Source organism: Polyangium sp. 6x1 (assembly GCF_029946515.1).
Classification (GTDB): Bacteria; Myxococcota_A; Polyangia; order Polyangiales; family Polyangiaceae; genus Polyangium.
This window is the reverse complement of the sequence record NZ_JARZHH010000045.1, coordinates 1-56,994: the sequence shown is the minus strand read 5'-3', so window position 1 is coordinate 56,994 and position 56,994 is coordinate 1. Positions and strand designations below refer to the sequence as shown.

At 69.4% G+C, this 56,994-nt stretch carries 48 protein-coding genes, 1 other RNA gene and 1 pseudogene (1 of these 50 only partly in view); 31 read left to right on the top strand and 19 right to left on the bottom strand.

Going from position 1 to position 56,994, the window contains the following annotated elements; translation table 11 throughout:
* From QHF85_RS33070 to grxC, 3 genes are all read right to left on the bottom strand, one after another.
* Positions 1-200: the beginning of a hypothetical protein gene (locus tag QHF85_RS33070; RefSeq protein ID WP_281331380.1), read on the bottom strand. Its footprint begins 1,165 nt before the window's first position; the window shows 200 of its 1,365 coding nt (coding positions 1-200); it begins with the start codon at positions 198-200; the stop codon falls past the left edge of the window.
* Entirely contained in the window at positions 197-1,699 is a 1,503-nt protein-coding gene (locus tag QHF85_RS33065) for a serine/threonine-protein kinase (RefSeq protein ID WP_281331379.1), read from the bottom strand. The genes QHF85_RS33070 and QHF85_RS33065 overlap by 4 nt, the downstream gene beginning before the upstream one ends.
* Positions 1,700-1,876: 177 nt before the next feature.
* Positions 1,877-2,167, bottom strand: a complete 291-nt coding sequence (grxC, locus tag QHF85_RS33060) for a glutaredoxin 3 (RefSeq protein ID WP_281331378.1) — start codon at positions 2,165-2,167, stop codon at positions 1,877-1,879.
* A gap of 82 nt (positions 2,168-2,249) precedes the next feature.
* Between grxC and QHF85_RS33055 the strand changes: the two genes are divergently transcribed.
* From QHF85_RS33055 to QHF85_RS33005, 11 genes are all read left to right on the top strand, one after another.
* Positions 2,250-4,883 (top strand): AAA family ATPase, encoded by a 2,634-nt coding sequence (locus tag QHF85_RS33055; protein ID WP_281331377.1) that lies wholly within the window; start codon positions 2,250-2,252, stop codon positions 4,881-4,883.
* Between the two features lie 136 nt (positions 4,884-5,019).
* Positions 5,020-5,565: a hypothetical protein gene (locus QHF85_RS33050; protein WP_281331376.1), complete on the top strand. Its 546-nt coding sequence runs from the start codon at positions 5,020-5,022 to the stop codon at positions 5,563-5,565.
* 4 nt (positions 5,566-5,569) lie between these two features.
* Complete coding sequence (locus tag QHF85_RS33045; RefSeq protein ID WP_281331375.1) at positions 5,570-6,421, top strand: radical SAM protein; 852 nt, start codon at positions 5,570-5,572, stop codon at positions 6,419-6,421.
* 6 nt (positions 6,422-6,427) lie between these two features.
* Positions 6,428-8,461: a MopE-related protein gene (locus QHF85_RS33040; RefSeq protein WP_281331374.1), complete on the top strand. Its 2,034-nt coding sequence runs from the start codon at positions 6,428-6,430 to the stop codon at positions 8,459-8,461.
* A 57-nt stretch (positions 8,462-8,518) separates the two neighbouring features.
* Positions 8,519-8,986 carry a His-Xaa-Ser system protein HxsD gene (gene hxsD / locus QHF85_RS33035; protein WP_281331373.1) on the top strand — a complete coding sequence of 156 codons (468 nt, stop codon included), beginning with the start codon at positions 8,519-8,521 and terminating at the stop codon, positions 8,984-8,986.
* The gene (locus tag QHF85_RS33030) at positions 8,983-9,228 is read left to right on the top strand and encodes an HxsD-like protein (protein ID WP_281331372.1); all 246 of its coding nucleotides are present in this window, start codon (positions 8,983-8,985) and stop codon (positions 9,226-9,228) included. Before hxsD ends, QHF85_RS33030 begins: the two co-directional genes overlap by 4 nt.
* On the top strand, positions 9,225-10,739 hold the full coding sequence (hxsB, locus tag QHF85_RS33025) for a His-Xaa-Ser system radical SAM maturase HxsB (RefSeq protein ID WP_281331371.1): 1,515 nt from the start codon (positions 9,225-9,227) through the stop codon (positions 10,737-10,739). Before QHF85_RS33030 ends, hxsB begins: the two co-directional genes overlap by 4 nt.
* A gap of 51 nt (positions 10,740-10,790) precedes the next feature.
* Positions 10,791-11,087 carry a His-Xaa-Ser repeat protein HxsA4 gene (hxsA4, locus tag QHF85_RS33020; RefSeq protein ID WP_136933506.1) on the top strand — a complete coding sequence of 99 codons (297 nt, stop codon included), beginning with the start codon at positions 10,791-10,793 and terminating at the stop codon, positions 11,085-11,087.
* Positions 11,088-11,345: 258 nt separating this feature from the next.
* Positions 11,346-11,654 (top strand): 50S ribosomal protein L21, encoded by a 309-nt coding sequence (rplU, locus tag QHF85_RS33015; RefSeq protein WP_136933507.1) that lies wholly within the window; start codon positions 11,346-11,348, stop codon positions 11,652-11,654.
* 11 nt (positions 11,655-11,665) lie between these two features.
* A complete protein-coding gene (rpmA, locus tag QHF85_RS33010) occupies positions 11,666-11,920 on the top strand; it encodes a 50S ribosomal protein L27 (RefSeq protein ID WP_281331370.1) in 255 nt (84 codons plus the stop codon).
* 123 nt (positions 11,921-12,043) lie between these two features.
* On the top strand, positions 12,044-12,880 hold the full coding sequence (locus QHF85_RS33005) for an HAD family hydrolase (RefSeq protein WP_281331369.1): 837 nt from the start codon (positions 12,044-12,046) through the stop codon (positions 12,878-12,880).
* Here the strand turns inward: QHF85_RS33005 and QHF85_RS33000 are convergent.
* From QHF85_RS33000 to QHF85_RS32990, 3 genes are all read right to left on the bottom strand, one after another.
* Positions 12,875-13,318: a response regulator gene (locus QHF85_RS33000; RefSeq protein ID WP_281331368.1), complete on the bottom strand. Its 444-nt coding sequence runs from the start codon at positions 13,316-13,318 to the stop codon at positions 12,875-12,877. The two genes, QHF85_RS33005 and QHF85_RS33000, sit on opposite strands and share 6 nt — an antisense overlap.
* Before the next feature lie 182 nt (positions 13,319-13,500).
* Complete coding sequence (locus tag QHF85_RS32995) at positions 13,501-14,634, bottom strand: hypothetical protein (RefSeq protein WP_281331367.1); 1,134 nt, start codon at positions 14,632-14,634, stop codon at positions 13,501-13,503.
* Positions 14,635-14,827: 193 nt separating this feature from the next.
* On the bottom strand, positions 14,828-17,152 hold the full coding sequence (locus QHF85_RS32990) for an ATP-dependent RecD-like DNA helicase (RefSeq protein WP_281331366.1): 2,325 nt from the start codon (positions 17,150-17,152) through the stop codon (positions 14,828-14,830).
* A gap of 81 nt (positions 17,153-17,233) precedes the next feature.
* Here QHF85_RS32990 and QHF85_RS32985 point away from each other — a divergent pair, with 81 nt between their 5' ends.
* Positions 17,234-19,942, top strand: coding sequence for a M1 family aminopeptidase (locus tag QHF85_RS32985; RefSeq protein WP_281331365.1), 2,709 nt, complete (start codon positions 17,234-17,236; stop codon positions 19,940-19,942).
* A complete protein-coding gene (locus tag QHF85_RS32980; protein ID WP_281331364.1) occupies positions 19,923-20,729 on the top strand; it encodes an SDR family oxidoreductase in 807 nt (268 codons plus the stop codon). Before QHF85_RS32985 ends, QHF85_RS32980 begins: the two co-directional genes overlap by 20 nt.
* Positions 20,730-20,733: 4 nt before the next feature.
* On the opposite strand, the gene QHF85_RS32975 is transcribed toward QHF85_RS32980, so the two are convergent.
* The 3 genes from QHF85_RS32975 to QHF85_RS32965 are packed head-to-tail and all read right to left on the bottom strand — an operon-like array spanning position 20,734 to position 25,644.
* Positions 20,734-22,431, bottom strand: a complete 1,698-nt coding sequence (locus tag QHF85_RS32975; RefSeq protein ID WP_281331363.1) for a hypothetical protein — start codon at positions 22,429-22,431, stop codon at positions 20,734-20,736.
* A 25-nt stretch (positions 22,432-22,456) separates the two neighbouring features.
* Entirely contained in the window at positions 22,457-24,139 is a 1,683-nt protein-coding gene (locus QHF85_RS32970) for a hypothetical protein (protein WP_281331362.1), read from the bottom strand.
* A gap of 56 nt (positions 24,140-24,195) precedes the next feature.
* Entirely contained in the window at positions 24,196-25,644 is a 1,449-nt protein-coding gene (locus QHF85_RS32965) for a hypothetical protein (protein ID WP_281331361.1), read from the bottom strand.
* Positions 25,645-25,749: 105 nt separating this feature from the next.
* Here QHF85_RS32965 and QHF85_RS32960 point away from each other — a divergent pair, with 105 nt between their 5' ends.
* Positions 25,750-26,541, top strand: coding sequence for an enoyl-CoA hydratase-related protein (locus tag QHF85_RS32960; RefSeq protein WP_281331360.1), 792 nt, complete (start codon positions 25,750-25,752; stop codon positions 26,539-26,541).
* Between the two features lie 3 nt (positions 26,542-26,544).
* On the opposite strand, the gene QHF85_RS32955 is transcribed toward QHF85_RS32960, so the two are convergent.
* Together QHF85_RS32955 and QHF85_RS32950 are read right to left on the bottom strand one after the other, a co-directional pair.
* A complete protein-coding gene (locus tag QHF85_RS32955) occupies positions 26,545-27,642 on the bottom strand; it encodes an FAD:protein FMN transferase (RefSeq protein ID WP_281331411.1) in 1,098 nt (365 codons plus the stop codon).
* Positions 27,642-28,688 carry a methyltransferase domain-containing protein gene (locus QHF85_RS32950; RefSeq protein WP_281331359.1) on the bottom strand — a complete coding sequence of 349 codons (1,047 nt, stop codon included), beginning with the start codon at positions 28,686-28,688 and terminating at the stop codon, positions 27,642-27,644. The genes QHF85_RS32955 and QHF85_RS32950 overlap by 1 nt, the downstream gene beginning before the upstream one ends.
* A gap of 81 nt (positions 28,689-28,769) precedes the next feature.
* Between QHF85_RS32950 and QHF85_RS32945 the strand changes: the two genes are divergently transcribed.
* Positions 28,770-29,963, top strand: coding sequence for a M20 family metallopeptidase (locus tag QHF85_RS32945; protein ID WP_281331358.1), 1,194 nt, complete (start codon positions 28,770-28,772; stop codon positions 29,961-29,963).
* Between the two features lie 119 nt (positions 29,964-30,082).
* Here the strand turns inward: QHF85_RS32945 and QHF85_RS32940 are convergent, their stop codons facing one another.
* Entirely contained in the window at positions 30,083-30,700 is a 618-nt protein-coding gene (locus QHF85_RS32940) for a hypothetical protein (protein WP_281331357.1), read from the bottom strand.
* A 50-nt stretch (positions 30,701-30,750) separates the two neighbouring features.
* On the bottom strand, positions 30,751-31,101 hold the full coding sequence (locus tag QHF85_RS32935) for a hypothetical protein (RefSeq protein WP_281331356.1): 351 nt from the start codon (positions 31,099-31,101) through the stop codon (positions 30,751-30,753).
* A 102-nt stretch (positions 31,102-31,203) separates the two neighbouring features.
* Between QHF85_RS32935 and QHF85_RS32930 the strand changes: the two genes are divergently transcribed.
* A complete protein-coding gene (locus QHF85_RS32930) occupies positions 31,204-32,673 on the top strand; it encodes a Mur ligase family protein (RefSeq protein ID WP_281331355.1) in 1,470 nt (489 codons plus the stop codon).
* On the top strand, positions 32,670-33,512 hold the full coding sequence (locus tag QHF85_RS32925) for an inositol monophosphatase family protein (protein WP_281331354.1): 843 nt from the start codon (positions 32,670-32,672) through the stop codon (positions 33,510-33,512). Before QHF85_RS32930 ends, QHF85_RS32925 begins: the two co-directional genes overlap by 4 nt.
* A gap of 10 nt (positions 33,513-33,522) precedes the next feature.
* Here QHF85_RS32925 and QHF85_RS32920 read toward each other — a convergent pair whose 3' ends face one another.
* Together QHF85_RS32920 and QHF85_RS32915 are read right to left on the bottom strand one after the other, a co-directional pair.
* On the bottom strand, positions 33,523-34,179 hold the full coding sequence (locus tag QHF85_RS32920; protein WP_281331353.1) for a putative adhesin: 657 nt from the start codon (positions 34,177-34,179) through the stop codon (positions 33,523-33,525).
* A gap of 212 nt (positions 34,180-34,391) precedes the next feature.
* Positions 34,392-37,202, bottom strand: coding sequence for a kelch repeat-containing protein (locus QHF85_RS32915; RefSeq protein WP_281331352.1), 2,811 nt, complete (start codon positions 37,200-37,202; stop codon positions 34,392-34,394).
* 231 nt (positions 37,203-37,433) lie between these two features.
* Here QHF85_RS32915 and ssrS point away from each other — a divergent pair.
* Positions 37,434-37,617: non-coding RNA, 6S RNA (gene ssrS / locus QHF85_RS32910), on the top strand.
* A 342-nt stretch (positions 37,618-37,959) separates the two neighbouring features.
* Here the strand turns inward: ssrS and QHF85_RS32905 are convergent.
* Positions 37,960-38,826 carry a hypothetical protein gene (locus tag QHF85_RS32905; protein WP_281331351.1) on the bottom strand — a complete coding sequence of 289 codons (867 nt, stop codon included), beginning with the start codon at positions 38,824-38,826 and terminating at the stop codon, positions 37,960-37,962.
* Between the two features lie 160 nt (positions 38,827-38,986).
* Between QHF85_RS32905 and QHF85_RS32900 the strand changes: the two genes are divergently transcribed.
* From QHF85_RS32900 to QHF85_RS32855, 10 genes are all read left to right on the top strand, one after another.
* Entirely contained in the window at positions 38,987-40,234 is a 1,248-nt protein-coding gene (locus QHF85_RS32900; protein WP_281331350.1) for a hypothetical protein, read from the top strand.
* Positions 40,224-40,886 (top strand): DUF4304 domain-containing protein, encoded by a 663-nt coding sequence (locus tag QHF85_RS32895; RefSeq protein ID WP_281331349.1) that lies wholly within the window; start codon positions 40,224-40,226, stop codon positions 40,884-40,886. Before QHF85_RS32900 ends, QHF85_RS32895 begins: the two co-directional genes overlap by 11 nt.
* 83 nt (positions 40,887-40,969) lie before the next feature.
* Entirely contained in the window at positions 40,970-41,419 is a 450-nt protein-coding gene (locus tag QHF85_RS32890; RefSeq protein ID WP_281331348.1) for an STAS/SEC14 domain-containing protein, read from the top strand.
* Between the two features lie 167 nt (positions 41,420-41,586).
* On the top strand, positions 41,587-42,357 hold the full coding sequence (locus tag QHF85_RS32885) for a hypothetical protein (RefSeq protein ID WP_281331347.1): 771 nt from the start codon (positions 41,587-41,589) through the stop codon (positions 42,355-42,357).
* 16 nt (positions 42,358-42,373) lie between these two features.
* Positions 42,374-44,044 carry an MXAN_5187 family protein gene (locus QHF85_RS32880; RefSeq protein WP_281331346.1) on the top strand — a complete coding sequence of 557 codons (1,671 nt, stop codon included), beginning with the start codon at positions 42,374-42,376 and terminating at the stop codon, positions 44,042-44,044.
* 35 nt (positions 44,045-44,079) lie between these two features.
* Positions 44,080-45,627 (top strand): hypothetical protein, encoded by a 1,548-nt coding sequence (locus tag QHF85_RS32875; protein WP_281331345.1) that lies wholly within the window; start codon positions 44,080-44,082, stop codon positions 45,625-45,627.
* A gap of 152 nt (positions 45,628-45,779) precedes the next feature.
* On the top strand, positions 45,780-46,583 hold the full coding sequence (locus tag QHF85_RS32870) for a hypothetical protein (RefSeq protein WP_281331344.1): 804 nt from the start codon (positions 45,780-45,782) through the stop codon (positions 46,581-46,583).
* Between the two features lie 98 nt (positions 46,584-46,681).
* Positions 46,682-47,644, top strand: coding sequence for a thioredoxin-disulfide reductase (trxB, locus tag QHF85_RS32865; protein WP_281331343.1), 963 nt, complete (start codon positions 46,682-46,684; stop codon positions 47,642-47,644).
* Between the two features lie 13 nt (positions 47,645-47,657).
* Positions 47,658-48,584 (top strand): uracil-DNA glycosylase, encoded by a 927-nt coding sequence (locus tag QHF85_RS32860; protein ID WP_281331342.1) that lies wholly within the window; start codon positions 47,658-47,660, stop codon positions 48,582-48,584.
* A gap of 20 nt (positions 48,585-48,604) precedes the next feature.
* Positions 48,605-49,036 carry a DUF2085 domain-containing protein gene (locus QHF85_RS32855; RefSeq protein ID WP_281331341.1) on the top strand — a complete coding sequence of 144 codons (432 nt, stop codon included), beginning with the start codon at positions 48,605-48,607 and terminating at the stop codon, positions 49,034-49,036.
* On the opposite strand, the gene QHF85_RS32850 is transcribed toward QHF85_RS32855, so the two are convergent.
* The gene (locus QHF85_RS32850; RefSeq protein ID WP_281331340.1) at positions 49,020-49,796 is read right to left on the bottom strand and encodes a biopolymer transporter ExbD; all 777 of its coding nucleotides are present in this window, start codon (positions 49,794-49,796) and stop codon (positions 49,020-49,022) included. The two genes, QHF85_RS32855 and QHF85_RS32850, sit on opposite strands and share 17 nt — an antisense overlap.
* Positions 49,797-49,917: 121 nt before the next feature.
* Between QHF85_RS32850 and QHF85_RS32845 the strand changes: the two genes are divergently transcribed.
* Positions 49,918-51,459, top strand: coding sequence for an AMP-binding protein (locus QHF85_RS32845; RefSeq protein ID WP_281331339.1), 1,542 nt, complete (start codon positions 49,918-49,920; stop codon positions 51,457-51,459).
* Positions 51,460-51,579: 120 nt separating this feature from the next.
* On the top strand, positions 51,580-52,170 hold the full coding sequence (locus QHF85_RS32840; RefSeq protein ID WP_281331338.1) for a hypothetical protein: 591 nt from the start codon (positions 51,580-51,582) through the stop codon (positions 52,168-52,170).
* 22 nt (positions 52,171-52,192) lie between these two features.
* Here QHF85_RS32840 and QHF85_RS32835 read toward each other — a convergent pair whose 3' ends face one another.
* Together QHF85_RS32835 and QHF85_RS32830 are read right to left on the bottom strand one after the other, a co-directional pair.
* The gene (locus QHF85_RS32835; protein WP_281331337.1) at positions 52,193-53,272 is read right to left on the bottom strand and encodes a hypothetical protein; all 1,080 of its coding nucleotides are present in this window, start codon (positions 53,270-53,272) and stop codon (positions 52,193-52,195) included.
* A gap of 72 nt (positions 53,273-53,344) precedes the next feature.
* The gene (locus QHF85_RS32830) at positions 53,345-56,209 is read right to left on the bottom strand and encodes a penicillin acylase family protein (protein ID WP_281331336.1); all 2,865 of its coding nucleotides are present in this window, start codon (positions 56,207-56,209) and stop codon (positions 53,345-53,347) included.
* A gap of 93 nt (positions 56,210-56,302) precedes the next feature.
* Here QHF85_RS32830 and QHF85_RS32825 point away from each other — a divergent pair.
* Positions 56,303-56,994, top strand: a pseudogene (locus tag QHF85_RS32825) (hypothetical protein); the annotation flags it as partial.

Sequence of the window (56,994 nt, the reverse complement as noted above, 5' to 3'; positions counted from 1 at the left end):
AACTCCACGATCGCGGCGGCGAAGTTGCCGTCGCCGTAGAGCTTCACGCCGTTCGCCATGTGCTGCTTGTATGCGTCGGAGAGCGGCGTGGTCTCGGCCGCGGGCTCGCCGGCCGCGCGGGCGGGAGGCGCGATCGTGGCGAGCGCGATCGTGAGCGCGAGGGCCGCGCGGGGTTTGGATCGACCGAGGAGCGAGCTCATTCCACCTTCAGCCTGAGCTGCGGTGCGACGCCCGGGACCTTCGTCGTCGCCGTCGGCTTTCCGTTCGCCTGGGGAGGCGTGGTCTCCGGCGGCTTTCCGTTCGCCGTCTTCGTGGTCTTCTTCGTCGAGGTCGGCGCCGTTCGCGGCGTCTGCGTCGGCTCGCTCGTGGGCGCGTTCGTCGCGACGGACCCGGGCGTCGACGCGCCGGCGGGGTTTGTCTCGTCCGCCTTCGGGGTCTCGACCGACGGCGTCGCTTGCGGGGGCGCGGGCGCCGCCTCGCTGGTCGTGTTCGTGGTGAGGACGGGCGACGCGGACGTGACCGACGTCGGCGTGCTGCGGCTGTAGACGACGCCCGCGCCGATCACGAGCGCCGCGGCGCCTGCGCCGAGACCCAGCCAGAGCGCGCGGGATCGCTCCTTCCCACCGCTCGCGCCGCTGCTCGTCGACCAGCCTACGCGGGACGGTCCGCCCGTGCCGACCTCCTCGGCGGGACGCGTCGAGGCCTCGTTCGTCCGCGCCGCGCGTGGCGTGTTTCGCGCGAGGTCCGGCGACGAACGCGAGCCCGTGTCGCCGCCGACGCGGAGCGAACGCGCCGAGAGCAGGCCGCCGGACGCGGCGCCGATCGCTTCGAGCATCTCGCGCGCGTTCGCGAAACGTTTGTCGCGGTTGCGCTTCAGCGCCTTCGCGAGGAAGCGCGCCACGGCTTCGGGTACCTCGGGGTTCCACGTGCGCACGTCGGGCGCGGCCTTCGTGCAGATGTTCACGATGACCTGCTCGTACGACTGCCCTTCATGCGGCGGCCTGCCCGAGAGGCACTCGTAGAGGATCGCGCCGACGGACCAGAGGTCGGTGCGCTCGTCGACGTCGGGCAGCGCCTGCGATTGCTCGGGCGACATGTAGAACGGCGTGCCGAGCACCGTGCCTTGTCGCGTGATCGTCTTCTCGGGAACGCCGCCCGTGCGGCGCACCTTGGAGATGCCGAAGTCGAGGATCTTGACGAAGTCGGTCTCGTCGTCGCGCTCGGCGAGAAAGACGTTGTCGGGCTTGAGATCGCGATGAACGATGCCCGCCTCGTGGGCGCGGCAGAGGCCGCGGAGCAGCTGCGCGACGACGCCGAGCGCGGCTTCGAGATCGAGGCGTCCGAGGCGCTTGATCCGGTGGCCGAGGTCCTCGCCGCGGAGCAGCTCCATCACGATGAAGGGCTGTCCGTCGTCGGTGACGCCCGAGTCGAAGATCGTGACGATGTGCGCGCTCTCGACCGCGCTCGCGGCCGCGGCCTCGCGCTGGAAACGCGCCACGGCGTCGGCGCTCCGCGCGAGCTCGGGGTCGACGAACTTCATCGCGACGCGCTTGCCGATGCTCGTGTTCAGCGCCTCGTACACCGCGCCCATGCCGCCCCGCGCGATGAGGCGGAGGACCTTGTACTTGCCCACGTCACGGCCGACGAGCGAGCCGTCGCTCGTCGGGGCTTCGGGCAGCGGAGCGTCGGCAGCGGGCATGCGGGATCATCGAGGCCAGGTCGACCTCGTCCCCCCATGGACGAGCGAACGAGAGAAACCTTCGGCCGATCGGACCGAGCTTATCACCGCTCCCCCGGGGCGTGCACGATCTCGACGAAACCGCGCGGGGGTATGGGGGCAGAGCTCGGCTCGTCCGAGCGGAGCCCCCATCGTCGATCAACGCGGCAGCGGCGGCAGGTCCGGCGGGGGGGCCTCGCCGAGCAGCGTGTCGAGCTCTCCCCTCTGTTCGAGCGCCGAGACGTCCGTGAATCCGCCCACGGGGCGATTGTTGATGAACACCTGCGGCACGGTGCGCTGGCCCGTGGCCTGCGAGAGCCAGCTGCGGAGGTCCGGCCGCGTGTCGACGTCGATCTCCTCGAAACGCACGTTCTTTCGGGAAAGCAAGGCTTTCGCGCGATGGCAGTAGGGGCACCAGGGGGTCGTGTAGATGGCGACGTCGGCCGGCATGGTGGGTTTCGATGTCGTGCAGCGCGACTTCGGACGCAAGGGCTCTCCATGGAAGGACGCGCCTGCGCTACCCTCCCGTGCCATGGCCGACACCGAGGGCACAATCCACCTCGAACGCTTCACGAACGACGCGAGGCAGATCGTCGCGGGCGCACAAGCGCTCGCCGACGACCGGAAGCACGCCGAGGTCTCGCCGCTGCACCTGCTCGCGCGTTTGCTCGAACGGGACCGCGGCGTCCTCGAGGTCTTCCGCCGCGCCGGCGCCGATCCGAACGAGACGATGAACCTCGCAGAGGCGGCCCTCAAGCGGCAGCCGAAATCGACGGGCGGCGTCTCGTACGTGGACGCCCGGCTGCTCGATCTGCTCGGGCGGGCCGAGCGCGAAGCGACGCGCGACAAGTCCCCGAACGTCGGCATCGAGCACCTGCTGCACGCGCTGGCGCAAGAGATCCGCGGGCCGGCGGGGGAGATCCTCTCGTCGTTCGGCATCGGCCCAGGCGCGTTCCGCCCGCATCTCGGCGCGCTCGCGGAGGGCGAAGCGAAGGCACAGGCCCCGCGGGAAGCGGCGGCCGTGAGCGTCACGAGCGCGGCGGGGAGCACCGAGGCGAATGGCTACACGCGGGATCTCGTGGCCGACGCGCGCAAGGGCCTCTTCGATCCGGTGATCGGCCGCGACGGCGAGGCGCGGCGGCTGCTGCAGATCCTGGAGCGACGCTTCAAGAACCATCCGCTCGTCGTGGGCGAGCCGGGCGTCGGCAAGTCTGCGCTGATCCGCGGGCTCGGCGATCGCATCGCGCGCGGCGACGTGCCGAGTAACCTCGCCGGCGCGCGTCTCTACGAGCTCGACACGGGCGCGCTCGTCGCGGGCGCGAAGCTCCGCGGCGAGATCGAGCAGCGCCTCAAGGCCCTCGTCGACAAGCTCCGCAGCGTCCAGGACGCCGAGACCATCCTCGTCGTCGAGGACATCGACGCGCTGTTCGGCCAGGGCGTGCAGGGCTCGGGCGTCGGCGATCTCTTGAAGCCGCTGCTCGCGCGGAGCGAGATCCGCATCCTCGCGACGACCACGCCCGAGGGCATCCGCAAGCTGAACGAGCGGGATGCTTCGGTCCTGCGGCGCTTCGCCGTGGTGAACATGGATCCGCCGTCGATCGAGCAGGCGACCGAGATCCTGCGCGGCGTCGCCACGAAGTACGAGGCGCACCACCGCGTGCGCATCGGCGAAAGCGCGATCCTCTCGGCCGTGAGCCTCGCCAAGCGTTACCTCTCGGACCGCGCGCTGCCGGATACAGCGGTCGATCTCCTCGACGAGACGAGCGCGCGCAAGCGGGTCGAGGTGGACGGTGTGCCCGCCGAGGTCGACGCGCTGAGCCGTCGCGTCGACGCGCTCAAGGCGCAGATCGCGGCGCTCGCGGACGATGAGGATCGGCTGAGCGTGCAGGCGCGGCAGCGGCTGGAGAAGGAGCTCGCCGAGGTCGAGCCGCGCGCGACGGAGATGCGCACGGCGATCGCAGCGCGGCGCGGCGTCGTCGCGGCGGTGCAGTCGATCCGCAAGGAGCTCGCGGCCGCGAACGAGGCGCTCGCGACCGCGCAACGCGAGAAAAACTACGCGCGGCTCGGCGAGCTCGAGCACGTGACGTTGCCCGAGATCCGTCGTCGTCTGGAGACGGCCGAGGGGGCCGCGAAGCGCGAGGGCGCCGAGCCCGGCTCGAACATGGTCACGGAGAACGACGTGGCCGGCACGCTCGCCGATTGGACGGGCATCCCGGTCGCGAAGATGCTCGAAGGCGAGTCGGAGAAGCTGCTCAAGATGGAGGAGCGCCTCGCGCGCCGCGTGGTCGGCCAGGACGAGGCCGTGCGCGCGATCGCCCGCGCCGTGCGCCGCGGCCGCGTGGGCCTTCGTGATCCGGGCAAGCCCATCGGCTCGTTCCTCTTCCTCGGGCCGAGCGGCGTCGGCAAGACCGAGCTCGCCAAGGCCCTCGCCGAGTTCTTGTTCGACGACGAGCAGGCGCTCACGCGGCTCGACATGAGCGAGTTCATGGAGCGGCACATGGCGCAGCGCCTCATCGGCGCGCCGCCTGGCTACGCCGACAGCGAGCAAGGCGGCTTCTTGACCGAGGCCGCGCGGCGCAGGCCCTACAGCGTCCTGCTTTTCGACGAGGTCGAGAAGGCGCACGCGGACGTCTTCAACCTGCTCCTCCAGATCCTCGACGACGGCCGCCTGACCGACGGCCGCGGCAGGACTGCGGACTTCTCCAACACGGTCGTGATCATGACCTCGAACATCGGTTCGAAGCGGATCCTGGAGACGGACGCGAAGCTCTTCGGCACCGAGGATGGGCGCGACGCGATCCGCGACGTGCTCTTCGAGGAGCTCAAGGCCTTCTTCCGACCGGAGTTCTTGAACCGCATCGACGACATCGTCGTGTTCAAGGCCCTGTCCAAGCAGGACCTGCGCGGCGTGGTGGACATCCAGCTCCGGCGCCTCGAGCGGCTCCTCGCGGACCGAGAGATCAAGGTGCAGCTCGACGACGCCGCGAAGGACCTGCTCGTCGACATCGGTTACGAGCCCTCGCTCGGCGCCCGTCCGCTCAAGCGCGCCATCCTGAAGGAGCTGCAAAACCCGCTCGCCGAGGCGATCCTCGCGGGCGGCTACGGCCCCGGGCAGATCGTGCACGTCCGCGCGGCCGACGGCTCGTTCACCTTCACCAAGGCCTGATCGCGGCGCGTCGCCTGACGCGTCGCGTTGCCGAGAGGCCGTCCACGATCGTTCGAGACCCGGCGGATCGGGACTCCGCGCAAACGTTGACGCCGCCGTGACGACCGGAGATCCTGCGAGCGGAGGAGGCTCCGGCATGCCTGGCAGGAACGTATCGCGGCGGTTGTTCGTGGGAGTGATGGGGGGCGGTGTGCTCGCCGCACCGGTGATCGCCTCCGCGCGCCCGGAGATCCCGTCCGCGGCAAAAAACGCGGCGCAAAGCGACAAGCCGCTCGACGCGCCGACGCGCGAGAACGTCGCCAAGCTGCTGCATCCGCTTGCCGCGGGATCACGCCTCGCGCGCTGGACGATCGTCCAGATCGATCCCGTCGTGCATGGGTGTGTGAGCGTCAAAGTTCGCGCCGACGATGGGCACACGTTCGATCTCGAGCTGCTCGCGCGCGATCACACGGCGCTCGCGCAGCGGCCGCCCGCGGAGACGGAGCGGCACGCGATCTTCGTCGTGAACGGCGGCAATGGCTGGGCGCCCACGCAGGAGGAGCAGGGGCTCGCGGCCATGACGCTCGCGCAGATCGTCGCGAAAAACGAGCGCGAGGTGCGGTTGTCCGGCCTGCTCACGCACGCCGAGCGCATCCAGAACCACGGCGACGCGCTGCTCGTTCCGGCCGAGGGACCAGGCTGAACCCATGGCGGCGGTCCTTTCCCTCGGCTCGACCTGCAACAATGCGTGCGTCTTCTGCGCGCAAGGGGAGCCGCGTGCCTCGCGCGAACGCGAGGCCGAGGGGATGGACCTCGCGACGCGCCTGCGCGTCGAGCCGGGGGATGTCGTGTTCGTGCAGGGCGGCGAGCCGACGCTCGCGGAGGACCTGCCCGCTTTGGTTCGCGCCCTCGACGCGCGCGGCGCGCGCCGCATCGTCGTCCAGACGAACGGTCGAAGGCTCGCGTATCGCGCGTACGCGCGCGCCTTGCGCGAGGCCTCGAGCAAGCTCTCGCTCGACGTCTCGCTGCACGGCGCGACCGAGGCGATGCACGACTACCACACGCAGACGCCGGGCAGCTTCAAGCAGACCGCGATCGGCGTGCGGCACGCGCGCGCCGAAGGGATCGAGGTCGCCACGACCACGGTGATCACGCGGTCGAACTACCGTCACCTCGTGGAGATCGTGCAGCTCTCGCGCGCGCTCGGGGCCCGCGCGGCGCACTTCGCGAGGGCGTCACGGTTTGGCCGCGCGGCGCGCGCGGCGGATCGGATCCTCGCGCCGGGGGAGCTCGTGAGGCCGCAGCTCACGCGCGCGCTCGCGGAGGCGTCGCGGCTCGGGATGGGCTGGCTCGCGGGCGAGAAGGCGAGCCACGCGGAGGTGCGCGATCTCTTCGCGGGCCTCGGCGACGTGGAGATCGCGGAGCCCGTGGTGCTGGGTTCGTCGAGGACCTCGCCCGGCGACGAGGCCCTGACCTCGGACAAGAACTTCGTGGAGACGTCTCGGCTCGTCCGAGCGAAACCACCGATCGTCAACCAGAGCATTGCTTGGGAGCGGTGAGTGACAATGGCGAGCAACGTCAAAGCCAGTGACGAGCAGCGGGGCAAGCAGGTGCGACGGGTCGCGATCGCGGCGCTTCTGACGGTGATCGGCGGGGCCGCCGCGTCGTCGTGCGCCGAGGGCGGGAGCGTGACGTCGGGCGGCAACAACCCGACGAGCTCGAGCACGAGCGGCTCCGGTGGAAGGGGCGGCGAGGGCGGCACGGGCGGCGACGGAGGCGTGGGCGGCGTCGGCGGGATGGGCGGCGTCGGCGGCACCGGCGGGATGGGCGGCGCGGGCGGCACCGGCGGGATGGGCGGCGCGGGCGGCGCGGGCGGCCAGATGTGCGTGCCGCAGACCGAGGTCTGCGACGGCGTCGACAACAACTGCGACGGCACCGCCGACGAGGGCTGCGACTGCGTCACCGGCGTGAAGGAGGCCTGTTACACGGGCCCCGACGGCACGAAGGGCGTCGGCGTGTGCAAGGAAGGCGAGAGGACCTGCGACGCGACCGGCAAGTGGGGCCCGTGCGAAAATGAGGTCGTCCCGGCCGCGGCTGAGGCTTGCAACGGCTTCAACGACGATTGCGACGCCGAGCTCGACGAAGGGTGTGACTGTACCACGGGCGAGACGAAGGGCTGCTTCACGGGCCCGATGGGCACGGAGAACGTGGGCCTCTGCAAGCCCGGCACGCAACTCTGCGATGCGGACGGCAAGTGGGGCCCATGTCTGGGTGACACCACGCCGGCCCCCGAGCTCTGCAACGGCCTCGACGACAGCTGCGACGGCACGATCGACGAGGGCAACCCGGGCGGCGGCGGCGCGTGCGTCGCGCCGGGCCTCGGCGAGTGCAAGAAGGGCACGTTGAACTGCATCAACGGCGCGGTGAAGTGTTCGCCCGCGCCCGTGCAGCCCGAGACCTGCGACGGCCTCGACAACAACTGCGACGGCAACACCGACGAGGGCAACCCCGGCGGCGGCATGCAGTGCATGACGGGCTTCATGGGCCTGTGCAGCACGGGTTTGACCAAGTGCGACGGCGCGAACGGCGTGACGTGCATGCCGAACGTCGTCCCCGGCCAGCTCTCCGAGGCGTGCAACAACCTCGACGACGACTGCGACGGCATGGTCGACGACGCCATCCCGCAGGTCGGCATGCCGTGCACGAAGCCCGGTCAGCTCGGCGTCTGCCAGTTCGGCATCTTCGAGTGCCCCGCGGGCGCGCCGCAGCTCCTCTGCAACGCGCCTCTGCCCGGCACGGTCCAGGAGACGTGCAACGGCAAGGACGACGATTGCAACGGCACGATCGACGATCCGGCCCTCGTGAACGGTTTGCCCTGCAGCACGGCGTTCCCAGGCGTTTGCTCGACGGGCACCACGGTCTGCGTGGGCGGCAGCTCGACGTGCAACCCGCAGGTCACGCCCGGCTCGCAGCCCGAGATCTGCGACAGCAAGGACAACAACTGCAACGGGCAGATGGACGAGATGCCGCCGAACCCGGCGTGCACCGCGCAGAACCCGAGCGCGCAGTTCGTCTCGGGCTGGGCGTGCACCGCCGGCCAGTGCCAGATCGTGCAGTGCAACGTCGGCTACGCGAACATCGACGGCGCGCCGGGCAACGGCTGCGAGTGCGCGACGGATCAGTACGCGAACCAGTGCGTGAGCGCGGGCGCGGTCAGCGTGACGAAGGGCGGCACGGTGAACATGATCGGCAAGGTCGAGACGGCGAACGCGAGCGACTGGCTCACGTTCAACTTCATCGCGCCGGGCGCGCTCGGCGTGCCGTACATGCCGAGGGTCCAGCTCGTGAACGACGCCGGTGGTCAGTACGGAATGGACGTGCTGCACGACTGCAACAACGTCGCGACCTGCAACGACGGCGGCACGGGGTCCGGGGCCACGGTCTGGGAACAGAATTATCAGTACAACATGACCGGCAATCCCACCGGCCCCTGGTCGGACAACAACCCGAAGATCGTGTCTGTCAAGGTTCGCGTGTATCGCAAGAACGGCACGCCGCCGACGTGCGATCAGTATACCGTGACCGCCACGAACCCGTGAGGCGCGGCGGGACGCACCTCACGGTACGTCATCGGGAGCGAAGGGCGAATGAGCGACATGTCGTTTCACTTGGGAGAGGGCTCGGTTCGGATCGAGTTCGACGAGGGCCTGTACCCCAAGGATGCGATCTACGGAGCCGCGTACGTCTTCATCGACCGCTGCTGGGTGCACCTCGATCGTGCGGGAGATCGGCGCATCCAGGTGACGCTCAAGGCGAAGAAGGCGGGCGCTGACACGCAGGCCTACGCGGGCGAGTTTCAGAACGAGCTGCTCGGCCAGGCGTGGCGCCTCCGGATCGTCGAGGAGAACAAGAAGCTCGTCGAGACGATCACGGCGCGCGCGCTCGGCGGCGCGGCAGGCCCGCCCGGGCTCGACGAGCTGCTCGCGATGGACATCGGCGAGGAGACGGCCTTCGAGGATCCGCTCGGCATCGCGATGAGCTGGGAAGAGAAGTACAAAAAGAAGGGCAAGGCCGAGGCCGGCGGCGGGTCCGACGGCGCGTCGGGGGGCGAGAAGGCGTCGTGATCGAGCTCAGGTTTCATGAAGAGCTCTACGACGGTTTCGCGATCGACGAGGCCGTTAAGACGTATGCGGCGTACGCGACGGCGGAGCTCTCGCGCGACGGCGGCGCATACGTCGTGAAGGTGACGGCGAAGCCCGAGGCCACGAGCGAAGGCATCGACGAGCGCGTGCTCTCGGCGGAGCTCGCGAACTACGCGCTCGGCCTCACGATCGAGAAAGCGCGCGCGGCCGGAGGTGCGGCGTGACCGGCCTCTCGACGCTCTTCACCGAGCTCGGCCCCGCGGCGAAGGCGCCGACGGGCCTCGTCCCGTTCCGGTTCCGCGAGGTGAGCGGAGATATTTTGCTCACCAACTTTCTCGGCGACTGGCTCTTCGTCACGAAGGACGAGTTTCGCTCGCTCGCGCGCGGCGAGCTCGACGCCGCTTCGCCGCTCCACGAGAAGCTCGCTGCGAAAAACTTCCTCCGCGAGGGCCTCGATCAGGCGAAGGCGGCCGAGCGCATCGCGTACAAGAAGCGGTTCCTCAACTGGGGGCCGAACCTTCACATCGCGGTCGTCACGCTCCGCTGCAACGAGACGTGCGTCTACTGCCACGCGAGCCGCGCGAACATGGACGCGGTCCACACCGACATGACGCCGGAGATCGGCGAGAAGGTCGTGGACCTGATGCTCCAGTCGACCTCGCCCTCGGTGACGCTGGAGTTCCAGGGCGGCGAGCCGCTCGCGAACTTCCCGGTGATGAAGCACGTCATCGAGTACGCGCTCGCGCGCAACCGCGCCTACGGCAAGGAGCTCGAGTTCACGATGGTCTCGAACCTGGCGCTGATGGACGCGGAGAAGCTCGCCTTCCTCGTCGATCGCAAGGTCCAGGTCTGCACGAGCATCGACGGCCCGGAGCACCTGCACACGAAGCAGCGCATCCTCGCCGGCGGCAACGCGCACCGCGAGGCGGTGAAGTGGATCGAGCGCATCAACAAGGCCTACATCGACATCGGCCTCGACCCGACGCTCTACCACGTCGAGGCGCTGCTCACGACGACGCGCGAGGCGCTCAAGTACCCGAAGGAGATCGTCGACACGTACGTCGGCCTCGGCTGCCGCGCGATCTTCCTCCGCCCCGTCGATCCCTTCGGCTTCGCGGGCAGGACCGCGCAGATCGTCGAGTACGACCGCGCCGCGTATAGCGACTTCTACCGCACGGCGGTCGAGCACATCCTCGACTTGAACCGTCGCGGCGAGCAGGTCCTCGAGCGGTACGGATCGATCTTCCTCACGAAGATCCTCGGCGACGACGACCCGAACTTCCTCGACATCCGCTCGCCGAGCGGCTCGGGCATCGGCGCCCTCGCCTACAACTACGACGGGAAGATCTTCTCCAGCGACGAGGGCCGGATGATGTACGAGACCGGCGATCCCGCGTTCCAGATCGGCGACGTGTTCACCTCGACGTATCGCTCGCTCATGAAGCACGAGACGGTGCGCGCGCTCGTGCTTGCGTCGATCCGCGAGGCGCAGCCCGACTGCGTGAACTGCACGTACACGCCCTACTGTGGGGTGCAGCCCGAGCACAGCTACCGGACGCAGGGCACGATCTTCGGTAGAATGCGGGAGAGCACCTTGTGCGCCGTCCACAAGGGCATCCAGGATTTTCTCTTCGACAAACTGCGCGAGAACGACCCGAAGACGGTCGAGATCCTCCGGCGCTGGACCACGGTCCGGGCGCGAACGCATTTCATCCACGCGTCGTCGGCATCTTGAGGGCAAACGATCGACGCGGGCGCAACGGGACTTGGGACCAGGGAGGCCACGATGGCGAACAACGGAACAGGTGGGCTACCGAGCTTCTCCCGCAAGCCGGGCGGCATGCTCTCCAAGACGGAGAGTGAGGTCGGCGCGAAGGCGAGCGAAGAGGCGGATCGCGCCGGCGTGATCGGCGACGACGCGGGCGGCGTGATCCCGGCGCAGCATTGCTCGCATGGCTCGCACGGCTCGCACGGCAGCCACGGCAGCCACGGCTCGCACGGCTCGCACGGCTCGCACGGCTCGCACGGCAGCCACGGCAGCCACGGCAGCCACGGCAGCCACGGCAGCCACGGCAGCTGGTAGAGCGTCTCCCGGCGCGCCCACAGCCTCGGAACCTCCTCGCCTGGCGGGCGAAACGGCCCCGTTCGTCCGCCCCATCCCCCGTCCACACGCGTTTTCAGCCGGCCTGGACCGAGCCTTTCGTGGAGGCGCTGGATCCAAAGGGACGGAGGCGCATTTGATCAGCTTGCGGAACGGACGCGCGTCCGTATACTTCCGCTCCCTTGTTTCCCGGCGGAGTACGTCGGTGAAGCAACTGTCGTAGGGCTCGAGGGCACGAACATGTACGCGGTCATCAAGACGGGCGGCAAGCAGTACAGGGTCAGCGAAGGCCAGGTGCTGCGCGTCGAGAAGCTGAGCGGCAACGCCGGCGACAAGGTTACGTTCAACGAAGTCCTGCTCGTCGGCGGCGAGGCCACCAAGATCGGCCAGCCGCTCGTTGCGGGTGCAAAGGTCGAGGCGCAGATCAACGCGCAGGATCGCGGCAAGAAGGTCGTGATCTTCAAGTTCCGGCGCCGGAAGAACTACCGCCGCAAGACGGGGCACCGGCAGCCGTACACCGAGCTCAAGATCACCGGCATCAGCGCCTAGGAGAAACCGGCATGGCTCATAAAAAAGGCGGCGGCTCGTCTCGGAACGGGCGCGATTCGAGCGCGCAAAAGCGCGGCGTGAAGGTGTACGCGGGGACCGAGGTCCCGGCGGGCAGCATCCTTGTTCGGCAGGTGGGTTCGTCGATCCACGCCGGCAAGAACGTCGGCACCGGCAAGGACTTCACGCTTTTCGCCCTCGTTCCGGGCGTCGTGAAGTACGAGTGGAAGTCGAACACGAAGAAGCAGGTCTCGGTCTATCCGGCCTGAGCCTGCGGCGTTCGTGATCGAGACGAGTCGGGCGATGCGACGGGAAAAACCCCGTCGATCGCCCGTCGTCCATTTGAGGTCCAACAAGTCGCGCATGCCGAGCGGCGAGGACGAACCGCGGCGATGACGTACAAGCTTCTGGCCCTCGATCTCGACGGCACCCTGCTCCGTCACGATGGATCGCTTCACGAGCGCGATCGCTGGGCGATCGAGCGCCTGCAGAGCGGCGGCGTGGCCGTGACGATCTGCACGGGGCGGCTCTACTCGGGCTCGCGCGAGGCCGCCGTGGCCGCGCGAATCCAGGGGCCGATCGCGTGCGTGGACGGCAGCCACATCGTCGACCCGCGCGACGATCGCGAGCACTACCACGCCTCGCTCGCGGGCGACCGCGCTGCGCAGCTCCGGCGCGTGCTCGAGCGGCATAGCACTGCGAGCTTCGTGTTCGCGCATGACAGCATCGTGCACGACGCCGCGGGCGCGCCGTGGAGCAGCTACGTGCGCACGTGGTCGCCCAAGGTGACGGTCGTCGAGCGCGTGACGTCGCACCCGTACTGGGAGCACGAGCGAGGGCTGCTCGCGGTCGTGGCGATCGGTTCGAAGGAGAGCGTGCACGCGGCCGCGGAGGAGCTCGAAGGTGAGCTCGGCGGCGCGGCGTTCGTCATTCGGTTCGCGGTGACGCGCGGGGCCGACACGCACGCGATGGTGGTGCGCGCGGCCGGGCCCACGAAGGGCACGGCGATCGCGTGGCTCGCGGACTATCACGGATGCACGGTGGACGAGGCCGTCGTGGTGGGCGACTGGCTCAACGACGTGCCGATGTTCCAGGTCGCGGGTCGATCGTTCGCGATGGGCAGCGCGCCGTCGTTCGTGAAGGAACACGCGAGCGAGCAGCTCTCCGCGTGGAGCGCGGAAGACGCGGGCGTCGCCGAGGCGATCGAGCGAGCCTGGGGGACGTTATGACGAGCTCTTCGACGAGGGCACGCCGGAGATAGGCGCGCTCGAGACGCCCACGTGAGAAGGGGGCGCGAAGCCGCGATAGAAGAGCCGTTCGACCTCGCCGATGAGCTCGCGCATGCCGATGGGTTTGGCGAGGAACCCTTCGGCGCCGGCCTGCGCGGCCTCGGCGCGCGCGCCGCGTTTGCCCGAGATCACGAGGAAGCGACAGTCGTAGCCGCGCTCGCGCGCAGCCTCGATGAGGTCGGTGCCGCTCATCTCGGGCATGCGTTGATCGACGACCACCACGTCCACGCGGTCGAGCCGTTCGAGCGCGGCGGACGGGGACATCGTCTCGCGCACTTCACACCCCTCGGCTTCCAGGCACATCCCCAGGAGCCTCAAGATGTCGGGGTCGTCATCGACCACGAGCACGACGGGGGGACGCGGTCGCCACGTGCGCATGATCCGGAGATTACCCGGGTTTCTGCCTGCTTCCAAATGTGAAAGACCAAAGGCACGAAAATGCCGGGCGGACGGATCGCGCTCCGTTCGCGACTGCTGATGGGATGTTTTGGAGGGGGTTTGCCCGGGGGCTCGACGCGTGTCGCGAGGAGCCCCGAGCGCGGGGAGGGGGCGTCGCGCTGTTACTTGCGCTGGGGCTGGCCCGCGGCGGCGAGCTGCTGCTGCTGCTGCTGCAGGAACTGCGCGACGAGGCGCGAGCGCTCGATGGCGAACTGCTTGACTTCCTTGTTGGGCGAACCCGCGAGGGCGTTCAAGAGCTTCGTGACCTTCTCGATCTGGCGCGACTGGAAGAGGGCCTCGAAGTAGTTGTTCGCGATGCGCACGTCGCGGCTCATCTTCGCCTCGTGCGGCTGCAGGAGCCGGATCACGGCCTCGAGGTCGCCCTTCTGGCCGTAGAGCGCCGAGAGGCAGAGGAGCGCGAGCGGATCGTCGGGCGCGATCTCGACGCCCTTCTTCGCGTACGCGACGGCGCGATCACGGGTCGCATCGTCGTTCGCGAAGAAGCCCTGGAGCGCGATGTACGGCGCGGCGCTCTTCTTGTCGGCGGCCATCTTCTCGATCTCGGCGATCGCCTTGTCCTCGTCCTGGTGCTGCTTCAGGTGCTGGTAGAGGTAGGCCCACGCGTCGATGCAGCCGATGCTGATGCCGATCGCCTTGTCGACGAACTCGCGCTCTTTGTCGGTCTCCTTCTTCTGCTGGTAGACCTTGGCGAGGTGCAGCGAGGGGTAGGGGTTGTCCTTCAGGAGGTTCTGCGCGCCCTTCAGCGTGCCCTCGGCCTTGTCGAGCTTGTCCTGCTGGAGCTGCGCGATGCCGAGCGCGAGCCAGTCGTCGCCCGTGCCGCCCTTCGCCACGACCTTCGAGAGGACCTGCTCGGCGCGCTGCAGGCGGTTGTACTTGAGGAGCTCCTGCGCGTAGATGCGCGCGCGGTTGAGGTCGTCGGGCTGCTCCTGCCAGTGCTTCTCCAGGCCGGCGAGCAGGTCTTCGAGGCCGATCGCGATCGGGCGACCCTGATCGTCCTGCACCTGCACCGCGGGGCCGTTGAAGCCGAGCAGCTTCCACATCTGCTCGGGCGTCACCAACGACGGGCCCTGGTCGAGCATGGCCTTGGTCTCGTCGTCGACCTTCGAGAGCGGGATCACGATGAGAGCGTTGCCAGGCACTCCGTTGGGGAATGCGCTGACGGGCGCCATGATGGCCGCGCCGCCCGTGATCTGAAGTCCCGCCGCCACTCCACCCTGCTGTCCGTTCTGCGCCATGGTCGCTCCACCCGAGAAACGCGCGGGGCGCGATTTGCGCCCGCGGCCGCCGCTCGACGGCGCTCTTGGGCGCGCCGAACGGGAAAGAAAATGTCGTTGGTTACGAGGGGCGGGCAGGCTAGCAGGATGCCCCCATCAGAGCAACGGCCGCCCGCGGATCCCAGGCGTTTCGCTCACGTCGATGCCCGACGAGTCATCCGCGGCGGAGGCGGTAGCCGAGGCCCGTCTGCCGCTCTTCGCGTCGCGTCTCCGAGAGCGCGAGGCTGAGCGCTCGCCCGTCCGTGACGAGCACGACGAGCCGCTTTCCGCGCGTGACGGCCGTGTAGAGCAGGTTCCGCGAGAGCATCACGAAATGCTGCGAGAGCAGCGTGATCACCACGGCCGGATACTCGCTGCCCTGGCTCTTGTGGATGCTCGTCGCGTACGCGAGCACGAGCTCGTCGAGGTCGCTCTCTTCGTAGGCGACGTCCCGACCGTCGAACGTGACCGTGAGCGTGCCGGCCTCGGCGTCGATCGCGCGGACGAGGCCGACGTCGCCGTTGTAGACCTCGCGGTCGTAGTCGTTCTTGAGCTGCATGACCTTGTCGCCGAGGCGGAAGAGCTTGCCGCCGCGGGTGACCGAAGGGCCGTCGGGGTTGAGCGTCCGCTGGAGCGTCTCGTTCAGCGTGATCGTGCCGACGGGGCCCTTGTTCATCGGGGAGAGGACCTGCACGTCGCGCACGGGGTGCAGACCGAAGCCGCGCGGGATGCGCTCGGTGACGAGCTCGTGGATCGTGGCGGCGGCCTCCTCGGGATCCTTTCGTTGGAACACAAAGAATTCGCCGCGCTTGTCGGTCGCGCCCTCGGGTTTTTCGCCGTCGTGGATGCGGTGCGCGTTCTGGACGATGAGGCTGCCCTCGGCCTGGCGGAAGATCTGCGAGAGGCGCACCGTGGGGATCACGCCCGAGGCGATCACGTCGCGCAGGACCGCGCCCGGGCCGACGGACGGGAGCTGATCGACGTCGCCGACGAGCACGAGCCGCGCCCCGTCCCCGAGGGCCTGCGTGAGCGCGTCGCAGAGCGGCAGATCGATCATCGAGGCCTCGTCCACGATGATCACGTCGGCCTCGATCGCGCGGCCTTTCTTGCGGAGGAAGCCGCGCTCCTTGGGGTCGAACTCGAGCATGCGGTGGAGCGTCGTGGCCTCGCGCCCCGTCGCCTCGCTCATGCGCTTGGCGGCGCGACCCGTGGGCGCGGCGAGGCGCACCGTGTGGCCCGCGAGGTCGAAGAGCGAGAGGATCGCCCGGACGATCGTCGTCTTTCCGACGCCGGGGCCGCCCGTGATCACGAGGATCTTGCTCCGCGCGGCTTGCTCGATCGCGTCGCGTTGCGCGGGTGCGAGGGCGACGCGCGTGCGGGCCTCGAAGCTCTCGATCGCGGCCTTCGCGACGGCGTCCGCCGATTCGCCGCGTCGACCCGCGAGGGGACGGCCCGTCGCGCGGAGGAGCGTGAGCAGGCGCTCGGCGAGGCGTGCTTCCGCTTCGTAAAGCGTTGATTCGTAGACAGCGACCTCGCCTGAAGGGAGCGTTTCGACGCGCGCGCGGCCCGACAACGCGAGCGCGTCGACGGCGCGATCGACGCCTTCCTCCTCGCGTTCGAGCATGAGCGCGGCGGCCGAGACGAGCGCGCCTCGCTCGGCGTAGACGTGCCCCTTGCCCGCGAGGTCGCTCAGCATTTGCAGCACGCCGGCCTGCGCGCGTTCGGGTGCCTCCAGCGAGACGCCGACGGCGCGCGCGAGCTGGTCGGCGGTCTTGAACCCGACGCCCCACACCTCGAGCGCGAGCCGGTAGGGCGAGCGCTTCACGATCTCGATCGCGGAGGCGCCGAAGCGCTTGTAGATGCGCGTCGCCAGCGCGGCCGAGGCGCCGTGCTGCTGGAGGAAGATCATGATGTCGCGGATGACGCGCTGCGACGCCCAGGCCTTGGCCACGGCCTCGGCGCGGCGCGATCCGAGCCCCGGCACCTCCGCGAGCCGCTCGGGCTCCTCGTCGAGCACGCGCAGCGCATCTTCGCCGAGCGTCTCGACGATCCGTTTGGCGAAGACAGGCCCGACGCCTTGGACCATGCCCGAGGCGAGGTACTTTTCGAGGCCCTGCAACGTCGAGGGCGCGATCTCGAGCAGGGTTTCGACGCGGAGCTGGTCACCATGGCGACCATCGCGTTCGTGGCGGCCGGTCGCTCGGACGCGCGCGCCGGGGGCGACGGACTGGAAGCGGCCGACCCAGGGGAGAGGGGCTTCGTGGCCGTCGATCGCGACCTTCACGACCCGGAAGCCCGTCTGCTCGTTCTCGTAGGTGACACGCACGACCTCGCCTTCGAGGGTGATGGTGCCGTCCTTCGAGGGCGCGGCCTTTTGCGCCGCGAAGAGCGTGTGCTGCGCGGGGCCTTGGGGCCCGGGTCGCGGGCGTGACGCGGCCCTCGGCGGGCCTTTGGGGCCCGTCCCCCCGGCGAGCAGAGGCGTGCGTCCGCGGCGGTTCATGGGCGCGGGGCGAGGCTAGCGCGGTTTTCCCAGGGCGAGGGGCTTTGCTCGGCGAGTTTGTTGGGTAAGACTCGCCGCCCGATGAGCCTCGAGCACCGCCTCCACGACCGCTGCGCGTGCGGATCCACGCTTTCGTCCTACGCCCACTCGTCCGCCGCTGCTGCCTCCGCGCGTCCGTTCACGCTCGCGGGCGTGCAGCGCGTCTACGAGCGGCCCCGGCCGTTCTCGGTCACGCACATCGCGCTCGACCTTCGCCTCGACGTGCCGAAAAAATCGGTCTCGGGCGAGGCGACGCTCGACGTCTCGCGCATCGACGCGCGCTCGAAGGAGCTCTCGCTCGACGCCGTGGGCTTCGACATCGAAGCGGTCGAGCTCCGCGCGGGCGACGAGGGCAAGTTCGCCGTCGTCGAGCACGCGTACGACGGGCAAACGCTGCGCGTGTCGATCCCCGAGGCCGCCTCGCGCGTGACCGTGCGTGTGCGGTACTCGGCGACGCCGAAGCGCGGGCTCTACTTCCTCGCGCCGGACGAGCACGTGCATGACCGTCCCTCGCAGGTCTGGTCGCAGTGCCAGGACGAGGACGCGCGGCACTTCTTTCCGTGCATCGACAAGCCGCACAACAAGCAGTCGACCTCGCTGCGCGTGACGGTGCCCGAGGGCTGGTTCGCGCTGTCGAACGGCGCGCGCGAGAGCGACGAGGACGAGGAGCAGCGCGGCGTCTACCGCTACCGGATGGACGACCCGCACCCGAGCTACCTGTTCACGCTCGTCGCGGGCGAGTTCGAGCGGATCGACGACGAGGCGGACGGCGTTCGTCTGCATTACTTTGTGCCCAAAGGAAAAACCGACGAGGGCAAGCGCACGTTCCGGCGGACGCCCGACATGGTGCGCCGCTTCGGCAAGCTCACGGGTGTCGCGTACCCGTGGAAGACGTACTCGCAGATCGTGGTGAGCGACTTCATCTTCGGCGGGATGGAGAACACGACGGCGACGACGATGTACGAGCACATCCTGCTCGACGAGCGCGCCGCGATCGACGTGACGGCCGATGACCTCATCGCGCACGAGCTCGCGCATCACTGGTTCGGTGATCTCGTGACGTGCCGCGACTGGTCGCACGCGTGGCTGAACGAGGGGTTCGCCACGTACATGGAGCACGTCGATCGCGAGGGATACCTCGGCCGCGACGAGTACGAGCACGGCGTGCGTGGCGACGTGGCCGCGTACCTCGGCGAGGCAGGCGGGCGTTATCGGCGTCCGATCGTGTGCCAGGACTACGAGGCGCCGATCGACATCTTCGATCGTCACCTCTACGAGAAGGGCGCGTGCGTCCTGCACATGCTGCGGCTCGAGCTCGGCGACGAGGCGTTCTGGCGCGGCATCAAGACGTACCTGGAGCGGCACGCGCGCGGGATCGTGGAGACGCGCGACCTCATGCGCGCGCTCGAAGAGGCGAGCGGCAGGAGCCTGGAGCGCTTCTTCGAGCAGTGGGTGTTCCGCGCGGGGCACCCGGAGCTCGAGGTGAAGATCGATCACGGCGGCGAGGCGCTGACCGTGTCGGTCAAGCAGACGCAGGCCGCGAAAGACAGCAAGGAGAAGGACAAGGACGACGCCGGAACGCACGTCTTCGCGATCGACCTCGAGCTCGACATCTCCATCGACGGCGAGGTGCGGCGCGAGGTGCGGCGCGTGGAGTCGGCGACCGCGACCTTCACGATCCGCGTGCCGAAGCGGCCCGCGTTCGTCGTCGTGGATCCGGAGCTCCGGATCGTGGGCGACGTGCGGGTCGAGTGCCCGGCCGACATGCTGCGCGCGCAGCTCGCTGGGGCGCCGACGGCGCGCGGCCGGCTGCTCGCGGCGAGCCTGATGGGCAAGCTCGACGATCCGGCGACGACGCGCGCGCTCGGCGCCTCGCTCGCGAAGGAGGAGGAGTTCTGGGGCGTGCGAGCGGAGGCGGCCTCGGCGCTCGGCGACGTGCGCAGCGACGACGCGCTCACGCACCTCGTCGCCCACGCGCGGACGGGGCACGCGAAGGTGCGTCGCGCGGTGGCGGCGGCGCTCGGCAAGTTCCGCAAGGCGCAGGCTGCCGAGGCGCTGAAGAGCCTCGCGCTGCGGGACGCGAGCTACCTCGTGGAGGCGGAGGCCGCGCGCGCCCTCGGCGCGACCCGGCAGAGCGCGGCGTTCGACACGTTGATCGAGGTGCTCGATCGTCCCTCGTGGGCCGACATCGTGCGCGCCGGCGCGCTCGACGGGCTCGCGGCCTTGCGCGACGAGCGCGCGCAGGCGCACGTGCTCACGCGCACGCGCTACGGCATCCCCACGCGCGGCCGGCGCGCCGCGATCATGGCGCTGCCGAAGCTCTCGACGGACCGCAAGGTGCGCGAGGCGCTGGAGGACCTGCTCGATCAGGCGGATCCGTACCTCAAGGTGGACGTGGTGCGGGCGCTGCTCGACATCGGCGACGCGAAGTCGCGCGGGCCGCTCTCGCGCCAGCTCGAACGTGAGCTCGACGGACGCGTGCGCCGCCGGATCCGCGAAGCGCTGCGGGACCTCGGCGGCGCGGGCAAGCGCGAGGCCGAGCGGCTGCGCGAGGACCTGGAGTCGCTGCGGGGCGAGCACGCCGAGCTGAAGGCGCGCCTCGGCAAGCTCGAAGCGCTGCTCGCGCCGAAGGAGCCCGAGACGAAGCCGAACGGCGTCCACCACGGGCGCGACGCGGACAAACCCGAGGCCGACAAGGACGCCGGCGAGAAGAGCAAGAAGAGGAAGAAGGATGAACGAGCTTCGCGGTAAAACGGCGCTCGTCACCGGCGCCTCGGCCGGGATCGGTCGGGAGATCGCGCGCGTGCTCGGCCGCGAGGTCGCGGCGTTGGTGCTCGTGGCGCGCCGCCGCGAGAGGCTCGACGAGCTCGCGCGGGAGCTCGTGGCCGCGCGGCCGGGCCTGCGCGTGCTCGTGCGCGCGGTCGATCTGCTCGACAGGAAGGCGCTCGGCGCGATGCTCGACGACCTCGCGCAGGCGGGCGAGGTCGTCGACGTGCTCGTGAACAACGCGGGCTTCGGCGACTACGGCCTGCTCGAGAAGCGCGAGTGGGAGAAGATCGAGCGGATGCTCGAGCTCAACGTGGTGAGCACGACGATGCTGCTCGCGCGGCTCGTGCCGCCGATGGTGGCGCGGGGCTCGGGGGCGATCCTGAACGTCGGCTCGGTCGCGGGCATCCTGCCGTCGCCCGCGATGAGCACGTACGCGGCGAGCAAGGCGTACGTGAACCACCTGAGCGAGGGCCTGCGCGCGGAGCTCGCGGGGACGGGCGTGTCGGTGACGGTGGTTTGTCCGGGCCCAGTGCCGACGGAGTTCCAGGAGGTCGCGGGGAGCGACGTGCGGCCGGAGCTGCCAAAGGCGATGTACGTGGACGTGGTGACGTGCGCGGAGGAGGCGGTCGCGGGGCTCAAGCGCGGTCAGGCGCGCGTGATCCCGGGCGTCGTGCCGCGGGCGATGGCGATGACGGTGGACGCGCTGCCGAAGGCGCTCGTGCGGCCGTTCCTGGCGAAGATGGGGAAGAAGGCGCGCGGGGGCCGGTAGGCGATCAGGGCAAGAAGCGGCCGAGGAACGCGTTGCCGTCCTTCGGGTCGGCCGCGCCCACGAGCGCCTTGTTGATCACGAACGGCGCGCGGTGCTGGCCGCCGACGATCAGATCGCCCGTCGGCAAGAGCGCGAGCGCGAGCATCGTGTTGGCAGCGTCGCTTCCATCTCCACCCCCGCTCTGCAGAACACGCGACGCGAGGTGCACGCCGTCGCCGCCGAGCTGCACGAAGAACAGGTCTCCAGCGCCGATGGCCGTGAGCAGGCCGCCGCCGAAATCCATTCCACCCTGGAAGGTGCCCGTGAGGGTGAGCTGATCGGAAGCGCCGACGGCGAGCTGACCCTGGGTCAGATACGCGGTCGCGTCACCGAAGGACTTCGCCCAGACGACGCTGTCGCCGGTGCTCGCGAGGCGCGTGACGAAGAGCGCGCGCGCAGCCGCAGCGTCCGTCTTGATCTGTTGTTGCCCGAAGAAGTCGACGACGCCCTCGAAGAATCCTGCGAGGTAGATGTCGCCGTTCGGCGCGATCGCCACGTCGAACGCCTGCTGCGCGGTCGCGTCGCCGAAGCCGCGGGCCCAGGTCGGGCTGAGGGCCGACGTGAAATCCGCGACGAAGACGTCGAACCCGCCCTTGCTCGTGAGCACGTTGCCAGGGATGTCGAGGCCGCTGGCGAAGTGGCCCGTGACCACCACGTGATCCATGCCGGCGACGGCGATCGCGCGGAGATCGTCGGCTCCCTGTCCGCCCATGCGCCGCGAGGCCGCGTGGAAGCCGGTCTCGTCGAGCTTCCCGAGGAACATGTCGTCGCCACCGGCGGACGTGAACGCTGGACCCCCGAGGGAGATGGTGCCCGCGAAATTGCCCGCCACGACCACCTGGTTCGTCTTGGTCACCGCGAGCGCACGCACCTCTTGCGAGGCCGTGTCGCCGAAGAGCTTGCTCCACAAAGGGTTGCCGCCCGCGTCGAACTTCGCGACGAACGCGTCGTCCGCGCCCTTGCTCGTCTGCACGCCATCGCCGAAGTCCACCGAGCCGAACACGCTGCCGCCGACGTAGATCGCGCCCGCGCCGTCGATCGCCACGGCGTTCGCTTGTTGCGCGTTCGAGTCGCCGAAGCGCTTGGCCCACACGACCTCGCCGAGCGGCGTCAGCTTCGCGACGAGGATGTCGTAGTTGCCCGTGCTCGCCATGGGGCCGGCGCCGAGATCGATCACCCCGCCGAACGAGCCGGCGATGACGATGTTGCCGTCGGGCGCGATCGCGATGGCGGACACGAGCTGCGGGGATGCAAGCTCGCCGAACGTCTTCAGCCAGCCGTCTCCGAGCGAGACGCATTCGAGCGGATCGACGCCGTTGCAGGCCTCGTCCTCGGGCGTCAGGCAGTCCTCGATCTGCGGCAAGACCTCTCCGCCGCACTCGCCGAAGCCCGCGCCGCTCGGCAGACAAACCTCGATGCCCGCCTTGCACGCGCCCATGTCCTCGGTGCCGGGCGGGCCGGTGTAACAAGACCTCTGCTCGTTCGGCATGCACACCATGCCGCCGCTGCCGCCCGCGCCGGCGGCGCCGCCCGTGCCGGTCGCGGCCGTCGTCTCGAACTCACGCTCCTCCGGCGAGCACGCCACGAGCGCCATCACGCCGAGCGACGCGACGCCGACGAGGGAGAGCAAACCAGCCGAGCTTCGCCGGATCCTGCGTTTCATCGCTTCGAACATAAAAGGATTTCCTTCAGGGTAAGAGGCGCACGAGGAACAGGAGCGGTTGCTGAGGGGTGTCCGGCGCGAGCGGGCCTCCGCCGAAATCGATCGACCCGTAGCTCAGGCCCGCGACGATCGGATCTCCGGTCGGCATCACCCCGAGCGCGAGCACGCCGGCCGCCATGTCGGTCGGGTAGGTGCGCGAGCTGCGGTGATTTCCGTCGAGCTCGAGCTGCGCGACGAAGGGGCTCACCTGCGGGTTCGAGGCGATCAGCGGTTTGCCGCCGAAGTCGATCTGATCGCTGAACCAGCCCGCGGTCACGATGCGACCGTTCGCGACGCGGACCGACATGCCCCAGTCCGAGAGGGAGTTCGGGCCGCCGAGGATCTTGCTCCAGGCGAGCACGCCGTCCGGCGCGAGCTTCGCGAGGTACGCGTTCGTCGCCATCGCCGGGGCTTCGATCTTCGTGCCGTCGTCGAAGTCGATGACGCCCGCGAGTCGGCCCGAGACCACGACCTCGTCGTCCGGCGTGACCGCGATCCCGAGGGCCTCCTGATCGGCGGCGTCGCCCCAGCGCTTGGCCCAGACGGGGCTCCCGTTCTGGCTGATCTTGGCGTGAAACACATCGTCGCTGCCGGCCGAGGTGAGCAGAGCGACCTGCGGGAAATCGAGGGTGCCGTTGAAGTTGCCCGTGAGCAGGATGTTGTCCTTGCTGTCGACCGCGAGGCCGACGATCTCCTCGGTGCCCGTCGCCCCGCCGAAGCGACGCGACATCGAGTGGAAGCCCGAGCCGTCGAGCCTGGCGACGAAGAGGTCCGTCTCCATCGTGGAGTTGAGCGTCCCGCCGCCGAGGTTGATCGTGCCCAGGAACTCGCCGCCGATGACGACCTGCCCCGCCTGCGTGAGCGCGATGGCCGTTGCGCGTTGCGAGCTCCCGTCGCCGAAGAGCTTCGCCCACACGAGGCCGCCATTCGCGTCGAACTTCGCGACGAGCGCGTCGTTGCCGCCCTCGCTCGTGAGCGGTCCTTGACCGAGGTCGATCGCGCCGGAGACCGAGCCCGCGATGTAGATCATCCCCGAGGCGTCGATCGCCACGCCGGCGCTCGTTTGCGAGGACGCGTCGCCGAAGCGCTTGCTCCACTGATGCGCGCCATCGGCGCTGAACTTCGCGAGCAGGATGTCGTTGCTGCCCGTGCTCGCGAGCGGTCCGCCGCCGAGATCGAGCGTGCCACGGAGCTCACCCGTGATGACGATGTCGAGCGTCTTCGGGTCGACCGCGATGCCCCGGATGTAGATCTCGTCGAGCGTGGGAAAACCCTTGCTCCAGCCGTGATCGAGCGGCGGGCATTCGGCAGGATCGTCGCCGTTGCACGCCTCGTCCTCGGGCGTGAGGCAGTTCTCGGCTTGCGGAACGACGTCCCCCGAGCACTCGCCGAAGCCCGTGCCGTTCGGCAAACAGATCTGGACGCCCTTCTTGCAGGCGCCGATGTCCTCGGTGCCGGGAGGTCCGGTGTAGCAGGCTCTCTCTTCGTTCTCCGCGCAGCCCATGGAGCCGCCCGCGCCGCCAGAGCCGCTCGAGCTCGTCGTGTCCCCGAAGTCGCGCTCTTCCGGCGAGCACGCGGCCGCCCCGACGGCGATGATCGACGCGGCACCGAGGACGGCGCCGAGGTGCCGAAAAGACCAAGCCAAACCCCTGTGGATCCTGCGCATCATCGATCCGAGCATGCCATGGAATGCAGTCTCTCGGATCAGCCGCGTAAGGCCGGTCTTCAGGGGGAGAGGCGCGCCAGAAATCCGCTCGCGTCGAGGGTGCTCGTGGTCGTGAGCGCGCCGCCGCCGAAGTCGATCGAGGCGGCGTACACGCCCCCGATCACGACGTCACCCTGCGGGCCGAGGTCGAGCCCGAGCGCGCCATCCGCGCCCGGAGAGCCGAACGCGCGCGAGCCGAGGTGCACGCCATCCATCGTGAACCGCGCGAGGAACACGTCGACGCCGCCCTTCGCAGAGAGAAGCCCGCCGCCGAAGTCGACGACGTCCTCGAAGAAGCCCGCGGCGATGAAGCTTTCCGAGGTCGGATCCACGCGAAGCGATACGCCCCACGACTTGGCGAGGCTGCCGCCGAACGTCTCGACCCAGGAGCTCTGGCCGCTCGACGAGAACCGCGCGAGGAAGAGGCCTACCTCGCCGCTCGACGCGTCGCCGGCGACGATGACGTCGCCGTTCGGCGCTGCCGCGATCGCGTGGCCGCTCTGGTTCTTGGCATCGCCCAATCGATGCGCCCAGAGGCCGGTGCCGTTCGCGGAGAGCTTGGCGATGAAGATGTCGTGGCCGCCGCTGCTCGTGATCGTGCCGGCGACAGGGCCGAAGTCCATCGTGGTGTCGAAGGCGCCCGTCACGAGCAGCGAGCCCGTGGAGTCGACCGCGAGCCCGCCGAGGTCGTCGAAGGCGTAGCCGCCGAAGCGGCGCGAGAAGACATGCGCGCCCTCGGCGTCGAGCTCGGCCACGTAGACGTCGTTCATCCCCGCGGAGGCGAGGCTCGGGCCGCCGAGCTCGATCGCGCCGGCAAAGACGCCGCCGAGGACGATCCGCCCGGACGGCGTGATCACGATGCGCGTGACGCGCTGGGCTTTCTCGTCGCCGAAGCGCTTGGCCCAGGCGAGGTTGCCCTCGGCGTCGAGCTTCGCGACGAACGCGTCGTCGTTGCCCGCGCTCGTCACGGGCTTTCCGTCGCCGAAATCCGTGGCGCCCCGGATCGCGCCGCCGACGTAGATCGATCCTGCGGCGTCGAGGGCGACCGCGAGGGCCTGTTGGTTCGCGAGGTCGCCGAAGCGCTTGCTCCAGCGGTGCTGCCCGAGCGGGCCGAAGCGAGCGACGAAGAGGTCGTTTTCCCCGGAGCTCACGAGCGGCCCTTCGCCGAGATCGATGACGCCGCGGAACGAGCCGACGGCCACGACGTCGCCCGTCGCAGGATCGGTCGCGACGGCCTGGACCGACTGCAGATCCGTCTCGCCGATGCTCTTGCTCCACACGTGCTCGAACACAGGCGCCGGGCCTGGTCCGCCGCCCGCGCCGCCCGCGCCGCCGGTGCCGCCCGCGCCGCCCGATCCGCCTGTGCCGCCTGTCCCGCTCGTCACGCCGGGCCCTGCGTCGGGCGAGCACGCTGCCGCACACGCCATCGCGAGGCCGCCAAGGAGCCCGATCCACGCGCCGTTTCGCATTTCAAGCCGCCCCGTACCCGCTCGCCGTTTCATGTCGCAAGGGACGAGCATCGCACAACGACGAGCCTCTTTGCGCGCGCCGCCGCCTTCGCTACGCACGGGCGCATGTCCGATCAATCCTCCCCCGTGAAAGTCGAGCGTCGCGGCGCCGTCGGCGTGCTCGTGATCGACCGCGCCGATCGTCGCAACGCGCTCTCGCGCGACACCCTCTACGCCCTCGGGCGCCTCGGCAAGGAGCTCATCTCCGACCCCCAGGTGCGCGCCATCGTGCTCACCGGCGCGGGCGACAAGGCCTTTTGCGCGGGCGCCGATCTGAAGGAGCGCCAGGGCATGACCTCCGACGACGTGCGCAAGCAGGTCGGCCTCTACCGCAGCGAGCTCGGGGTGCTCGACCGCAGCGAAAAGCCCGTGATCGCTGCGATCAACGGCGTCGCCTTCGGCGGCGGGCTCGAGCTCGCGTTGATCTGCGACCTGCGCGTCGCGGCGCCGCACGCCGAGCTCGCGCTGCCCGAGACCACGCTAGGCATCATCCCCGGCGCGGGCGGCACGCAAAGGCTCCCGCGCGTCGTGGGAGACGCGCGCGCCAAGGAGATGATCCTCCTCGGCCGTAAGCTCGGCGCGGCCGAGGCGCTCGCGTGGGGTCTCGTGAACCGCGTCTCGCCCGAGGGCACGAACGTCCTCGACGACACGCTCGCCTGGATCGAGCCGATCGCGAACGGCGCGCCGATCGCGCAGAGCGCCGCGCTCCGGGCGATCGACACGTCCTACGAGGTGCCGCTCGAGCTCGGCCTCGAGCTCGAACGCGTCTACTACGACGAGACGCTGCGCAGCGAGGATCGGCTCGAAGCGCTGCGCGCGTTCGCCGAGAAGCGCAAGCCCGCCTTCCGCGGCGTCTAGCGGCTAGACCCCATCCGTTGGATCTCGAAGGATCTGGATCTTGCTCTCCAGCCGCTTCGAGACATGCACCTTGTTGTGCTCGTCCACGACGACCGCGCCGCAGTCGTCGAGCTCGTCGCAGATCGACAGGCCCTTGTCCGGGCCGAGGATGAAGATCGCGTCGTCGATCCCGTCGGCGGTGAAGGCGTCCTTGGCCCACACGGTCACGCTGCGGCTCTTCCTCGCGGGGTAGCCCGTGCGGGGATCGATGATGTGGTGCCAGCGCTTGCCGTCCTTCACGAAGGCGCGCTCGTAATCGCCGGCCGTCGAGAAGGCGTGATCGGTGACGTCGATCATCGCGAAATAATCGTTCGGCCCCTGCCCGCGTGGATCCCGCACGCCGACGCGGTAGGGCGTGCCGTCGGGCTTCTTGCCGCGCACGTAAAGATCGCCGCCGGCCTGCACGTAGAACGACGCGAGCCCCTCGGCCGAGAGCACCTTCGCGGCCGCGTCGACGGCGTAGCCCTTGGCGATGCCGCCGAGGCTCAAGCGCATGCCGGGCTTGCTCAGCATCACGCTGCGCGCGTCGTGGTCGAGCTTGATCTTGCGGTAGTCGATGAGCGCGCGCGCCGCGTCGATGTCGGCCTTCGAGGGCACCTCCTCGACCTTGTTCTCGTCGAAGCGCCAGAGATCACGCATCGCCTCGAACGAGATGTCGAACACGCCGTCCGAGCGATCCGCGACCGAGATGCTCTTCTTGATCACCTCGAACGTCTCGGGCCCGACGGCGACGGCCTGCTTGCCCGCGGCCTGGTTGATGCGCGAGATCTCGCTGTCGTCGCGCCAGGTCGTCATGAGCCGCTCGAGCCTGCGGATCTCGGCGAGCGCCTTGTCGAGCTTCGGGCGGATCGCCGCCTCGTCGAGCTCACGCGTGGTGTACGTCGTGATCACGACGTGCGTGCCCATCGCCTTGTCGTCGAGCGTCACCTTCTTCGGATCGAACGGCGGCGGGCGCGGCGTCGCAGCCGACGCGCGCGGCTCGGGTGTCGGCTCGGGCGGCGAGGACGTGTTGCACGCCACGAGGGCGAGCGCGCCGAGGAGCAGCACGGGGAGCGTTCGCATCACGGCTCCCGCGTGATCCGCACGAAGACGTGCGACGGCGGGGCGATGCCCGTCTCCACGCGCACCTTGGGCATCCCGGGCGCGAGCGCCGCGACGAGCGCGAGCTCTTCTTCGTAGAACATGCGTCGGATCGAGGTCACGGCGTCGTAGTAGAACGTGTACGTCCGACCGTACAGGGCCCCGACGAGCGCCACGAGCCCGAGCGTCGTGAAGCTCCGCTCCCCGTCGATGAAACACGCGCCGACGCGCGCGCGCCGGGCCGCCTCGCTCATCATCCGCGCGATCATCCCCGGCGGGAAATGGTGGATGGCCTGGGTGCAGGTGATCACGTCCACGCCCCGCTGCGAGAGCCCTCCGAGCGCGAGCGCGTCCTCGACCGAGAACTGTACCGAGAGCCCCCGCTCGGCCGCCTGCGCGCGCCCGAGCGCGAGGTACTCCTCCCGCAGATCACTCGCCTCGATCGCGACCCGATCCCCGAACCGCTCGGCGAGGTGAAGCGCGAGCCCGCCGTGCCCCGCTGCGACGTCGTGCACGATCGGCCGCTTCCCCTCGGCGCTCGCCGCCTCCACGAGCGGCTCGATCGCCGCCATCACGGTCGCGTAGATCCCCGTGCAGTGGTTGAACCGATCGAGCACGTCGAGCGCGTGCGTCCGCTCGTCCTCCGGGAAGCTCGGATCATCCATGAGCTCCGGCTTGTCGCAGTAGAGACGCGCGTCCACCGCGTAGAGCAGCTCCGTGAGCCGCGATCGCGGGTCTCTGTCGACGTCGCTCGGCCGTTCGGCGCGCATCGTCGTGACGGCCTCCGCGACGAGGGCGTCGAAGCGCTCGATCGCCGCGGCCTCGCCCCGGAGCACGGCGCCTTCGAGCCGGGCGATCGCGGGCTTGAATCGATCGATCGTGCGGCGCATGGCCCTGCTGCGGTGCGGCGCGAGCGCGGCGCGGAGCGGTCCCCGTACATCACGGCGGCTCACCCGGCGCATCACCGCTTCGAGGGCCGGATCGAACCGGCGGCGGAGGACCTCGGACAGCATCGAGGCTCGGGGCATGGCCCGAGCTTAATGCATTCCGGCGCGGCGTCGCGTCACGGGCGCCTCGCGCGAGAGGGCTGTATGCTGCGCCGATCGACCATGCCGACGACGTCCATCGATCGACCCGACAGGGAAGCCATCCTCGCGGCCGCGCGTGCCATAGCGCCGATCGTCCGTGACGTCGCCGCACGGATCTTCGCGCACCCGGAGCTGCGCTTCGAGGAGACGCGCGCCGCGGGCTGGATCTGCGAGGCCATCGAGGCCGAGGGTGTCCCCGTCGAACGCGGCACCGGCGGCCTGCCCACGGCCTTCCGCGCGCGCCTCGGCGACGGCGCGGGCCCGCGCGTGGCGATCCTCGCCGAGTACGACGCGCTGCCCGAGATGGGTCATGCGTGTGGCCACAACCTCATCGCCGGCGGCGCGCTCGGCGCGTTCCTCGCGATCGCGCGGGCGCGCCCGTCGTTCGCGGGGACGATCGAGATCATCGGCACGCCCGCGGAGGAGGGTGGCGGCGGCAAGATCCGCTTGCTCCAGGCCGGCGTGTTCGACGGCGTCACGGCCGCGCTCATGTTTCACCCCTACGATTTCGACCTGCTCGCGCCCTCCTCCCTCGCGAGCTACTGGCTCTCGTTCCGCTTCAAGGGGGTGCCGTCGCACGCGGCGATGGCCCCGTGGGAGGGCAAGAGCGCGCTCGCGGCGGCGCTCGCGACGATGCACCTCGTCGACGCGCAACGCGTGCAATTGCGGGACGGCACGCGCGTGCACGGCGTCATCGTCGACGGTGGCCAGGCGGTCAACATCATCCCCGAGCGCGCTGTGGTGGACTTCGCGGTGCGCGCGTCGACGTTCGCCGAGCTCTCGATCGTGCGGGCGCTCGTCGAGCGATGCGCGCGCGGCGCGGCGATCGCGTGCGCCGTGGAGGTCGAGCTCGAGGTGCGCGGCGGCTACAAGGACCTGCGCCCGAACATCCCGCTCGCGCGCCGCTTCGGCGAGCACCTCGCCGCGCTCGGCAGGCCTGCGCGCGAGGTCGACCCCGTGCGCAGCATGGGCTCGACGGACATGGGCGACATCTCGCACGTGATCCCCTCGATCCACCCGCTGATCGCGATCTGCGACGAGGGCGAGACGATGTGCCACGAGCACCCGTTCGCGCGGCACGCGGGTGGCGATCGCGGCGCGGATGCGATGATGGTCGCGGCGCAGGCGATGGCGCTGACGGCGCTCGACGTGCTCGCGGACGCGCCCTTGCGGGCGGAGATGACGTCTTATTTCGAGGGGAAAAACGGGCGGTAGAGCGCCGAACGTTCGTTCGGCGCTCTGCGAGATCGCGAAGCGAGCTCGCCTCGGGGGGTGAATCGTCCGGGCTTTGCCCGGACGAGAGGGGGACGCGAGGCGTCCCCCTCGGGACGAAATCAAGCGGCGGGCGCGCGCTTGCTGTCGACGCCGGCGGCTTGCAGGTCGTCGAGCATGCCCGTCGTGCCTTCGAGCGGGATCGCGCGGGCGAGGGCCACGCGCTCGAGCATCATCGCGAGCTCCAGCATGTTGTTCACGGGCGGCAGGAGCGCGTTCGTCCCGTCCCAGAGATCGAGCCCGATGTTGCCGCGCAAGACCGGCAGCTCTTGCCCTTTCTGCTCGGTCTTCGGGATGCGCACCTTGTCGATCTGCGACCAGCTCCAGCGCCGCACCCGCGGCACCCCGAACGAGAGCAGCTCGCGCAGCACGATGCCCTCCGGGTTCACCACGACGCCGCGCATCTGGTCGCGCAAAACCCCTGCGATCGCGCTGCAAAACAGGATGATCGCGCACACGCTGGCGGGCATGATGCGGTGGCGATCGTCCTCGACGACGTACTTGAAGAGCCAGGAGTTCGTCGGGGCGTGTTGCCCGTAGACGATCGCGCCCGAGATCACGACCGCGACCACGAGGTACGCGAGCCAGGGAAGGCGCTCCTTCAGCGGCGGCCCGAACGACACGGTGCTGTCCGGGCGATACGTCATGTCGAAGCCGGGAGGACGGGAAGGGCGCGCCATGCGCTCCAGTCTACACGACCGGGCCCCGAACCTTGGATCCGGCTAGCGACTCACTGACACTCCGAGGCCTTCGTCGGATTCGAGCGGAAGTATTCGAGACACCACGGGCTCAGCGCCGCGGTGAAGTCCGCACACGGGATCTGATCCGGCGGCGTGCCCGAGCGATCCGTCGCCAACGCTTCTTTGCAGGACGCGCAGCACTTCTGCTTCATGTCGCCGGCTTCCGCGGGCTTTTCGCCTGCCTCCACGGGCTTCGGCGCCGCCTCCTCGCCGGCCATGTCCTGGCCGCCCGTGTCCTTGTCGACGTCCGGCACCTCCGCTTGCTTGGGCTGGCCGCACGCGGCGACGAGCAGAGATCCAGCGAAGAACAAGCCGACGAGCGCGCTCGAAACCTTCTTCATGAACCCGGCTTTATCGGAACCCCGACCGGGAATCAAACGCGGTGTTCGTCGCGGCGCTTTGAGCGTGGCGCCCTCCTACCCTCCTATAGCAAACTCGCCGCCATGCACGTGCACCTCGTGGGCGTGGCAGGGACCGGGATGGGCGCGCTCGCCGGGCTGTTCAAGGCCAGCGGGCACGACGTCTCCGGCTCCGACGTCGCCTTCTATCCTCCCATGGGCCCCGCCCTCGAACGCTGGGGCATCCGGCTCATGGAGGGCTTCGACCCGAAGCACCTCGAGCCCCGCCCCGACCTCGTCGTCATCGGGAACGTTTGCCGTCCAACGAATCCCGAGGCCCGCGCCGCGATGGACAGCGGCATCCCGACGAAGAGCATGCCGCACGCGCTCGCCGAGCTCTTGCTCGCGCATCGCTCGCCGCTCGTCGTCGGCGGCACCCACGGCAAGACCACGACGAGCGCCCTCTGCGCTTGGCTCCTCCACGAAGCCGGCCGCGACCCGGGCTTCCTCATCGGCGGCTTGCCGAAGAACTTCGACGCGAGCTTCCGCGTGCCCGGCGACGTCGCCCGCGGCGGCCGTTTGCCGCTCGTCACCGGCGAAGGCATGTCGCGCCGGAAGACGCCGTTCGTCGTCGAGGGCGACGAGTACGACACGGCCTTCTTCGAGAAGACGCCGAAGTTCTGGCACTACCGGCCCGAGGTCGCGATCGTCACGTCGATCGAGCACGACCACGTCGACATCTACCCCGACGAAGCCTCCTACCTCGCGGCCTTTCGCGGCTTCGTCGAGCGTGTCCCCGAGAGCGGCCTCATCGTCGCGGCCGCGGCCGATCCTCGCGTCGTCGATGTCGTCCGCGCCTCGGCCCGCGCCGAGGTCGCGTGGTTCGCCCTCGAAGGCGACGACACCCACGGACAGCCGCCGCACTGGCTCGCCGCGCCTGCCGAGGTCGACGAGAACGGCCAGTCCTTCGACCTCTACGCCGGCGGCGTCTACGCGGGCCGCGCCGCGCTCACGATCCCCGGCCGTCACAACCTGCGCAACGCGCTCGCCGCTGCCGCCGCCGTCGCCCAGGGGTTTGGCGTCCCGCTCTCCACCGTGATCTCGGCGCTCGCGACGTTTCAGGGCGTTCGCCGCCGGCAGGATCTCCTCTACGAAGTGCGCGGCGTCCGCGTCTACGACGACTTCGCGCATCACCCGACCGCCGTCGACGAGACCCTGCGCGCGCTCCGCGCCCGTCACACGAAAGGCGCGCTCTACGCCGTGTTCGAGCCGCGCAGCGCGACGGCCTGTCGCGCCTTGCACCAGGAACCGTACGGAAGCTCGTTCGACGCGGCTGACGTCATCGTCCTCGCCCCGCTTGGCCGACCCGAGATCCCCGAGGCCGAGCGGCTTGATCTTCGCGCGCTCGCGGCGACGCTCGAAGCCCGGGGCAAGCGCGCGCTCACGCCTGCGTCCGTCGACGAGATCGTCACGCTGCTCGCGCGGGACGCGCAGGCGGGCGACACCATCGCGCTGCTTTCGAACGGCGCGTTCGGCGGCATTTACGACAAGCTACGGGGGGCGCTCGCACCATGAAGAGCACGACGACGGGCGAGCGCGCGCAGTTTGCCGCCATCGCGCAGCTCGTGGCCGAGGAGGCGGGCGCGCTCGTGAGCGCCGGCTTCCGATCACGCCCGCCCGTCGAGTCGAAGGGCCCTTCCGACCTCGTCACCGAGTACGACCGCGCGAGCGAGGACATGATTGCCATGCGCCTCGGCTCGCTCGCCCCCGGCATCCCGGTCGTGGGCGAAGAGCGCGGCGATGGCTTCGCGCCGATGGCCTTGCGCAGCGGCCTCGTCTGGTACGTCGACCCGCTCGACGGCACGACGAACTTCGTGCACGGCCACCCGTTCTGGAGCATCTCCGTCGGCCTCTTCGACGGCGACGAGCCGATCGCGGGCGCGGTCGTTGCGCCGGCGCTCAGCCTTCGCTGGAGCGGCTGGGTGGGCGAGCCCGTGAGCGTGTCGGGCCGCTCGGGCCGGCACGGCGAGGCGCGCCGCAACGGTCAACGATGCGGCGTGAGCCCGACGTTGCGGCTCGAAGACGCGCTCGTCGCGACGGGTTTTCCGACGGTGCGTAATGTCGCGCCTGCGAACAATTTCCACTCGTTCATGAGCGTGAAGCACGTGGTGCAGGGCGTGCGGCGTTGCGGGAGCGCCGCGATCGACCTGTGCATGGTGGCCGACGGGACGTACGACGGTTACTGGGAGCGCAAGCTCAACATCTGGGACGTGGCGGCGGGCTGCGCGGTGGTGCTGGCGGCGCGGGGTCGGATCACGTCGCTGGAGGGCAGGGTGCCGGACTATCACCAGGGGCACATCGCCGTGTCGAATGGGCACCTGCACGACGCGCTCGTCGAGGCGATCAACGCGTAGCGGGTGAGAATCAATGGGGCTTCGGGGCGAGGGCGGGCGGGACCTTCGATTCGCCGAGCCCACCGAGCCCGCTGGAGACGATGTGAACGCGGCACGCGGCCACATAAAAATCCGTGATGTGACGGTATTTGTTCAGCACGATTTCGAGCACTTCGCGCAGGGAGATGACCTTCAAATACCCTGTGAAGATGGAGCGTGATCGCACGGTGACGACGTGCGGGGCCCATCGCACGATGTTCGTGCCGGCCCATGTGCCGTCCTTTTCGTTCCAGTCTTTGTCTCGCGGGTCTTTCCGGCGATAACCGTGCGTTATGACGCCTTGGTAGGCGGAGTACATGAGGCCTTCGATCGCCTTGTAGTCTTCCGGCGCGGCCTTCGTATTCACCACCTTCGACAGGTAGTAATTGGGGCACTGCTTTCCTGCCGTGACGTCTTCGTGCAACAGGTGGCTGTCCCTCAGAATGAGGTCCGTCACGCTGCCCGGGAGGGGGACGCCGGGGGGCGTGAAAAAGTGAATCGTGACGCCCTGCGGCACGGTGAAGTAGCCGGAGTTCTCATAGGTCGCGCCGTGCGACAACGTCAAGCAGTCCGTGACCAGCTTCTTCTCCTCTTTGGTCTCGTAGACGCTGCGGTAGAAGTAGAGGCGTGGCTCGATCTCGATCTTCATGGGACACCTCGGCGAGCGCAAGAAAATCGCCGTACGGAGGGCACGGAATGCGCCCTCCTGCGGCGTCGACATCGATAGCGTAATTCGCCGTGAGCCGGAAAACAACGCCAATTGTGTTATGGACAGCGCCGTTGTGGGCTCGGCGAAGGATGCTGACGATCGTGCGTTGAGTTACGCGACGTCGGGGCGTCTCGTCGTGTATGGGGAGCGCTTCAGCGCTTGCGGCGGCGCGCAAAGAGGGCGCCGAGGGCCACGAGGGCCGCGAGCCCGCGTCCCGTGTTCTCGACGGGTCCGCTGGCCACGTGGCAACCCGAGTCGCCGCCCGTGCCTCCGCCGGTTCCGCCCGCGCCAGCGGTTCCACCGGAGCCCGCCATACCGCCGGTACCGCCCGAGCCTGCCATTCCACCGGCACCGCCCGCGCCAGCCATACCGCCCGCGCCAGCCATACCGCCTGCGCCGCCCATACCTCCGGCACCGGCTGCGCCGCCGGCACCGCCCGCGCCAGCCATACCGCCTGCGCCGCCGGCACCGCCCGCGCCAGCCATACCGCCCGAGCCTGCCATACCGCCCGTGCCGCCAGCGCCGCCCATACCGCCCGCGCCACCGCTGCCGTCCGGCGTCACGCCGCCTTCGTAAATCTCTGCGCTCTCGTGGGCGGCCGGGTCGCCGTCTCCGGACGAGCAGCCCTCCTGCATTCCTCCGAAGACCAGCACACGATTGCCTTCGAGCCGAACGGCGGCGGGATAGGTGCGCGATTTGCTCATGCTCGACATCGGCGTCCAGTCATTCGTGACCGGGTTGTACACGGCGGCGCTGCGGAGCGGGCACTCGTTGCCGCCCGTCCGTTCCCTGCCGCCCGTGAGCAGCACCATTCCGTTTCCGAGCAACATGGCCGTGTGGCGCCCGCGCGCGACGCCGAGGTGCCCGGTCACCGTCCAGTCGTTCGTCGCCGGATCGTACACCTGCGCGTGCGGCACGTTCCGCGCGCCCGCGACCAGCACCCGGCCATCGTCGAGGCGTGTCGTCGTGAATTCATGGGGCGGCATGAGCAGAGCCTGCGTCGGCGTCCATGCATTCGTCGCCGGATCATATCGCTCGGCGCCGTCCCCGCTCACCACGAGCACGCGGCCGTCTTGGAGGCCCGTCGCCTGGTGTTTTGCATGCGCGAACGTGAGCGTCCCGGCCGGGGAGAACATCCCCGTCGCCGGATCATACATCTCCGCCGTCGCCGGGTTCCCACTGCCGCCGGTCACCAGCACCTTTCCCCCCGAAAGGACGACCGCCGAATGCCCCGAGCGCGCCACGCCGAGCGAGCCCGTCGCGCTCCACGTTTTCGTCGCCGGATCGTAAAGCTCCGCGGCCGCCGTCCCGCCGCCCACCGCGAGGATTCGCTCATTGGCGAGCCGTACCAGCACGACGCTCGTATCGTGGTGCACGGCCATGGCGCCGGTCATCGTCCACGTATTGCTCGCCGGATCGTAGAGCTCCGCCGAGGACGGGGAATCGCCGCCCACCACCAGGATCTCGCCGGACGAGACCCGGACCGATTTCGCGTAGCGTCGCAGATGCAGGAGCGGCGCGGCGTCGCTCCAGGCATTCGTCGCCGGATCGTAGATCTGCACGGACGGGTTATCGTCCCAGTCGTTGTTGATTCCACCTGCGATGAGCACGCGGCCATCGGCGAGCTCGGCCCACGTGCCCTCCTGATGCGCAACGGACATGCTTCCGGCCGGCGTCCATGTGGATTGGCAGCCGACGGGGGCATCCCCGACGCAGGCGCCTGCCTCGCAGACGCCATTCGCCGTGCAACCGTCGGCGCTGCCGCAGGTTGCCCCGCTCAGCGGGGTGCACGTCCCGTCCGCGGACGCGCCCTTGCTCGCCGCGCAGGCGTCGCACGCGCCCGCGTCGCACGCCGCATTGCAGCAGACGCCGTCGATGCAGAAGCCGCTCGCGCATTCGCCGTCGAAGAGGCAACCAGCGCCCGGGGCCGCGAGGGTGAGCAGCTCGGCGCTCGAGGTGCCGCCGCCGGTCACGAGGATACGTCCGTCCGCGAGCACCGTGGCATGGTGGCCGCTGCGGTTCGTGTTCAGGAATTTGCCGAGCGACCACGTCCCGGTCGCGGGATCGTAGAGCTCGGTCATCGGGCCGCCGCCGGTCACGAGCACCCGCCCGTCGGGGAGGAGGCTTGCCTTGTGGTCGTCGCGGGCGACGGTCATCGGCGTCGTGTTCGACCATGCATGGGTCGCCGGGTCGTAGAGGATGGCGCTGCGATTGTTGCTGCTGAAGCCCTCGCCGCCGTATTCGGTATATCCGCCGGTGACGAGCACCTTGCCGTTGTCGAGCAGCGTCGCGATATGGCTCTCGCGGTTCTGGATGACGCCGTCGAAGGTCCACGTATCCGTGGCAGGATCGTAGAGCTCCGTCGTGTTGGTAGGGACTCCATCCTCCGCGCCGGCCACCACGAGGACCTTGCCGTTCGGGAGCAACGTCGCGGTATGGAAGCTGCGGATGAATTCCATGAGGCCGGCGCTGGTCCACGTGTCCGCGGCCGGATCGTAGAGCTCGGAGGTGGAGAGCGTGATCCCGTCGTTTTCCCCGCCGGCCACGAGGAGGTTTCCATTGGGCAAGAGTGTCGCGGAATGCCCTGCGCGAGGCTCGAGCATGGGCGCGACGCTCGTCCACGTATTCATGACCGGATCGTAGAGCTCGACCGCGTCGCTACCTCCGCCGGCCACGAGGACATTTCCGCTCGGCAAGAGCGTCGCGCTATGGTGCGTGCGCGTCGTGCTCATGGATGCGATGAGCGTCCACGTATTCGTGGTGGGGTCATACACCTCGGCCGTGGCGCTCCCGCCGCCCGCCGCGAGGACCCTTCCGTCGGACAAGCGCGTCGCCGTGTGCCCATTCCGCGCGACGTTCATCGGCGGCGCCACGTCCCAGCGTGGCGCCGTGAGCGCCGACGCGGACGTATTCAGGGTGAGCGCCTTCGGGGTATCGGCGCGGCTGCATGCGAGCGGCAACACGACCGGCACGACAGAAAAAGCGAAAAGGATTCGACGAAAGGGGGACGTGGTACGCATGGCGCCCACTAACGGCCCCCGCGCCGCGCCTGTCAACGGACGAGCACGAGGCGCGCGTCTGTCATCTTGTGGGAAAACGTACCGTCTGTCATCGACGTTGCGGTCGTTTCGCTTCGTTCCGGCTCGTGTTCGGGCTTCCGCGTTGGCCTCGGGGGTGGTAGGGTATCGCTGTTCCCTCTGCTGTTCTCCGTGAGGTGATTGGCAATTGAATCCCGAGTAAGCCTGAACCAGGGGCCCACTACGCTGTCGTGGTGAGCTAGGCCCGAGACGTCATCGGGAAGCCTAAAGCGGCACATCGGGCACCCACCTAGCCGCAAGCTAGGGGTTCAAGCCATCAACCCACGATTACGGCGGTAAGGAACTCTTCTTCGAGCCCGGTGAGAGCCGGGCTCATCTTTTTTGTCGCATGTTCCGGCGACCGGGGGGGATGTCCGGCTTTTCCGACCGCGTGTCCGTGACCGGCGGGGACCTTGTGGCGGTCCCCCGGAGCGTTGTGGCGGGCGCTCGGGGGGAGGGTGGCGCAGGGGGGGCGGCGTGCCCGACGCGCGGAGGCGCGTGCTCGGGGAGAGGTGAGGGCTTGCGGCGCGCGGGAGGGGTGTGGTGGCGCGCCGGAGAGGGGTTGTGGCGGAGGGGCGGGGGTTTGGGGGCGTAGCTCGGCTCGTCCGAGCGTAGCCCCCAAGCGGAACCGATGTTGTGGCGGTCAGCCGGCGCCGCTCGTGCTGGCCTCGGCGTCGTCCCGGTTCTTGCGGGACGCGCGGCGGAACCAGCCCCGCAATCCGATGATCGAGGGCGCCGGGATCGTGGGGTCCACTTCGCGGGCCTGTTCGAGGGCGTCGACGAGCTGCTCGAAGAACGTGATGGCGATGCCGTCCCAGAGGTCGACCTGCGATTGCGACACGGGCGCGGTGGGAGCGACCGAGGCGGCGTCGCGGAGGGCTTGTGCGGCGGTGGCGGCGAGGTCGCGGTAGGTTTGCACCGCGACCTTGGTCAATCGATTGCGAGCGCGGCGGCTCAGCATGCCGGAGGATGAATCCGAGAGCATGGCGTCGGCGACGTCGCAGAGGGCGACGAGGGCGTCGGTGAGGGGGCTCTGGGTACCTGGCGTGGCGTAGGCCGCCTCGATTTTCGTCACCCAGGCGGGAATGCCGCCGGCGAGGTGGAGCAGGGCGCCGCGGAGCCTGTCGCGCGCGAGCTTCGCCTCGGAGCCGAGCTCCTCGGCCCGCGTTTGCCGAATTTGTTTCTCCGCGGCGCCGAGGGACGCGCCTTTCTGATTGGCGTCGTAATGGATCTCCGATTGCCGCGCGGTCCAGGCGGCGATGCGGAGCCAATCCGCGGAGACGAACCCGAGGAGGTCGAGCTGCTCGGCCTTGGCGGTCGGGAGCCAATCGGCGAGGGCGCCGTAATTCCGCGCGAGCTCCTTCGCCAGGCGAGGCGTGCCGATCCGCCGACCCTTCGCGATGAAATCGTCATTGCGGAGCCCTTCGAGCTCCAGCCGCGCCTCGGGTTCGGCGGCGTCGCCGAGGCGGGAGACGATATCGGCGAGGGTGTAGATGGGTTCGATGGACATGGGTGGGAGGTTACGACGGAAGGGACGTAAAGGGAAAGAGGAAAGTAGCGAGGGCCCGCGTTGACGGTGGCCGACGAGCGGCGCACCGTCCGATCTTGCTCGGATGGCCGCCTGCCGATGGGGGTGAGGGCTGGTCCATTCCGAGAGATGGGAGCGGTCCATGCGACGATCGACGGTTTGGGCTCGCCATTGGCATTTCCTCGTCAGGGCGCTCGTTGTCCTGTGGCTCGTCTTGCTCTTGTTCGGATGCGCCTCCGCGCGCGATCCCACCATGGCCCGGATCTTCGAGGCGCCGAATGTCGTCCACGTCTGCGTACGTCCGCCGAACGTATCGAAAGACAAGCGAATCTGGGGGGTGACCGCCGACGGCACGCCCTTCTTCGGGGTCCGGGAAGTGGATCTCGCGAGGCGCGAAGGCAGCCCCGTTTATGTATTCGATCCGGAGTCGCCTCCAGCGAGCGCGAGGCTTTTGCCGATTCCGTACAACAAGCTCGAATGCCCTGCACGGAACCCGCCGTCGAAGCCGCGCGTCGTCGTCGCGGCGAAGGTGAAGGCCAGAGAGGCCGAAGAGAAGAAGGACGAGGCCAAGGAGGTCGAGCGGCCGAAGCCGCTGCCGCGACCGATCGTGAGAGCGCCGGAGCGAAAGCGATGCACGGCGTATCGGGAGCCGGGGCAGACGAGGAGACGGAGCGGGACGGGCGCACATGCTTGTACGAGGGTGCTCGTCCACCGGGCCCGCACGGAGCAGGTCGCCGCGGACAAACAGCCGCCTGTGCCTCGCGAGGTCAAGCCGCCCGAGCGGATGGAGTTGCCCGAGCGCGTGGCGCAGGAGTACGAAGACTGGGGGCTCAGCCCGGCGGATACCTCCGCGCTCGCGGAAGATCGAGCCAGGGAGTGCCTCCAGGGGCTTTGCCATGCGCGGCATCCGAACTTCGTTCCGAAGTCCAAGAAGAAGCCCGCCGAGACGCACGACGGGCAGTCGTTGTCAACGGGGAGCGGCTCGCCGCAGCCCGCGCCGAAGACGACGACGGTCAAGACGAGGACGAAGCCGGTCTCGAAGCCGAACGGCGCGGCGTCGGGGCAGGCGGGCAGCGGGAGCGCGGCGGACCCACCAGCGCAGGCCAAACCGAAGCGGGGAGGCGAGACGCCGGCGGCCAAGCGCGGGAGGGAGGCGCATGAGGAGTTCAAGAAGAAGGTCGAGGCGAAGAGGGGAGAGGGGTGGAAACCCGAACCGCATATCAAGGTGGAGGGTGGCACGTACGTGAAACCCGACGCGGTCACGCCCAAAGGGCATCCGATTGAGCTCAAGCCGAACACGCCGACGGGCAGAGAAGCAGGCAAACGCCAGATACAGAAGTACGAGGAAGTTCTCAAAAAGAAGGGACGTGTGATCTATTATGACCCCTGAGCGAGCCCTGCGGGACCGAAGGAGCCACATCTTCAAGACCTGGGTCACGCCCACGCTCCAGGCGGCGGGCTTCAAGAAACGAGGGATCGTGTACGTGCGGGAGGTGGGGAGCGTCCAGCACCTCTTCAACCCCGAGACTGGCAAAATCAACACGGCCGGCAAGTCCAGCTTCACAACGAATTGTGGGATCCACGTGCCGGGGGTCAGAGTTCTCTACTGGGGTCCAGGCAGCGTCGAATCCAAGGCACCTCAGGCCGCGGACGGAATCCTGAACGTGCGGCCCGGAATGCTGACACCAACGGGCGACAGGTGGTGGCATCTCACGTCCTCCGATGGGCCCGAGAAGGACGACGAGGTAGGGCAGGAGCTATTGAGGCTCGTGGAGGTCGCGGCCCTGCCCTTCTTCGACCGGTTTCGAGACGAACGCGCGGTCGCGGAGTTCCTCTCGCAGCCCCGAAGGAAGGAGGACCGCTTCATCGATCCCCGTGAAGATACGTTCGAGCTCTTCTATGCCGCGATCCTCTGGAAGCGGCTCGGGTGCAAGGACAAGTGCCGCGAATGTATCGAGCGGGAGAAGTCGAAGACCAAGAAGCGTTATGGCGCCGAGACCGACGAGAAGTTCTTCGCGCGATTCTCGTGTGACGACGACTGACGCCATCGTGTCCGGATAGACCTTGGACCTGCTCGGCCTCCACGTGGACCGGTCGGGACGACAGTCCATGCTACAACCGTGTCATGGCCGATACTCCGGGCTTTGGGGACCCAGGGCACTCCCTCGACGTTCCCTTCGACCTCATTCCCGATATCGCTCGGTTCGAGCCTCCCGACATCATCGTCTTTCGCCTCGTCCGTGAGATGACCGCCGACGAAGCCGAGCGCGTCTTCGCGTTCCTGAAGGAGGCCGGACCACGGATGGGCGGGCTCTTCTCGATGACGGACGTATCCGTGCACTTCGCGCGCGTCAGCGTCAGCGCCGCCCTCGAGTTCAACCGAAAGTTCAATCCGCGCATGATCCGCGCCGCCGCCGTCGTCGGCGCGAGCTACCGCATGCGCACGCTCTCCGAGACGCTCATCCGTGCCGCCCGCCTCCTCAAGCTCGAAATCGCGAGCGCCCCCGTCCGCTACTTCGACGACCACGCCTCCGCCCGCGCCTGGTTCGACGAGGTCCGCCAAGGCCCCGCCTGACCGATCACTCCGCCGTTTCTGTCAAGCAAAACCCGCCGCTCGCCCGCCCTCGCACGCGCCTCGCACCGCCACCCCTCTGACACGCGCGCGGCCCTGTCCGCGTGCCGTCCTCCTTGGCGGCTTTTCTTTTCCGTTTGCCCTGCCATTCCGGTAGCTTCCCCCTTCCGATGGACACGTTCGACACGCTCGTTTCCAAGGCGAAGGCGAGCCAATCCGGCCGCCTGCGCGGCCTGCTCCGTCGAGGAGCCGTCGCGCTCGTGCTTTTGACCGTCCCAGGCGTTGCGTTTGCCGCCGTCACGGCCAAGGGCAAGCTGAGCGGAGCCGAGAAGCTCCTGAACCCCGTGTGGAACGAGGCGAAGGACCCGAACGCTCGTCGCTACACCTTCCGCGAGCCGTCTCCGACCGTTCGGCCCGACGTGCGTACCCTGACGGGGCATCTGCCGAAAGAGCTCGCGATCGTCGCGCTCGGCGACAAGGGCACGCCGCAGAAGGTGCCCATCACCGTGAGCATCGCCGGCGGACGCACGAGCCCCGTCACGATCGTCGTGCCCGAGGGCCAGCAGATCAACTTCGAGAACAAAGACCCGTTCCCGCACAAGCTCTACGACACGGGAAACAAGGGCCTCGGCGCCGTCGAGACCGCGCCGAGCAAGAGCCGCTCGTGGACCCCGCCCGGGCCCGGCAAGTACGAGATCCGTGATCAGTTCGCGCCGAGCGTCCGCTCCTGGGTCGTCGTCGAGCCACGCGCGATCGCCTCGACGTACCCCGACCGCAAGGGCGACTTCGCGATCGACCTCGAGCCCGGTCCGCACAAGCTTCGCGCTTACTACAACGGCGAGCCCGTGGGCCAGGAGCTCGACGTCGTGATCACGCCCTTCCCGACCGAGCAGCCCCTCAAGGCGCCCCTCGTGGTCGGCGCGACGACCCCGAGCAAGTGAAGGCGGAGACGAGCCGATGATCCTGTCCCGTTTCTGGTACCTCGCCCTCGCCATCCTGCTCGGCGTGTCGGCGTTCACGCTGATGCTCGCCGCGCAGATGTACAACCGCGCCGGCCTCCGGGCGATGAGCGACTCGCTCGCCGCCGACTCGAGCGCCGTCGGTTGGTACCTCAAAGACGACGCGCGCAACCGTTCGAGCGCGCTCATCCCGGTCGCGCTCGCGCCCGAGCTCCGCGGGCAGCTCGCCAAGGCGACGCCCGAAGCGAAGCCGAGCCGCGACCTGCGCGACGAGGCCAAGAAGGCGCTGAAGAAGCTCGACACCGAGGTGATCCCCGCCGACCTCAAGTTCGACGCGCTCTGGGCCGTCGACGGTAACGGCCGCGTCATCGCCTCCGTCGGCATCGAGCACGCCGAGGACTGGGAGCTTGGCGGCTACCCCGTCGTCGCGGACGCGCTGCACGGCTGGATCCGTGACGACGCGTGGGTCTGGAAGGGCCGCATCTATCGCGTCGTCGCGCGCCCCGTCGAGGCCGAGGTCAACGGCGAGCCCGTCGGCGCGGTCATCGGCGTGAAGATCGTCGACGACAAGTTCGCGCAGGGCGTCTCGAAGCGCACGGGCTCCGCGGTCGGCTTCTACGCCGACGGCGCGCGCGTCGCGTCGTGGGCCCCCGAAGGGTTCGACAAGGCGAACCTCGATCAGATCACGCAGGACCTGAAGCAGCTCGAAGACAACAAGGACTACCAGGAGAAGGGCCGCAGCGAGCCGCGCGTCATCGCCTCGCACCTCGGCGTCGTCTACGCGCGCATGCCCGGCGAGGCCTGGGATCTCGGCGCGGGATACGCCGTCGGTCGCCTCGCGGTCGCCGTCGACTCGCCGCTCGACTTCCTCAACAAGGCCGACGACACCGACAAGAAGAACGTCCCGACGATCCTCGTCATCGCGGCGATCCTCGGGCTCGCGGGCCTCGGCATCTTCTTCACCGTCCTCGAGCACACGCAGCCGCTCGCCACGTTCGGCAAGGAAGCGCTCCGCCTCGCGAAGGGCGAGGTCGACGTGCTCGCGCCGAGCAAGTTCCGCGGCGGGTACAAGAAGATCGCCTCCGACATCAACGACGGCATCGACAAGATCGCGGCCAAGGGAGGCGCCCCGCGTCGCGCCGCCGATCTCGAACAGGTCCTCGGGCCGATCCCGGCCGCGCCCACGATGAGCGCGTTCGCCGTGCCCGGCCCCGGCGAGACCTCGTCGACCGCGATCCCGGTCCCCGCCAGCGGCCCGTCGCCCGCGAAGCCGCTCCCCAAGGCCCTCCCGAAGCCGAAGCCGCGCCCGGGCTCGACGACGCAGGACCCGGTCGAGTCGGTGCCCGAAGCCGAGGCAGAGGCCGCGCCCGCGCCGCCTCCGCCTCCGCCTTCGCTGCCGAAGGCTGCCGCGGCCGAGCCCGCGCCTGCCGCGGCGGACGAGGGCGAAGGCGACGAGCTCACCGAGTGGCAGAAGGTCTACGAAGAGTTCGTCGCCATGAAGCAGCAGTGCGGCGAGCCGACGGCGGGCATGACGTTCGAGAAGTTCAAGTCGACGCTTCAGCGCAACAAGGATGCGCTCGTGCAGCGGCACGGCGTGACGCGCGTGAAGTTCACGGTGTACGCGAAGGAAGGCAAGGCCGCGCTGAAGGCCTCGCCGGTCAACAAGTAAAACCCAGCATCGAAATCGGCAGGAGCGGCAGAGCGATGGGCGCGAGGAATCTCGTCGTGGGGGCGTTCGTGGGGTCGGTCTTGCTCGGAGGCGCGGGCGTCGCGCGCGCCTCCTCGGGGATCGACTCTCCCGACAATGGCGTCGTGCCGCTCGGGCGCGGCAACACGTACGTCGCGCGCGCCGATGACCCGCTCGCCGCGTACTTCAACCCGGCGGGCCTCGCGTTCCAGAAGTCGGGCGTGCACGTCGGCGCGCACCTCATGTTCATGGACACCTGCTTCTCGCGCAGGGACGTGAACGGTCAGCCTGTCTCGCCGGGCGGCGGCATCCCCGGCCCCGGCGCGGCGGGAGGCCCGTCCGACCCCGTCTGCGCCGAGAGCTCGCCCTTCCCGAACCCGCAGATCGCCGCGAACTTCCGCATCACGCGACAGCTCGCGATCGGCGTGTCCGTCATGGGCCCGCACGGCGTCGGCAAGATCGTCTGGCCCGAGTCGATCCCGTACACGAACACGCTCGGCATCTCGACCACGCAGCCTTCGCCGCAGCGCCACCTGCTCGTCAGCAGCGACTCGCTCATCTTCAACCCGACGCTCAGCGTGAGCTACGCGATCAAGGACTGGCTCAGCATCGGCGCGGGCTTCATGTGGGGCGTCGCCTCGATCGAGTTCGTCAACTTCACCGAGGCCACCTCGCAGATCGCGACGGACGACTTCGCGGGCAACCAGGAAGTGAAGTCGACGCTCTCGGCCTTCGACGGCTTCGTGCCCGGCGTCGTCGTCGGTATCCTCGCCTCGCCGCACAAGCGGCTCGACCTCGGCGCGTCGTTCAAGTGGCAGGACGCGATCCGCACGCGCACGGGCGTGCGGCTCGAATCACTCTACTGGCGCGCGGGCGGCCAGAAGAACGAGAACCCGTGTCCGATGGGCCCGGCGAACTGCAACATCACCGAGGACGAGGACGCGGGCACGCTGAACTTCCGGATCCCGCTCGAGGCGCGTCTCGGGTTTCGTTACCACCACCCGCAGCGCGCGGGCTCGCTCGTGCCCAAGGTCGGCGCCAAGGTGCGCGACCCGCTCGCCGACGACCTCTTCGACATCGAGGTCGACTTCACGTACGCGCACAACAGCGTCGTCGACAACCTCGAGGTCCGCTTCGACAAGGGCATCCGGGTGAACGGCACGCCTGGCGAAATCCCCACGAACGCCGACATCCCGCACAAGTGGAAGAACGTCTTCGGCGTGCGGTTCGGCGGCGACTTCGTGGTCGTCCCGGGCTTCCTCGCGGTCCGCGCGGGCGGGTTTTTCGAGACCAACGGCCAGGACCCTGCGCACTTGAACCCCGATTTCAACCTCGGCAGCCGCGTCGGCGTCGGCGGCGGCGGCAGCGTGCGCATCGGGCCCGTCGACGTCTCGCTCGCCTACCAGCACACGTTCTACGAGCCGCTCGACAACGGGGGCAAAGGTGAGGTTCTCGGCCTCTCCGGCGACGCGACGACGAATTATCGGAGCCAGCACAACGTCAATGGCGGGCGGCTGGAGTCGAGCCTGAACGAGGTCGCCCTCGGGGCCACGTACAGGTTTTGAGAGACTCGTTTCAGCACAGCTGGACGAGCGACCGACGAGAGTCCGCAGCGTCACGTGAGATGGCGTGTCGAGAGCGTTGACACCGGATACGCCGGCGCGCTTCGATGACACGGTTATTGTCGGTCGGGGATGAACATGTCCGGGAGGAACGGATGAACGCGCGTGCTTCGTTGATGGTGGTTGGTCTGGGATTGGCGGTCGTCGGCTGCTCGATCCCCAAACCTCCGCCGACGGCCCCGGACGAATACGACTACACGTTTGAGCACAAAAAGACCGGCGAGCCGCTGGCCGTCGAGGGCGAGAGCTTCACGTACACCACGACGGAGCGCGTCGAGCTCGGCGAGCAGGAGGTCCGCGACGCGTCGGGCCGCCTCGTCGGATCGAGCCGCATTTACGGCAACCAGCAGGTCGCGCGCCGTGGCTACTCCTGGGACGTCTACCAGGGCCGGCAGAAGATCGACGTGCTCAGCGCGCTGCACATCGCGCGCGACCAGGCGTTCGAGGAAGCGTTCGAGGAGCGGATCGTGGAGATCCGCGAGAACCACGCGAACTCGATGTCCGTCTACGAGAAGGGCATCAAGGACAACGCCGGCAAGCGCTCCACCGGCATGATCGTGACCGGCGTGGGGTACGGCCTGGCCGGTGGCTGGGCGATCGTTGCGGCTGCAACGAAAGACGATCCGATCGTCCCGACCGCGGCCTCGACGGGCATCATCATCGGCGGCGTCATCGTCGGCGCGATCGGCACCTGGATTTATCAGAGCGCGCTCGGCGGCATGCGTCGCGAGGCGGAGAAGGCCACGCGCATGGCCAAAGACGAGATCTCGCCCTCCGACTTCCCCAAGCTGACGAGCGAGTCCTATCTCCACGACGTCGCCCGCACGTACAACAAGAAGCTCGTCGCCGAGTCCGCGCCGCCCCCGGCCAAGGACACGAAGAAGAAGAAGAAGAAGTAATCTTCGGCCCCGATCGGCCGCTGTTTCCCGCCTCTGTTCGTCCGGGTGGTGCGCGCGTATCGACGCGGCCGCGTGCCTTCGCTATGACCCGGACCAGCATGTCCGACACACCCGTCCGCAACGTCATCATCATCGGCTCGGGCCCTGCGGGCCTGACTGCGTCCATCTACGCCGCGCGCGCGAATCTCAAGCCGCTCTGCATCGAGGGCTTCAACGCGGGCGGGCTCATTCCCGGCGGTCAGCTCATGTTCACGACCGACGTCGAGAACTATCCGGGCTTTCCGCAGAAGGTCACGGGCCAGGAGCTCATGCAGCGCTTCCGCGATCAGGCGGAGCACCAGGGCACCGAGATCGTGACGGCGGACGTCACGAAGGTCGATCTCTCGCAGAGGCCGTTCAAGGTCTGGGTCGAGGACACGCTCTACCTCGCGAAGACCGTGATCGTCGCGACGGGCGCGCGCGCGAACTACCTCGGCTTGCCGCACGAGGAGCAGCTCAAGAACAAGGGCGTGAGCGCCTGCGCCGTCTGCGACGGCGCGCTCTACCGCGGCCGTGACGTCGCCGTCGTCGGCGGTGGTGACACCGCGATGGAGGAGGCGAGTTACCTCGCGGGCCTCTGCAACTCGGTCACGCTCATCCACCGCCGCGACGACTTCCGCGCGAGCAAGGCGATGGTCGACCGCGTCGTGTCGAACCCCAAGATCAAGATCCTCTACAGCCACGTGGTCGAGGACGTGCTCGACGTGACCAAGGACGAAGTCACGGGGATCGTCGTGAAAAACCTCAAGACGGGGGAAACCTCGTCCGTTCCGGTCGCGGCGTTTTTCGTGGCGATCGGCCACACGCCGATGACCGAGCTCTTCGTCGGGCAGCTCGAGACGCACCCGAACGGCTACTTGAAGACGGTGCCCGGCTCGACGCGCACGAGCGTGCCCGGCGTGTTCGCCGCGGGCGACGTGCAGGACTGGACGTACAGGCAGGCGGTCACGGCCGCGGGCACGGGCTGCATGGCGGCGCTCGACGCCGAGCGGTTCATGCAGCAAGAAGGTGGGAGCCACTGACGAAGGCGCTTCCATGGACGAGCCCCACGCCGACCCGCGCGACGAGCTCTTCGAGATCGCGACCTCGGTGCGCGCGCTCGTCGAGTGGTACGACAGCACGGGCGCGTGGGGCTTGCCGCTCGCGCCTCCTCGCGGCGACGTAGAGCCCGCGTATCCCGCGGCCGAGCCACACGCCGCGCCTGCGCCAAACCCTCGCGCGCCCGTCGCCGATCGGCGCCCCGCGCCGGCCGACGCCTCCTTCGCGCAGCCCGCGCAGTTCACGTCGCCGCCCGAGCGCGCGCCTCTGCCGCAGTTCTCTCCGCCGCCGCCTCCTGCCGAGAGGCCGCAGCGCGCCGCGGTCGCGCGCCCCGAGGCACGCACGCCCGAGGCGCGCATCGAGCAGCTCCGCGTCCTCGCCGAAGGCGTCGCCTCCTGCACGCGTTGTCGCCTCTCCGAGCAGCGCACGCAGACCGTGTTCGCCCGCGGCAATCCGCTCTCGGAGCTTTGCTTCGTCGGTGAAGGACCGGGCGCGGAGGAGGACCTCCAGGGCGAGCCGTTCGTCGGTCCTGCGGGCCAGCTCCTCGACAAGATGATCGCCGCGATGGGGTACCGTGCGGGCGAGGTCTACATCTGCAACATCGTCAAGTGCAGGCCTCCGGAGAACCGCAAGCCGCAGCCTGAAGAGATGGATGCGTGCAAGGGCTACCTCGCCACGCAGATCGAGCTCGTGCGACCGAAGTACATCGTCGCCCTCGGCGCGACTGCGATCCAGGGCCTGCTCGGCACGAGCGAGGGCATCACCAAGCTGCGCGGCAAGTGGAAGAGTTACCGCGGGATCCCCGTCATGCCGACGTTCCATCCGGCCTACCTCCTCAGGCAGCCGTCGGCGAAGCGCGAGGTATGGAGCGACCTGCAGGAAGTGATGGCGCGCCTCGGCAAGAAGCCGCCCGCGCGGGGCTAGCGCTCGAGCGCGCCCTTCGCGTGCTGCTCTGCCTCGTCGGCGTGGCGCCGTTCCTCGCGCCGCTCGCGCGTCGCGTGACGAGCCCCGAGACGGGCGAGCTCCTCTACCTCGCCTTCGCGCCGGTTTGTCACCTCAAACCCGAGCGCACGCTCGCCCTCGCCGGCGTGCTCATGCCGCTTTGCAGCCGTTGCGCCGGCATCTTCGCGGGGTTCGTCACGGCCGCGCTGTTCCCGCGGCCGCGATGGAGCGTGCGTGCGTGCCTCGGTTACGGGTTCGTCGCGAGCGTGATCATGCTGGCGGACGTGATCACGCAGGACCTCGGCGTACGCCCGCTGTGGCATCCGGCGCGGCTCGTGACGGGCGTCCTCTGGGGGCACGTGTTTGCCCTGGGGATCCTCGCGCTCGCGCGCGAGCACCTCGCGAGGCCCGCGCGGCTCACTTCTTCAGCGTGACGGGCCTGCCGGCGACGGGCGCTTCGCCGAGGAGCACGAGCGTCTGGATCTTCTTCTTGTCGCTCTTCTCGTCGACGACCTTCAGCGTGCCCGCGAGGTTATAGGCCATCTCCCAGGAGACCGAGTCGTCGGCCGAGAAGAACGCGAACGACGAGTCGCAGATCGCGAGGTCCTTCTTGATCGCGTCGCCCGTGTTCGAGAGATCGGGCCCGGCGAAGCCCTTGCGTTGCTTCTTGCCGAGCCCGCCCTTGAACGGCCACACCGCGGTCGACAGGTCCTTCAGCACCATCACCGTCACCGAGCAGCCGGGCGGGTTCGACACCTTGTCCGGCGGCGTGACGAGCAGCTCCTTCGGTACGTCGTCGCGGCCGTCCGTCTTGAGCAGGATCGTCGGCGCGCCCGCGCGGCCGAGCTCGGCCACGACCGCGGCGACGTCCGGCGTGCGCGCCTTCTTCTCGGCGATCAGCGTGACCTGCTGCCCGTTGATCGGCAGATCCTTCACCGCCGCCGTGAGCTTCTCCGGCCAGTTCTCCTGCTTCATGTCGATGCGGATCTGGCCGATGTACGGGCCGAGCGAGTCGACGATGAGCGCGGGCATCGTCTTCGGCTTGGGCGGAGGCGCGGGCTCGGTGGGCGCAGCCGCAGCGGAGGCGGTCGCGCTCGGGGCGGCGCCCGTCTTGGACTTGTCGTCGCCGCAGGCGGTCAGCGTCGTCGCGGCGAGGAGCGCGAGCGAGGCGAGGACATGGACGCGGGAGTGCATGGCGCGGAGTGTACCGAAGCCGAAGGCCCGGGAGAAAGGAAGCGGCGTCCTCGGGGCGCGGGGGGCGTGGTAGTTTTCGCGCGGACAGGCGCTTGGGCCTCCAAACGAGCCGGATTTCACGATGCCTTCACCCTTCGTCACGCGCCTCGCAAGCTTCCAGCACGCAGACCGGCTCGCCGTGGAGGACGACGCGCGGAGCCGTACCTTCGCCGAGCTGTGGGATCGCGCAGAGCGCGTCCGCCTCGCGCTCACCGAGGGCGCGCCTTCGCTCGAAGGCCGCGCCGTGGCCATCCTCGTCTCGCCCGGCGCGCTCTGGCTCGAGGCCTTCCTCGGCACGATCCTCGCGGGCGGCGTGGCCTTGCCGCTCTCGCCGCTTTATCCGCCCGCCGAGCTCGCGTGGTTCGGTGAAGACGCGCGCGCGGCCGCGGTGATCGTCTCCGAGGATCAGCGCGAGCGCGGCGCCTTGCTCTGCGAAGGCCGGCGCGTCCTTCTGGCGGAGACGCTCGCCGACGGCCCGCGGCCCGAGGGCGACGCGGCGCCGCTCGAACCCGACGACGTCGCGCTCCTGCTCTACACGAGCGGCACCACGGGCAAGCCCAAGGGCGCGATGATCACGCACGCGAACGTCGAGGTGCAGGCCGCGATCCTGCGCGAGGCGTGGGCGTTCGGCGAGGGCGATCGGCTGCTCCACGCGCTGCCGCTCCATCACCTGCACGGCCTCGGCATCTCGCTCCTCACGACGCTGCTCGCGGGCGCCGCGGCGCGGATGCTCCCGCGCTTCGACGCGCGGCGCGTGTGGGAGGCGTTTTGCGGGCCAAACCCGCCGACGGTCTGGATGGCCGTGCCCACGATGTACCAGAAGCTCTTCGAAGCGTTCGACGCAGCGGACGAGCCGACACGAGCACGCTGGGCGAGCGGCGCGCGGGGTCTGCGCCTCGCCACGAGCGGCTCGGCTGCGCTGCCCGTCACCCTCGCCGAGCGCTGGCGCGCCGTCACGGGCGCGATCCCCCTCGAGCGTTTCGGCATGACCGAGATCGGGGTTGGCGCGACGAACCCCCTCGATCCCGCGGGCCGCCGCCCCGGCTCGGTGGGTTTGCCCCCGCGCACGGTCGAGGCGCGGATCGTCGACGAGGCGGGCAGCGATCTCGAACGCGGACCGGGCGAGCTCTGGATTCGTGGGCCGAGCGTGTTCAAAGGGTACCTCGGCCGCGAGGAGGCCACGCTGAGCGCCTTCGCCGAGGGCCGCTGGTTCCGCACGGGCGACGTCGCCGAGCGCGCCGACGATGGCTCGCTGCGTTTGCTCGGACGAACCAGCGTCGACATCTTGAAGAGCGGCGGGTACAAGCTTTCGGCCCTCGAGATCGAGGAGGCGCTGCGGGAAAACCCCGCTGTCGCGGAGGTCGCGGTCGTGGGTTTGCCCGACGAGGCGTGGGGAGAGCGTGTCGTCGCGGTCGTCGTCGCCGCGCCGGGGCGCGACGCGGAATGCGCGCCGGAGGTCCTGCGCGGCTGGGCGAAAGAGCGAATCGCGCCGTACAAGGTCCCGCGCGAGGTGATCGTGGCCACGTCACTCCCGCGCAATGCGCTCGGAAAGGTCGTCAAGCCCGATCTCGTGAGGGCAATTCTGGCCGGAACGGTCGCGAATACGTCTGGGACCGAATCATAATCGAAATTATGCCCTCTTCATGCATGGGAGTTTTGCTCTCGACGCCCCCGCGTGTCAGGGACTGACGTCGCGATGATGACGTCCGTGGAATCGCCACGGATTGCGGAGGGGAGACTTCTCATGCGAATGCTTTCGATTCTTTTGCTGGTTTCCGCGGGTTTCCTGGGCCTCGCCGCGTGTAGCAGCGAGCCGAGCGGAGGGGGCGGCAGCGGCGGCTCGGCCGGCAGCGGCGGCGCGGCCGGCATGGGCGGCGCGGGCGGTGGCGGTACCGGGGGCAGCGCGCCCATGGGCGGATATTGCGGCAAGACGTGCGCGATGCCCGCCGATTGCTGTCCGATGGGCCTGCCGAACTGCCCCGGCATGGACTACCCGACGAACTACACGTGTGACAACGGCACGTGCGGCGGCCCGCAATGCAAGGCCGACGCCGATTGCACGTTCGGCGGTGCGGCGCCGGATAACAAGTGCTTCACGACGAACTCGTTCAAGGTCTGCCTGGAGGGCTGCACGATGGACGCCGATTGCACGATGCCCTCGAAGTGCATCGGCACGGACGACACCGGCGCGAAGTACTGCACCGTCGAGGCGATGAAGTGCACGGCCGACGCGGACTGCAACGGCTACGGCAAGTGCAACACGTCGAGCGGCGCGTGCGAGTGCTCGGCCGACGCCGATTGCACGGGCGCCGGCGTCGACAAGTGCGTGCAGTGATCCTCGGTTGAGGCGAGACGCGTCACGCCGCGGCGTGGCGCGTCTCGATGATCCCGAGCCGCGCGAGCATCCGCCGGACCGCACGGAACGCGTCCGCTCGGCCGAACTGCAAGAGGTGGCCGCCGTGGAACGTCTCGAGCGGCGCGTGGAAATGCTCGGCCATGCGCCGCGCGTGATCGAGCGGCGTGATCTTGTCGCCCGCCGCCCCGACGACGAGGAATCGGTCGGGCGGGAGCGCCGACGGCCGCCCGAGCGGGCTGACCACGCGTAACGTCGATTCGATCGCCTGGTGCTGCGCCGCCTGCTGCTCCGGCGTGCCGACGAGCAGGCCCACCGCCCGCGCCACGTCGGCGATCGAGGCGCACGGCACGATCGGCACCGCGAACGCGAGCGTCGGATCGATCGTGGCCCAGAGCCCCGACGTGTAGCCGCCGAGGCTCATGCCCATCACGCCGATGGCCGGCGCGCCCCGGTCGCAGAGGAGCGCGGCGAGCGCGCGGAGATCCGCGATCGCCTGGCGAAACCCCTCGATCGTGAAGCGCATGTCCGGCGAGGGAAAGAGCGCCGTGCCTTTCGGCGCGCGGCAGGCGTGGAAGGGCAAGACCGCCATCGCCACGTCGAGCCCGAGCTCGAAGATCCAGGGCACGGGCCAGAGCCGCTCCTCGAGCGCGAACGCCCCGCACCGGTAGCCGTGCACGAGGATCACGACCGGGCGGGGCGTAGCGTGCAGAAACAGCCGCGCCGTCGCGGTGCGGTTCAGCGCGTGGCCGAGATAGTCCGCGCGCACGCCCTCCTCGAGCGGCTCGAACTCGCTCGGCCACGACGCGTCGAGCACCATGCCGGGATCGGGGCCGCCGAGGAGGCGCACCCGGGCGAGCTCGACGTGGGGAATCGTTGCTTCCCCAAAGAACGAGCTCGACGCCGTGAAATGCTCGGGTTTGTCGTAGATGGTGCGGATCGCTTCGAGCAGCTCGATCCGGGCCTCGGGGCCGAGGCCCGCGGGATCGAAGGAGCGGATCATGTCGCCGCGCACGAGCATCGCGGCGCCGACGGTCTTGTCGAACCCGGATGCAGCGGTCGTGAGGATGCGGCGCAGGACCAACCCGCCCTCCTTTCACGTCCGGGGTCCAAGCTCGGCAAGCCGAGCCCCCGAGCCCCCTCGCGTTTTGGGAGGCTACTTCCGCGTCACGACCATTCGCGACTCGGCCGCAGCCACCACCTCGGGAAGCAAGAAGGGGACCCGTCGCGTCTGGTTCTTCCGCCAGAGCTCGGCTTGGTCGCGGAAATGCGGGCTCTGCGAATCCCACACCGCGCCCCCCGGCAGCGCGTTCCACGCCCGCGGCCCCTCCGGATCGAGGTCCACGACGAGGCGCTGCGTCGGGCCGAAATCGTAGTCGTAGCGCGGCGTGACGTCGAGCCGGGCCGTGAGGGAGAAGTCGGACGAATCGACCGAGAAATTGTCGCCGTGCCGGGGAAAACCGTCCGGAAAAACCGGATCCCCGAGCGGCGGGATCGAGAGCTGCCCGAGGACCGGGAGGATCGCCTCGAAGCGGACGCGATGCCGCGCGCCCCAGCGGTACGCGCCGATGTCCGTGCCGACGTCCGTCGCGAGCGTCGCGAGCGCGTCCACGAGCGCGCGCACGATCCGCTCGTGCTTCGTCTCGATCTCCGGCGTCGCCATGTCGTCCCAGAGCGCGCTTTCCCCTGTCGTCGCGTTGTATGTCGGCAGCGTCGCGGGTGTCTCGCGCGTGATCGCGAGGATCGCCTTGGCCTTCTGATCCCGCGGCACGAAGGGCCTTCCCGCGTGCTCGAGCTCGTCTCCCAGCACGCGCTCGACGAGCCGCAAGAGCCACGCGTTGAACACGAGCGTCGCCTGCGCCGCGCGCGCCTCGATCGCCGTCTCGCCCTCCTCCGGGAGCGGCTTGTTCGTGTCCGGATCGATCCCGCTCGCCGCTTCGTAGCCGGCCTCCGCGCCCCAGGCCGTGAAGAGCTCGCGCACCTTCTGGATCGCGGCCGGGTCGTAGCCGGCGTCGTTCACCACGCCCGTGAGATCGGGGTGCGTCCCGGGTGTCTTCCGCTCGGCTTCGGCTCGATCGATCGCCTCGATCACCGCGGGCACGAGGCGCGAGCCGAGCGCTGATTTCGCGTCCCCCTGGATCTTCGCGAGGTCCTCGGGTGTCGCCTTGTCGAGCCCCGCGAGCCGCTCCTGGATGCGTCCCTCACGGAAGCCGATGTCCCATGAGCACGCGAGGAACATCGGCGTGCCGTCGGGCAGGGTGCCGTTCGACGGATCGTTGTCGAGCGTCTCTCCGATGGGATCGTTGTTCGCCGTCGCGAGGAAGCCCGCGGCAGGGTTTTTCGCCCAGGGGACGAGGTTGTCCGGCAGGGCCCCCGTCCACTCGGCCGAGCCGTCGCCCGGGAGCACGAAGCAAGGGAGCGTGCCCGAGAACGTCGCGGCGTCCCACGCGACGGCCGCGGGCGCCCGCGTCGGCAGCTTCGCGTGCGAGGTCCAGAGCACGTTGCCTTGCGTGTCCCCGATCATCCAGTTCTGCGCGCCGACCTGAAAACCGTCGAGCGCGAGCTTGGCCTCGTCGACATCCTTTGATCTCAAAAGTTTGAGGATCGCCGCGAGCTCGTTCGTCGGCTCGTCGCCGGTCCAGCGCACGCTCACGGCGCCCTTCGCCGGATCGATCGGGGCCACCGTGTGATCGGGCAGGATCTCCGGCAGGATCGCCCCGTGATGCGGCACGACCGGGACCTTGTAGGTGTACGGCTCGCCGGCCTGGATCTGGATCACCTCGTCGATCGTCTCGACGGGCACGTTGTTCCCCTTGAACACGACCGACTTGCCGTCCGGCGTGAACGTCTCGGCGTAGAGATCGGTGACGTCGTAGCCGGCGACCGTCGCGCCCCAGGCGATGTGCTCGTTGTGCCCGAGGATGATCCCCGGGATGCCCGGGAACGCGAGCCCCGAGACCTTTACCTTTGCCGCGGGATCCTTCGGCGTCACCTCCATCGCGACGGGCCAGAAGATCGCGGGCGCGGCGAGCGTCAGGTGTGGATCGCTCGCGAGCAGCGCGTGCCCCGTGTCGCTCCGTCCGGCCTCGACGGCCCAGTTGTTCGAGCCGAATCCTTCGGGTGCAAACAGATCCTTCACCTTGCGCAACGCCTCGCGGTATCGCTCGGTCCTCGCGCCGAGGTCGGGCAGGAGAGGGGAGGGCGCAGGGTTTTTCGCGCCGCCCTGGCCCATCGGATACCCCGTGGTCGTCGTCGCCGGCTCGGCCGGCGCGAAGCGATAGAGCTCGCGGAGGATGCCGCTGCGCGCCTTGACGAGCGGATCGGCCGCGTCCTTCGGGAACGCCTTCCCGAGCGTCTGGATCGAGATCGTGTCCGCGAGCTCGCCGTCGGCCGAGTGCGAGAGCAGGTACGATTGGAGCCGCGCGATCGCGAGCGCGTCCGGGCCCGTGAAGTCGGAGAAGGCCGAGGCCGGGACGAGGAAGGCCGCCGGGGGCAGCGCCGCCTCGCCGTTCCGGAGCGCGCGGAAATGCTGGCTCACGCCGTCGGCGAACGCGTCGACGAGGGTTTTTTCCTCGGCCCCGAGCGTCTCGTATTGCTTCTTCGCCACGCGGTGCAGGCCGAGGCTGCGGAACACGATGTCGTTGTCGATCACGCTCGGGTCCGCGTCGGCGAGGATCTCGGCGAGCCGGCCCTCGGACACGCGGCGGTAAAACTCGATCTGCAGGTGCCGGTCCTGCGCCACGAGGTAGCCCTGCACGCGCACCGCGTCCTCGAAGCTCGACGCGAAGATGTGCGGCCGCCCGTCCGTGTCACGCACGATGTCCACGGGCGACGTGAGGTTGTCGATCTTGATGCGCTCGTTCACGGGCAGATCGGCGCGATCGCCGATCGGCCCGAAGGGATCACCCGCGGGCGGGGGGGGCGTCTCGCTCGGGTCCGAGCAGCCCGCGGCGAGGGGCGCGAGGGTCAGGGCGAACAAGCTCAAGAACCGGGCGATCGGGAAGCGTCGAGGTTCATGCATGGGTAAGGTCTCCTCCTTCCCGGACTAGCCTGCCGGGTCTTTGGCTCGCCGAAAATTCGTCCGTTCTTCGTCCTCTCTGGCATGGGACCTCCCATGCGCTTGGTGCAGGCCCCCGCGCCGTCGGGCTCCCCGTCTCCGCCCGTCCGCCCGTCGTTCGGTGCGTTTTTCGTCGCCGCTTCCCGCAAGTCCGAGCTCCTCTCGGAGCTGCGCAGCCGCGGCTACGTGGTCGCCAGCATCGTGCGCCCCCCCGCGCCCGGGCGGCTGCGCCAGGCCGTCGAGGAGGCCGTCGAGAGCGCCCTCGCCATGCGCGGCGCCCCTCCGCCGTCCGTGAGCGCCGACGTCGACGGCGCCTCCTCCCTGCGCGATCAGGTCGTCCGCGCCCGCGGCCTCGGCTCCTTCGGCCTCGCCCTCGCCCTGCCGCCGCTCGCCACGCTCGCCGACACCTCGGGCGACGCGCCCGCGCTCGGGCCCTCCGACAGCGCCGTGCTCGCGGTCTTCAACGAGGCGGCCCAGGCCGGCCCCGTGGCGCTCGTCCTCGACGAGGGCGACCGCGGACTTCGGATCCTCGCGCCCGTCCGCCTCGACGAGCTCGTCGCCGACGCCGCCCCCACGCGCCGCGCCCTGCCCGAGCACTCCCGCGTCGTCGCCCGGCCGCCCCTCACGCCGCCCGCGCCGCCGCCCGAGGCCGAGCCGAGCGACGTGCGCCCCCTCGGGACCCACGACTCCGGCCCGCCCGAGGCCGACGCGGCTCCCGAGCGCGCGGCGCCGATCGGCCGCCTGCACAC

Bases quoted from the DNA above. Each gene is read 5' to 3' on its own strand.
- QHF85_RS33065 (WP_281331379.1), bottom strand. From the start codon at position 1,699: ATGCCCGCTGCCGACGCTCCGCTGCCCGAAGCCCCGACGAGCGACGGC.
- grxC (WP_281331378.1), bottom strand. From the start codon at position 2,167: ATGCCGGCCGACGTCGCCATCTACACGACCCCCTGGTGCCCCTACTGC.
- QHF85_RS33055 (WP_281331377.1), top strand. From the start codon at position 2,250: ATGGCCGACACCGAGGGCACAATCCACCTCGAACGCTTCACGAACGAC.
- QHF85_RS33050 (WP_281331376.1), top strand. From the start codon at position 5,020: ATGCCTGGCAGGAACGTATCGCGGCGGTTGTTCGTGGGAGTGATGGGG.
- QHF85_RS33045 (WP_281331375.1), top strand. From the start codon at position 5,570: ATGGCGGCGGTCCTTTCCCTCGGCTCGACCTGCAACAATGCGTGCGTC.
- QHF85_RS33040 (WP_281331374.1), top strand. From the start codon at position 6,428: ATGGCGAGCAACGTCAAAGCCAGTGACGAGCAGCGGGGCAAGCAGGTG.
- hxsD (WP_281331373.1), top strand. From the start codon at position 8,519: ATGTCGTTTCACTTGGGAGAGGGCTCGGTTCGGATCGAGTTCGACGAG.
- hxsA4 (WP_136933506.1), top strand. From the start codon at position 10,791: ATGGCGAACAACGGAACAGGTGGGCTACCGAGCTTCTCCCGCAAGCCG.
- rplU (WP_136933507.1), top strand. From the start codon at position 11,346: ATGTACGCGGTCATCAAGACGGGCGGCAAGCAGTACAGGGTCAGCGAA.
- rpmA (WP_281331370.1), top strand. From the start codon at position 11,666: ATGGCTCATAAAAAAGGCGGCGGCTCGTCTCGGAACGGGCGCGATTCG.
- QHF85_RS33005 (WP_281331369.1), top strand. From the start codon at position 12,044: ATGACGTACAAGCTTCTGGCCCTCGATCTCGACGGCACCCTGCTCCGT.
- QHF85_RS33000 (WP_281331368.1), bottom strand. From the start codon at position 13,318: ATGCGCACGTGGCGACCGCGTCCCCCCGTCGTGCTCGTGGTCGATGAC.
- QHF85_RS32995 (WP_281331367.1), bottom strand. From the start codon at position 14,634: ATGGCGCAGAACGGACAGCAGGGTGGAGTGGCGGCGGGACTTCAGATC.
- QHF85_RS32990 (WP_281331366.1), bottom strand. From the start codon at position 17,152: ATGAACCGCCGCGGACGCACGCCTCTGCTCGCCGGGGGGACGGGCCCC.
- QHF85_RS32985 (WP_281331365.1), top strand. From the start codon at position 17,234: ATGAGCCTCGAGCACCGCCTCCACGACCGCTGCGCGTGCGGATCCACG.
- QHF85_RS32980 (WP_281331364.1), top strand. From the start codon at position 19,923: ATGAACGAGCTTCGCGGTAAAACGGCGCTCGTCACCGGCGCCTCGGCC.
- QHF85_RS32975 (WP_281331363.1), bottom strand. From the start codon at position 22,431: ATGAAACGCAGGATCCGGCGAAGCTCGGCTGGTTTGCTCTCCCTCGTC.
- QHF85_RS32970 (WP_281331362.1), bottom strand. From the start codon at position 24,139: ATGATGCGCAGGATCCACAGGGGTTTGGCTTGGTCTTTTCGGCACCTC.
- QHF85_RS32965 (WP_281331361.1), bottom strand. From the start codon at position 25,644: ATGCGAAACGGCGCGTGGATCGGGCTCCTTGGCGGCCTCGCGATGGCG.
- QHF85_RS32960 (WP_281331360.1), top strand. From the start codon at position 25,750: ATGTCCGATCAATCCTCCCCCGTGAAAGTCGAGCGTCGCGGCGCCGTC.
- QHF85_RS32955 (WP_281331411.1), bottom strand. From the start codon at position 27,642: ATGCGAACGCTCCCCGTGCTGCTCCTCGGCGCGCTCGCCCTCGTGGCG.
- QHF85_RS32950 (WP_281331359.1), bottom strand. From the start codon at position 28,688: ATGCCCCGAGCCTCGATGCTGTCCGAGGTCCTCCGCCGCCGGTTCGAT.
- QHF85_RS32945 (WP_281331358.1), top strand. From the start codon at position 28,770: ATGCCGACGACGTCCATCGATCGACCCGACAGGGAAGCCATCCTCGCG.
- QHF85_RS32940 (WP_281331357.1), bottom strand. From the start codon at position 30,700: ATGGCGCGCCCTTCCCGTCCTCCCGGCTTCGACATGACGTATCGCCCG.
- QHF85_RS32935 (WP_281331356.1), bottom strand. From the start codon at position 31,101: ATGAAGAAGGTTTCGAGCGCGCTCGTCGGCTTGTTCTTCGCTGGATCT.
- QHF85_RS32930 (WP_281331355.1), top strand. From the start codon at position 31,204: ATGCACGTGCACCTCGTGGGCGTGGCAGGGACCGGGATGGGCGCGCTC.
- QHF85_RS32925 (WP_281331354.1), top strand. From the start codon at position 32,670: ATGAAGAGCACGACGACGGGCGAGCGCGCGCAGTTTGCCGCCATCGCG.
- QHF85_RS32920 (WP_281331353.1), bottom strand. From the start codon at position 34,179: ATGAAGATCGAGATCGAGCCACGCCTCTACTTCTACCGCAGCGTCTAC.
- QHF85_RS32905 (WP_281331351.1), bottom strand. From the start codon at position 38,826: ATGTCCATCGAACCCATCTACACCCTCGCCGATATCGTCTCCCGCCTC.
- QHF85_RS32900 (WP_281331350.1), top strand. From the start codon at position 38,987: ATGCGACGATCGACGGTTTGGGCTCGCCATTGGCATTTCCTCGTCAGG.
- QHF85_RS32895 (WP_281331349.1), top strand. From the start codon at position 40,224: ATGACCCCTGAGCGAGCCCTGCGGGACCGAAGGAGCCACATCTTCAAG.
- QHF85_RS32890 (WP_281331348.1), top strand. From the start codon at position 40,970: ATGGCCGATACTCCGGGCTTTGGGGACCCAGGGCACTCCCTCGACGTT.
- QHF85_RS32885 (WP_281331347.1), top strand. From the start codon at position 41,587: ATGGACACGTTCGACACGCTCGTTTCCAAGGCGAAGGCGAGCCAATCC.
- QHF85_RS32880 (WP_281331346.1), top strand. From the start codon at position 42,374: ATGATCCTGTCCCGTTTCTGGTACCTCGCCCTCGCCATCCTGCTCGGC.
- QHF85_RS32875 (WP_281331345.1), top strand. From the start codon at position 44,080: ATGGGCGCGAGGAATCTCGTCGTGGGGGCGTTCGTGGGGTCGGTCTTG.
- QHF85_RS32870 (WP_281331344.1), top strand. From the start codon at position 45,780: ATGAACGCGCGTGCTTCGTTGATGGTGGTTGGTCTGGGATTGGCGGTC.
- trxB (WP_281331343.1), top strand. From the start codon at position 46,682: ATGTCCGACACACCCGTCCGCAACGTCATCATCATCGGCTCGGGCCCT.
- QHF85_RS32860 (WP_281331342.1), top strand. From the start codon at position 47,658: ATGGACGAGCCCCACGCCGACCCGCGCGACGAGCTCTTCGAGATCGCG.
- QHF85_RS32850 (WP_281331340.1), bottom strand. From the start codon at position 49,796: ATGCACTCCCGCGTCCATGTCCTCGCCTCGCTCGCGCTCCTCGCCGCG.
- QHF85_RS32845 (WP_281331339.1), top strand. From the start codon at position 49,918: ATGCCTTCACCCTTCGTCACGCGCCTCGCAAGCTTCCAGCACGCAGAC.
- QHF85_RS32840 (WP_281331338.1), top strand. From the start codon at position 51,580: ATGCGAATGCTTTCGATTCTTTTGCTGGTTTCCGCGGGTTTCCTGGGC.
- QHF85_RS32830 (WP_281331336.1), bottom strand. From the start codon at position 56,209: ATGCATGAACCTCGACGCTTCCCGATCGCCCGGTTCTTGAGCTTGTTC.